The 56,534-nt window shown below is 71.6% G+C and carries 47 protein-coding genes, 1 tRNA gene and 1 pseudogene (1 of these 49 cut by a window edge); 21 read left to right on the plus strand and 28 right to left on the minus strand.

The window, feature by feature from the left end:
- The 3 genes from ACH4DX_RS22540 to ACH4DX_RS22550 form a co-directional block, all read right to left on the minus strand.
- Nucleotides 1–2,152: the 5' portion of a tetratricopeptide repeat protein gene (locus ACH4DX_RS22540; protein WP_398156414.1), read on the minus strand. 1,037 nt of this gene lie to the left of the window's left edge; 2,152 of the gene's 3,189 nt are visible here — the first part of the coding sequence; the start codon lies at nt 2,150–2,152; its stop codon lies beyond the left edge, outside the window.
- A gap of 364 nt (nt 2,153–2,516) precedes the next feature.
- Nucleotides 2,517–3,086: a peptide deformylase gene (locus ACH4DX_RS22545; protein ID WP_398156415.1), complete on the minus strand. Its 570-nt coding sequence runs from the start codon at nt 3,084–3,086 to the stop codon at nt 2,517–2,519.
- Nucleotides 3,083–4,057: a multiprotein-bridging factor 1 family protein gene (locus ACH4DX_RS22550; RefSeq protein ID WP_398156416.1), complete on the minus strand. Its 975-nt coding sequence runs from the start codon at nt 4,055–4,057 to the stop codon at nt 3,083–3,085. Before ACH4DX_RS22550 ends, ACH4DX_RS22545 begins: the two co-directional genes overlap by 4 nt.
- Before the next feature lie 146 nt (nt 4,058–4,203).
- On the opposite strand from ACH4DX_RS22550, the gene ACH4DX_RS22555 reads away from it, so the two are divergent.
- Genes ACH4DX_RS22555 through ACH4DX_RS22575 form a run of 5 tightly spaced genes read left to right on the plus strand, consistent with a single transcriptional unit; the run spans nt 4,204 to nt 8,732 of the window.
- Nucleotides 4,204–5,364 carry a glycosyltransferase gene (locus ACH4DX_RS22555; RefSeq protein ID WP_398156417.1) on the plus strand — a complete coding sequence of 387 codons (1,161 nt, stop codon included), beginning with the start codon at nt 4,204–4,206 and terminating at the stop codon, nt 5,362–5,364.
- A complete protein-coding gene (locus ACH4DX_RS22560) occupies nt 5,361–6,065 on the plus strand; it encodes a hypothetical protein (protein WP_398156418.1) in 705 nt (234 codons plus the stop codon). Before ACH4DX_RS22555 ends, ACH4DX_RS22560 begins: the two co-directional genes overlap by 4 nt.
- The gene (locus tag ACH4DX_RS22565; protein ID WP_398156419.1) at nt 6,062–7,300 is read left to right on the plus strand and encodes a hypothetical protein; all 1,239 of its coding nucleotides are present in this window, start codon (nt 6,062–6,064) and stop codon (nt 7,298–7,300) included. The genes ACH4DX_RS22560 and ACH4DX_RS22565 overlap by 4 nt, the downstream gene beginning before the upstream one ends.
- Nucleotides 7,294–8,169 carry a glycosyltransferase family 2 protein gene (locus tag ACH4DX_RS22570; protein WP_398156420.1) on the plus strand — a complete coding sequence of 292 codons (876 nt, stop codon included), beginning with the start codon at nt 7,294–7,296 and terminating at the stop codon, nt 8,167–8,169. Before ACH4DX_RS22565 ends, ACH4DX_RS22570 begins: the two co-directional genes overlap by 7 nt.
- Nucleotides 8,166–8,732 carry an AAA family ATPase gene (locus ACH4DX_RS22575; RefSeq protein WP_398156421.1) on the plus strand — a complete coding sequence of 189 codons (567 nt, stop codon included), beginning with the start codon at nt 8,166–8,168 and terminating at the stop codon, nt 8,730–8,732. Before ACH4DX_RS22570 ends, ACH4DX_RS22575 begins: the two co-directional genes overlap by 4 nt.
- A 483-nt stretch (nt 8,733–9,215) precedes the next feature.
- On the opposite strand, the gene ACH4DX_RS22580 is transcribed toward ACH4DX_RS22575, so the two are convergent.
- Both ACH4DX_RS22580 and ACH4DX_RS22585 read right to left on the minus strand, forming a co-directional pair.
- Nucleotides 9,216–10,385 carry a DUF3631 domain-containing protein gene (locus ACH4DX_RS22580; RefSeq protein ID WP_398156592.1) on the minus strand — a complete coding sequence of 390 codons (1,170 nt, stop codon included), beginning with the start codon at nt 10,383–10,385 and terminating at the stop codon, nt 9,216–9,218.
- Nucleotides 10,386–11,100: 715 nt separating this feature from the next.
- Nucleotides 11,101–11,322 carry a helix-turn-helix transcriptional regulator gene (locus tag ACH4DX_RS22585; protein ID WP_384840514.1) on the minus strand — a complete coding sequence of 74 codons (222 nt, stop codon included), beginning with the start codon at nt 11,320–11,322 and terminating at the stop codon, nt 11,101–11,103.
- Between the two features lie 433 nt (nt 11,323–11,755).
- Here ACH4DX_RS22585 and ACH4DX_RS22590 point away from each other — a divergent pair, with 433 nt between their 5' ends.
- Together ACH4DX_RS22590 and ACH4DX_RS22595 are read left to right on the plus strand one after the other, a co-directional pair.
- Nucleotides 11,756–12,055, plus strand: coding sequence for a helix-turn-helix domain-containing protein (locus ACH4DX_RS22590; RefSeq protein ID WP_398156422.1), 300 nt, complete (start codon nt 11,756–11,758; stop codon nt 12,053–12,055).
- Complete coding sequence (locus ACH4DX_RS22595; RefSeq protein WP_398156423.1) at nt 12,055–13,293, plus strand: tyrosine-type recombinase/integrase; 1,239 nt, start codon at nt 12,055–12,057, stop codon at nt 13,291–13,293. The genes ACH4DX_RS22590 and ACH4DX_RS22595 overlap by 1 nt, the downstream gene beginning before the upstream one ends.
- Before the next feature lie 78 nt (nt 13,294–13,371).
- On the opposite strand, the gene ACH4DX_RS22600 is transcribed toward ACH4DX_RS22595, so the two are convergent.
- From ACH4DX_RS22600 to ACH4DX_RS22620, 5 genes are all read right to left on the minus strand, one after another.
- On the minus strand, nt 13,372–13,725 hold the full coding sequence (locus ACH4DX_RS22600; RefSeq protein WP_398156424.1) for a hypothetical protein: 354 nt from the start codon (nt 13,723–13,725) through the stop codon (nt 13,372–13,374).
- A 114-nt stretch (nt 13,726–13,839) separates the two neighbouring features.
- Nucleotides 13,840–13,912 (minus strand) — tRNA-Arg (locus ACH4DX_RS22605).
- Between the two features lie 115 nt (nt 13,913–14,027).
- Complete coding sequence (locus ACH4DX_RS22610) at nt 14,028–14,429, minus strand: XRE family transcriptional regulator (protein WP_398121339.1); 402 nt, start codon at nt 14,427–14,429, stop codon at nt 14,028–14,030.
- Nucleotides 14,430–14,983: 554 nt separating this feature from the next.
- Nucleotides 14,984–15,670: an RES family NAD+ phosphorylase gene (locus ACH4DX_RS22615; protein WP_398121341.1), complete on the minus strand. Its 687-nt coding sequence runs from the start codon at nt 15,668–15,670 to the stop codon at nt 14,984–14,986.
- A 114-nt stretch (nt 15,671–15,784) separates the two neighbouring features.
- A complete protein-coding gene (locus ACH4DX_RS22620) occupies nt 15,785–20,611 on the minus strand; it encodes a hypothetical protein (protein ID WP_398156425.1) in 4,827 nt (1,608 codons plus the stop codon).
- Between the two features lie 20 nt (nt 20,612–20,631).
- On the opposite strand from ACH4DX_RS22620, the gene ACH4DX_RS22625 reads away from it, so the two are divergent.
- The 4 genes and pseudogenes from ACH4DX_RS22625 to ACH4DX_RS22640 all read left to right on the plus strand — a co-directional run bounded on the left by ACH4DX_RS22625 (nt 20,632) and on the right by ACH4DX_RS22640 (nt 25,954).
- On the plus strand, nt 20,632–22,146 hold the full coding sequence (locus tag ACH4DX_RS22625; protein WP_398156426.1) for a hypothetical protein: 1,515 nt from the start codon (nt 20,632–20,634) through the stop codon (nt 22,144–22,146).
- Between the two features lie 260 nt (nt 22,147–22,406).
- Nucleotides 22,407–22,628, plus strand: a pseudogene (locus ACH4DX_RS22630) (FAD-dependent oxidoreductase); the annotation flags it as partial.
- A gap of 11 nt (nt 22,629–22,639) precedes the next feature.
- Nucleotides 22,640–24,295 (plus strand): 2-oxoadipate dioxygenase/decarboxylase family protein, encoded by a 1,656-nt coding sequence (locus ACH4DX_RS22635; protein WP_398156427.1) that lies wholly within the window; start codon nt 22,640–22,642, stop codon nt 24,293–24,295.
- An 84-nt stretch (nt 24,296–24,379) separates the two neighbouring features.
- Complete coding sequence (locus ACH4DX_RS22640) at nt 24,380–25,954, plus strand: aldehyde dehydrogenase family protein (RefSeq protein WP_398156428.1); 1,575 nt, start codon at nt 24,380–24,382, stop codon at nt 25,952–25,954.
- A gap of 57 nt (nt 25,955–26,011) precedes the next feature.
- Here the strand turns inward: ACH4DX_RS22640 and ACH4DX_RS22645 are convergent, their stop codons facing one another.
- On the minus strand, nt 26,012–26,542 hold the full coding sequence (locus tag ACH4DX_RS22645; RefSeq protein ID WP_398156429.1) for a GNAT family N-acetyltransferase: 531 nt from the start codon (nt 26,540–26,542) through the stop codon (nt 26,012–26,014).
- A gap of 764 nt (nt 26,543–27,306) precedes the next feature.
- Between ACH4DX_RS22645 and rho the strand changes: the two genes are divergently transcribed.
- Entirely contained in the window at nt 27,307–28,515 is a 1,209-nt protein-coding gene (gene rho / locus ACH4DX_RS22650; protein WP_398156430.1) for a transcription termination factor Rho, read from the plus strand.
- A 5-nt stretch (nt 28,516–28,520) separates the two neighbouring features.
- On the opposite strand, the gene ACH4DX_RS22655 is transcribed toward rho, so the two are convergent.
- From ACH4DX_RS22655 to ACH4DX_RS22675, 5 genes are all read right to left on the minus strand, one after another.
- On the minus strand, nt 28,521–29,024 hold the full coding sequence (locus tag ACH4DX_RS22655; RefSeq protein WP_398156431.1) for a hypothetical protein: 504 nt from the start codon (nt 29,022–29,024) through the stop codon (nt 28,521–28,523).
- A gap of 9 nt (nt 29,025–29,033) precedes the next feature.
- Nucleotides 29,034–29,516: a hypothetical protein gene (locus ACH4DX_RS22660; protein ID WP_398156432.1), complete on the minus strand. Its 483-nt coding sequence runs from the start codon at nt 29,514–29,516 to the stop codon at nt 29,034–29,036.
- Between the two features lie 88 nt (nt 29,517–29,604).
- On the minus strand, nt 29,605–30,957 hold the full coding sequence (locus tag ACH4DX_RS22665) for a hypothetical protein (protein WP_398156433.1): 1,353 nt from the start codon (nt 30,955–30,957) through the stop codon (nt 29,605–29,607).
- A gap of 17 nt (nt 30,958–30,974) precedes the next feature.
- A complete protein-coding gene (locus tag ACH4DX_RS22670) occupies nt 30,975–31,445 on the minus strand; it encodes a hypothetical protein (RefSeq protein WP_398156434.1) in 471 nt (156 codons plus the stop codon).
- 141 nt (nt 31,446–31,586) lie between these two features.
- Nucleotides 31,587–32,951 carry a M6 family metalloprotease domain-containing protein gene (locus ACH4DX_RS22675; protein WP_398156435.1) on the minus strand — a complete coding sequence of 455 codons (1,365 nt, stop codon included), beginning with the start codon at nt 32,949–32,951 and terminating at the stop codon, nt 31,587–31,589.
- Nucleotides 32,952–33,407: 456 nt separating this feature from the next.
- Here ACH4DX_RS22675 and ACH4DX_RS22680 point away from each other — a divergent pair, with 456 nt between their 5' ends.
- Complete coding sequence (locus ACH4DX_RS22680; protein WP_398156436.1) at nt 33,408–34,124, plus strand: TetR/AcrR family transcriptional regulator; 717 nt, start codon at nt 33,408–33,410, stop codon at nt 34,122–34,124.
- A gap of 98 nt (nt 34,125–34,222) precedes the next feature.
- On the plus strand, nt 34,223–35,752 hold the full coding sequence (locus ACH4DX_RS22685; protein WP_398121366.1) for an MFS transporter: 1,530 nt from the start codon (nt 34,223–34,225) through the stop codon (nt 35,750–35,752).
- A 90-nt stretch (nt 35,753–35,842) separates the two neighbouring features.
- On the opposite strand, the gene ACH4DX_RS22690 is transcribed toward ACH4DX_RS22685, so the two are convergent.
- Nucleotides 35,843–36,361: a MarR family winged helix-turn-helix transcriptional regulator gene (locus ACH4DX_RS22690; protein ID WP_398121368.1), complete on the minus strand. Its 519-nt coding sequence runs from the start codon at nt 36,359–36,361 to the stop codon at nt 35,843–35,845.
- A gap of 60 nt (nt 36,362–36,421) precedes the next feature.
- Entirely contained in the window at nt 36,422–37,594 is a 1,173-nt protein-coding gene (locus ACH4DX_RS22695; protein WP_398156437.1) for a questin oxidase family protein, read from the minus strand.
- Nucleotides 37,595–38,181: 587 nt separating this feature from the next.
- Between ACH4DX_RS22695 and ACH4DX_RS22700 the strand changes: the two genes are divergently transcribed.
- Nucleotides 38,182–39,189 (plus strand): RNA polymerase sigma factor RpoD/SigA, encoded by a 1,008-nt coding sequence (locus ACH4DX_RS22700; protein ID WP_398156438.1) that lies wholly within the window; start codon nt 38,182–38,184, stop codon nt 39,187–39,189.
- A 237-nt stretch (nt 39,190–39,426) separates the two neighbouring features.
- On the opposite strand, the gene ACH4DX_RS22705 is transcribed toward ACH4DX_RS22700, so the two are convergent.
- Nucleotides 39,427–40,428: a helix-turn-helix transcriptional regulator gene (locus ACH4DX_RS22705; protein ID WP_398156439.1), complete on the minus strand. Its 1,002-nt coding sequence runs from the start codon at nt 40,426–40,428 to the stop codon at nt 39,427–39,429.
- 90 nt (nt 40,429–40,518) lie between these two features.
- On the opposite strand from ACH4DX_RS22705, the gene ACH4DX_RS22710 reads away from it, so the two are divergent.
- The 5 genes from ACH4DX_RS22710 to ACH4DX_RS22730 all read left to right on the plus strand — a co-directional run bounded on the left by ACH4DX_RS22710 (nt 40,519) and on the right by ACH4DX_RS22730 (nt 46,514).
- The gene (locus ACH4DX_RS22710) at nt 40,519–42,066 is read left to right on the plus strand and encodes an MFS transporter (RefSeq protein ID WP_398156440.1); all 1,548 of its coding nucleotides are present in this window, start codon (nt 40,519–40,521) and stop codon (nt 42,064–42,066) included.
- Between the two features lie 286 nt (nt 42,067–42,352).
- Complete coding sequence (locus tag ACH4DX_RS22715; protein WP_398156441.1) at nt 42,353–43,114, plus strand: DeoR/GlpR family DNA-binding transcription regulator; 762 nt, start codon at nt 42,353–42,355, stop codon at nt 43,112–43,114.
- Between the two features lie 53 nt (nt 43,115–43,167).
- Nucleotides 43,168–44,112: a 1-phosphofructokinase gene (gene pfkB / locus ACH4DX_RS22720; protein ID WP_398156593.1), complete on the plus strand. Its 945-nt coding sequence runs from the start codon at nt 43,168–43,170 to the stop codon at nt 44,110–44,112.
- Between the two features lie 9 nt (nt 44,113–44,121).
- On the plus strand, nt 44,122–46,125 hold the full coding sequence (locus tag ACH4DX_RS22725; protein ID WP_398156442.1) for a fructose-specific PTS transporter subunit EIIC: 2,004 nt from the start codon (nt 44,122–44,124) through the stop codon (nt 46,123–46,125).
- A 125-nt stretch (nt 46,126–46,250) separates the two neighbouring features.
- Nucleotides 46,251–46,514, plus strand: coding sequence for a hypothetical protein (locus ACH4DX_RS22730; protein ID WP_398156443.1), 264 nt, complete (start codon nt 46,251–46,253; stop codon nt 46,512–46,514).
- Here the strand turns inward: ACH4DX_RS22730 and ACH4DX_RS22735 are convergent.
- From ACH4DX_RS22735 to ACH4DX_RS22745, 3 genes are all read right to left on the minus strand, one after another.
- Nucleotides 46,511–47,281, minus strand: a complete 771-nt coding sequence (locus ACH4DX_RS22735) for a DUF6227 family protein (RefSeq protein ID WP_398156444.1) — start codon at nt 47,279–47,281, stop codon at nt 46,511–46,513. The genes ACH4DX_RS22730 and ACH4DX_RS22735 overlap by 4 nt on opposite strands.
- Before the next feature lie 145 nt (nt 47,282–47,426).
- Nucleotides 47,427–48,659, minus strand: coding sequence for an Ig-like domain-containing protein (locus ACH4DX_RS22740; RefSeq protein WP_398156445.1), 1,233 nt, complete (start codon nt 48,657–48,659; stop codon nt 47,427–47,429).
- Between the two features lie 136 nt (nt 48,660–48,795).
- Complete coding sequence (locus ACH4DX_RS22745) at nt 48,796–49,878, minus strand: P1 family peptidase (RefSeq protein WP_398156446.1); 1,083 nt, start codon at nt 49,876–49,878, stop codon at nt 48,796–48,798.
- A 107-nt stretch (nt 49,879–49,985) separates the two neighbouring features.
- Here ACH4DX_RS22745 and ACH4DX_RS22750 point away from each other — a divergent pair, with 107 nt between their 5' ends.
- Nucleotides 49,986–50,240, plus strand: coding sequence for a hypothetical protein (locus ACH4DX_RS22750; RefSeq protein ID WP_398156447.1), 255 nt, complete (start codon nt 49,986–49,988; stop codon nt 50,238–50,240).
- Nucleotides 50,241–50,246: 6 nt separating this feature from the next.
- On the opposite strand, the gene mscL is transcribed toward ACH4DX_RS22750, so the two are convergent.
- The 6 genes from mscL to ACH4DX_RS22780 all read right to left on the minus strand — a co-directional run bounded on the left by mscL (nt 50,247) and on the right by ACH4DX_RS22780 (nt 56,431).
- Nucleotides 50,247–50,792: a large conductance mechanosensitive channel protein MscL gene (mscL, locus tag ACH4DX_RS22755; protein WP_398156448.1), complete on the minus strand. Its 546-nt coding sequence runs from the start codon at nt 50,790–50,792 to the stop codon at nt 50,247–50,249.
- Nucleotides 50,793–50,912: 120 nt separating this feature from the next.
- Complete coding sequence (locus ACH4DX_RS22760; protein WP_398156594.1) at nt 50,913–51,569, minus strand: hypothetical protein; 657 nt, start codon at nt 51,567–51,569, stop codon at nt 50,913–50,915.
- Nucleotides 51,570–51,968: 399 nt separating this feature from the next.
- Nucleotides 51,969–52,820, minus strand: a complete 852-nt coding sequence (locus tag ACH4DX_RS22765; RefSeq protein ID WP_398156449.1) for an S-methyl-5'-thioadenosine phosphorylase — start codon at nt 52,818–52,820, stop codon at nt 51,969–51,971.
- 111 nt (nt 52,821–52,931) lie between these two features.
- Complete coding sequence (locus ACH4DX_RS22770; RefSeq protein WP_398156450.1) at nt 52,932–53,288, minus strand: FmdB family zinc ribbon protein; 357 nt, start codon at nt 53,286–53,288, stop codon at nt 52,932–52,934.
- A 67-nt stretch (nt 53,289–53,355) separates the two neighbouring features.
- Nucleotides 53,356–54,624, minus strand: coding sequence for an MFS transporter (locus ACH4DX_RS22775; protein WP_398121399.1), 1,269 nt, complete (start codon nt 54,622–54,624; stop codon nt 53,356–53,358).
- Between the two features lie 274 nt (nt 54,625–54,898).
- Entirely contained in the window at nt 54,899–56,431 is a 1,533-nt protein-coding gene (locus ACH4DX_RS22780; RefSeq protein WP_398121400.1) for a potassium/proton antiporter, read from the minus strand.
- Between the last annotated feature and the right edge of the window lie 103 nt (nt 56,432–56,534).

Here is a 56,534-nt window from a genome sequence, read left to right on the forward strand (position 1 = left end):
CGACGCCCTTCCAATAGCAAAGGTTGTGAAGAGTTGCGAGTATCGCCCCACGGCTCGCTCCGTTGCACTGCCGAACAGCGAGAACCTCTTCGAGGGCCGCGAGGGCGCCGCTCGTGTCGCCCGTCTCACCCCGCTCGACTGCAAGGTTGTGACGAGTCACGAGTGTCTCGGGGGCCTCGTAGCCGAACAACCGGATGTGGTCCGCCTCAAGGCTTTCCAGGGTCTGGACTGCTGCGGCATGATCTCCGGCTTGACTTTGCCAGCGGGACAGCTCGCCGCGGGCGACAAGGGTATGCGGGTGGTCGGCTCCAAGGTGCTGGTGGGCGAGGAAGCGGAGCGCGTCGAAATGGGCGCGTGCCCAGGAGATGTCGCCGGATTGACCCGCACTCGTGCCCAGCCGGAAGAGGAGGGTGTATGCGGTGTCGTCCTGCCACAGGGGGTGGTTCTCGCCGTCCTGATCGTGGGCGGCCAACAAGCGGGCGCTGGCTCGCAGCCGCTGTGCCTGATCTTGGTCGTGCGCAGTGTCAGGCCAGATGTCGAGCAGGGCATGGGCAGCCGCCGGCAGGACGGTGTTCCTGCGCTGTGTACGAATGTCGGGCGATGAACCAGGAGGTTGCTGCTCACGCACGGCACGCTGGATGAGTTGGTGCACACGGACCAGCCATGCGTCGTCACAGCCCTCGTTCGGGGTGTGATCAATGAGGTGGAGTCGATCCAGCGTTGCCAGAGTGTGCTCGGCGTCGAACTCGTCGACGGGCTGGTCTGCTCCGCTGCGCTCAGTCAGCCAAGCGCAGGCGGCGTCGCAGGTGAACAGGGGGGCGGGAACGCCGGTTGTCCCGTCAAGGACGGCGGCCAGTTCGAGCATGGGCCGGGCCAGCATGCCGGTGTGCTGGTCGGCCTGGTCGACGGAGATGTCCCACAGCGCTGCCAGTGAGCTTGTTGCAGTACTGCCGCGCACGGCAGGGATCAGTCGTTCGAGGGTGAGCCGACGGTCCGCGAGCAGGTGTCGGTAGCGGGCGATGCTGCACGAGGCGTTGTAGTCGAGGTACGCGGCAGCCCGCGACAGAGCCAGGGGAAGGTGGCCGAGGTCATCGGCGAGTCCCGCCAGCTCCGCGTCCGCACCGGCGGGCACGGCCCGTTGCAGTGTGTTGCGCAGGTGAGTGAGGGATTCCTCGGGGGTAAAGACGCCAACAGACAGGAGTGGGTGACCACTTGCTGTAACTAGATCTCTTTCGCGGCTGCGGGTGGTGACGATAGCCCTCCCGCGACCGGCGGTGTGCCGAGGTGTCCACAGTCCCTCCAACGCGCCGGGGGAGTGCACGTCGTCGAGGACGATGAGCCAGCTGCGATCGGTGACACGCAGCCAGTTGAGGAACTGCTCAGCGGCAGACGCGGTGTTCTCGCTACTGGGTACCAGCTCAAGCTCGCGGGCCGCCTGGGCATAGGCACCTGTCACGGCTGGCGTGGAGTTCGCCGTCACCCATATCAGCACGTCCACTCCACCGTCTGCCCCGTCTGCGGCACGGCGGCAGTATTCGGCGGCCAAGCAAGTCTTGCCGACGCCTCCGGTTCCTGTGATCACGCGCCCACTAACGGCTGCCCCGGCTGCGTCCCCGACGTCACTGTCCTCGGGTCCTTCCAGAGCGCGTGCAAGGGCCTCGCGATGTGCCCGCTCGACGAGCACATCGGCTGTGTCGGGGACCAGACCTATGCGCAGCGGCCGTGCGCTGCGAGGCATATCGCCATGCTGCTTCTGTGTGCGAGGCCCGGACGCCGCACTGTCGCGGCGAGCTGTGGTCCTGCTTTGCTCGGCCGCTCGGCGCAGACTCTCCCACCGAGCACGGGACCGTGGCCCGGGCCTCGAACCGGTGCGGCTTTCGAGGAGTTCGGTCAGGAAGATGAATGTGTGTCCGGCCCGCGGAACACTCAGGGCGTTGAACCATGCGCTGAGAGTGCCCTTGCTCAGGGCGACGGGAGGAGACTGCCGCTTGGCCTGCTGGATGATCTGACCGAACGAGAGCCCGGATGCTTGCCGACTTGCCCTCAGTTCTTCGGCCAGGCGCGAGGCTGCCGCCGGGACGTCCACCATGCCATTCCCCGTTCGTTCTGAACCTTCTACGAACCCTATTCCTTGCCTGTTTGACCACCACATACCTGTAGTTCGGCGGGAGTTGCTTCTCGCCGAACCACGAGCTGAACAGGTCCGGTGGCGTGTGACCGATCGCTTGGTTGGTCAAGTCCACGGATGGGATAGGCAATGCGCATTCTCTGTCGTAAGGCGCGGTACGTGTGGCGCACGCCAAAGCTGCGGCGGCGGTTGGCTGGACTCGTTGTGCGGTGGATAGCTGGTGCCGCCCTGAGGACGCTGGCGGGCCTTTTGTGGGGGTGGTGGTCCAGCCAGTGAGACCTTGCGGCCGGGTTGGCAGTCGCCATCAGAGATGGCACGGATGGGGGCTGATCCAGCCTCGGCCCGGGTGTCCGCCGAGTCGCTGCGAGGAAGGCTGCTGATATAGGACTCAGGCGCCGTCGTAGACCCACTCCCGTCCGGTCTGCCGGTACTCCTCAACGGGGATCGGCTCGACGCCGGTGCGCATGCGGGCGGTGTAGAGGAAGCCGGCGAGATGGTCGATCTCGTGGTGGATCAAGCGGGCGAGGCCGCGTTCGTACATGTTGGTCACGGACTCACCCGTCAGGGCTGTGGTCTCCACCGTGATCTTCAGAGGGCGGGGTACGAGGCCGCGTACATCGAAGAAGCTGAGGCAGCCTTCGTACTGCTCGTCCATTTCGCCGGAGCGGTCGGTGATCCGCGGGTTGAGCAGGATGATGGCGGGTGCGCCGTCGGGCGGCTGGACGACGGCCGCGGTGCGGCCGATGCCGATCTGTGGGGCGGCGATGCCCATGCCCTTGGCGAAGGGGTGGACCTGGCCGATTCGTTCCATGGCGGCGAAGAGTTCGTCGGTGATGCGCTCGGCTTCGTCGCGCTCGTCGGGCAGGTCGAAGGGGCGGGCCGGTTCAGTGAGGATGCCGGCGCCGTGCTGGACGACGCCGAGGTCGCGCATTCGCTGGCTGGGCCGCACGTCAATCACCTGAACTCCTCTTGATCCGTGTCGCGTTCGGGCTGGGCCCGGAATCGCCACTCAAGACGGTACCGAGCGTGCAGGGCGGGTGTGGTCGTGATCCATGTGAATTGCCGTAGCTCGCCGTCGTCGCTGCGGACGGGAGGGGTTCGGAGCGGGGAGGCTTCGGCGGTCATGGAGGTCTCGGTGCCCCACACGACGGGGTCGAGGGCGGCGGGGAAGGCGAGTTGGACTTCCAGTCGCTCGGTGGGCAGGCGGACGGCTCGCTGGAACCAGTGGCCCCACTTGTCATCGCCGACGGTGTAGGCGTATTCGATCCACACGGACTCGTCGGGGTAGAGCGGGAAGCGACCGTGTTCGTTGTCGAACAGCAGCCAGACCTCTTTGAAGGCGTCGCGGTCGTGCTTGGCCTCCCAGCGCATCGTCTCGCCCCGGCAGGTGGCCGTCAGCGCGAGTTCGTTCCAGGCCAACGGGTGTGCTCTGTAATGGATGTTGGATCGCTCGGGGTCGCCGGGGTAGCGGTCGACGGAGATCCGGATCAGGTAGCGGGTGATCGGCTCGTCGCCGGTGTTCCGCAGGCGTCGGCGCATGGTGAGCCGGTAGTTGCTGCCGTCGTACTGGAGGCGGGCGGCGTCGTGCTCGACGACGAGGGCGGAGCCGGTCGCGTACGGCTGCTCGGGGCGGCGCTGAGCAGGCGGTGATGCCGCTGGCCGGCGGGTACGGGCCTTGGCCTGCTCGTAGTCGCACCACCGCCGCCAGATCGCCTTTCCTGCGTTCAGCGCCTCGTCGGCGAGCCGTGAGAACTCCTCGCTGGGCTTGTGGCGGCCGGACTCCACATGGCTGACGTAGGACGGGTCGAACCCCATGGCCAGGGCTAACGCTCGCTTGGACATGCCGCGTACTTCCCGCCAGCGGGCCACCTCGGCCGCGTAGTTCTCGGCCGCCTGCTCGACGGTGATCTCCTCGCTGTGCGCGTCCATTGAAGCCCCGCCCCGCGTCCTCGTTGGTGAGCATGAATGAACCGTGAGTGATCCAAGTTCATCATCCCGTCACGGCTCGCGTCGCCGTTTTCCTTCCCTCACCGGCCCGGACCGACCCTCCGGGCGGATGAGGGAGGCGAAGCGCCATGCGCGTGCTGTACCTGCTGAACATCTCCAACCCCGACCGGCTGTCCGCGGATTCGGGGTGGATCTTCGCGGACTTGCTGGCCCCGGCCCTGGCGGATGCCGGGGCGGAGGTGACCATCGCGGCCCCGGCTGCGGCCGGGGATGCCCGCTGCGGTTTCCGTCAAACGAAGGTGCCGGGGACGAAGTACCGGGCCCGCTTCTCTGCGGACATCGACGAGCTGGTGGCACTGATCCGGGCCGAAGAGCCGGATGTGGTGGTGGCCAACCAAATCGAGGAGGCTCCTGCTATCCGTGCGGCTCTGCTGGAGGCCGGGTCGGATGCGCTGCTGGCCGGGTACTGCCACTACCTGCCGTTCTCCTTCGCCGATGGCGGCCAGCTCCTGCTCGACCCGTCCTTGAACGATGTGGGGCTCGGTCGACCGGTGCTGCTGGCGTTCGCCGCCGGCCTGGCCGCCTGCGACCGGGTGATGGCGCACTCCTCCACGGCTGCTTCCTGGATCACGGCCGCAGCTGCCCGCATGACCGTGGACCTTGGAGAGAGACTGCGGGTGGTGCCCGCTCCGCGCGATGAGCGCCTGGTCCGCGACCCTGCCGCCTCCCGGCCTGCCGCTGGCGCGGGCGGGGCGATCGGCGTCTACAACCACCGGCTGTACGCGCACTACGGCACCGGCCAGTTCGTGGACCTGGCCCGCGAACTGGTGGCCTCCGGCGCGGTGCGGCTGCGGGTCATGGACCTGTTCGGCCAGCGCCGGGCCGAACGGCAGGGACTGGACGGCAGCCCTGAGGAGATGCGCGACCGGCTCGCCGCCCTGCCACATGTGCAGATCGTCTCCGACCGAGGTGACCGCGTCCGCTACAAGAATCTGCTGGCCTGCGCCCGCTTCGGCATCGCCCCGTTCCGGCCCGGCTGCCCCTGGTCGATGAGCGTGATCGACTGTCAGGGCATGGGCCTGCCGGTCATCTCGCCCCGGCTGGGCTGGCTCACCGAGCACATCGACCCCGAGCTGTGCTTCACCACCTCGGCCGAGGCCGTTGCGCTGGCCGAACGCCTTGCCGCCGACGACGAATTCCACGCTCTGCATGCCAAGCGGGCGCACGCCAGCACCGCCGACTTCACCCCTGCCCTGGTGGCCGCCCACTACCTGGAGGCGATCTCGTGACCGAGTTCGTCGCGGTGTTCCTCTCCTACGACGAGCCGATGGCCAACTCCCTCCACGCTCGCCTGCAGCGGACCCTCGGCGGCACGGTCAAGCGCCTGCACGGGGTGCACGGGATGCGCCGGGCCTACCGGCTGTGCGCCGAGGTCGTCGACCGAGAGCAGTTCTTCCTCGCTGATGGCGACTTCGCCATCGACACCGACTTCGACCCCGCCGCTGTCGAACCGTTGAGGGAGGGCGTATCCATGCGGGTGTGGCGGGCGGTCAACCCCATCAGCGGTCTCTCGTACGGCTACGGCGGGCTGAAGCTGATCCGCCGCAGTGCCCTGCGCGAGATGGGCGAGGCCGTGGACGTGCTCGCCGCCCTCCCGGGCCGCATCGAGTTCGACCAACAGGCCGCGGGTATCACGCGGTTCAACCAGAGCCCCTTCCATGCCTGGAAGGCAGGCTTTCGGGAGTGCGCGATGCTCGCCCGCGGCAGCGAGTACGGCATGGGTGACGATGATGCTCGTCAGCGGGTGGAGGCATGGACGACGAGCCACAGCGGTGAGTTCGCCGCTTACGCCGCCGCCGGTGCCCATGAGGGAGTCGCCTTCGCCCGCGAGGCCGCCCACGATACGAAGCGGTTCGACCACCTCAACGACCCTGCCTGGCTGCGGGAGAGGTTCACCGCCGCCCACGGGGACCAGGCGGTGTCCGGATGACCGGCTGCCCGCTCGTGCTCATCGAGCCGTACGCGCACCGCTCGGGCGGGCACCACCAGCGCACGCTGGTGGCCCTTGCCCGGTCCCGGCCCGGCAGCCTGGTCATTGCCCCGCACGGGGTTGCCCGAGACACGGTCACGGCCCTGCGCGAAGCCGACGCCCGGCTGGCGACCGCACCGGCCGGGTGCCGGGCGGGCGTCCTGCTGGTCGCCGCGCGGCTGGCTGCCCGGCTGTCTGCGGCCGGGCAACGTCTGTTCCGTTCGCCCCGCTGGCCCGGCCGCCTGCGGCGCCTACCGCACCAGGTCACCCTCATCGCCCGCTGTCTGGTCGAGGCAGCCGCACTGCGGTGTGCCCGCCGTCTGGAGCCCGCTGCTGAGACGGTGGTGATCCTGACCGCGAGCGAGGCCCTGCACGGGGCCGCCGCCCTTCTCGGTGGCCATCCGCACCTGCGGTTCGTCCACGAAGCCGTCACCACCGAAGACGCCACGGTGCGGCTGCTCGGCAGACTCGCCCGCCGCGGCGAGAAGCGGGTGATCGCCCTCTACCCGACCCAGGCCGTGGGCGATCAGTTCGCCACAGCCTTCCCCGACCTGCCCGCGGTGGTGCGGGCCTTCGCGGTCGACGATGGCCGCCGCCTCACCGATGCCGAATGCGACGGCGGTCGGGCCGCCTTCGGCATCCCCGCAGCTGAAGCCGTGGTGTGCCTGGTGGGCGGCTGGTGGCCGTACAAGGACATCACCACCATCGACGCCGCCCTGTCCCGGCTGAAGGAGCCGCTGCACCTCGTGGTCACGGGCGCCCCGCTCGACGACGCCGTGCTGGAGCGGTGGCGATCCCTGCACGATCTCCATCTGCATGTCGTGCCGGGCCCCGTCGCGGAGAGCATTCTGCGGCTGGTATACGGCGCCTCCGACGCCGCCCTGGTGGCCCGGCATCCCGGTGTAGCCAAGGAATCCGGGCTCGTGATGGACGCTGTCCGCCTCGGCGTCCCTCTCGCCGTCTCCGACCATGATCCCGAGCTGACCGCCCGCCTGCACGGCCTGCCCTGGGCACTGACCTTCCCCGCCGGCGACCCGGACGGCCTCGCTGACGCCCTGCACACCGTGGTCCGACAGCCGCCCGAACACCCCGGTCCGGAGGCGCCCCGCCTGCTGGGGATGCCGTCGGCCGCCGAGCAGGCCGACTTCCTCACCCGCACCTTCGCCTGCCTGCGTACGAAGGAGCCACGATGCTGACCACACCCCCAGCCCTGATCGCGGTCATCGGACCCGTCGAACCTTCGCTCCTGGCCGCCTGGGTCTGCCACTACCGGCGGCTGGGCATCGAACGATTCCTGATCGCTTTCCACTTCCCTGAGCACGTCCCCGACCAGCAGCGGCACGAACTCCAGGCCGCCAGCCGTGAGCTGGGCATCACCCCCTCCGGTACCAGCGCCGGCCCGTGGCACGAGCACACCAACACCCAGCTCAGAGAAGCTTTGCGGCACCGGGCCGGGCCTGGCTGGCACTTGCTCGCGGACGTCGACGAGTTCCAGCAGTACCCCGCCCCACTGGGCGAGGTGATTGCTCAAGCCGACAAGTCCGGGCACCGCGTGGTTGGTGGGCTGATGCTCGACCGCGTCACCTCGAGCGGGCGTCTGACCGGCTGGCAGCCCCAAGGCGGACTGGACCTGGCCTATCCCCTGGGTGGCTATCTCACCCACCGGCTTCTGCACGGCGACCCCAGGAAGATCGTCCTCGCTTGCCACGACGTCACGGTGGCTTCCGGCAATCACCGGGCGCCCGGCCACAAGCCGGATGCGGACCGCATCTGCGCGGTGCACCACTTCAAGTGGCGCTCGGGTGTCCTCGATGACCTCCGCCGCCGCATCCAGCACTTCTCCTCCGGTACCTGGCAAGAGCAGACCCCGGCCGTACGCGAGGAGGCCAGCCGCCTCCTGACGCACGTCGGCCAGCACGGCGGCGTGATCAACATCAGCGACCCACGGTTCGCCTTCCGCCGGGTGAGCCTGGACAGGATGCCCTTCGGCTGGCCCGCCGAGGCGTGTGGCGTCTTCACCACTTGGCGCCCGCACATGCAGAGCGGCCAGGTTCGGAGACAATGACCGCGCTCGCGCACGCCCGTCGCGGAAGGGATGACCACATGCCCCTCGCCGTTCTCCTGGCCGGTCTGACCGGCTCCGGTAAGACCACCGTCGCCCAGGCCCTGGCCGACCACGGTTTCACCCGGCTGTCCGTCGACGAGGAGGTCCACCGTCTCCATGGTCGCTACGGCGTGGACTATCCCGAACACACCTACTTCGAGCGCGAACGGCCCGTCGTCGAGGAGATCCGGCAGCGGTTCATCAAGGAGATCGAGGCCGGGAACGACGTCGTCCTGGACCACGGGCTGTGGCGCCGCGCCGAGCGCGATGCCTGGCGACAGGCCGCCCGCGAAGCGGGCGGCCATCCTGTGGTCGTTTATCTCCCCGCCGACCGCGACGAGCTGCTGCGACGCCTGGCCGAGCGCAACCAGCGCGCGGACGCCAACGCCCTCACCGTCACCTCTGAAGCCCTCGATGACTTCTTCGCCCGCTTTGACCCACCAGCCGATGACGAAGAGGTAGTCGTCCATCGTGGAGACCTGAGTGCGCTGGTCGCTGCCCTATCCGCAGGCCGCCATACCTGAGCATGGCACCGCGTGACCACGACCCAGCGCCGCCGTGCTTGTAGTGACTGCTCCGGCGCGCTCGGTTGTCGCCGCATTGGGCATCGACACGCCCTGCGCGCTGGCAGTTGGGTTCGGGCTTATGACGGCGGACGAGTGGCAACGACGGCGGTTCGATTCGTTCTTCCCCCAGGCTTCGGTCCGCCCTCGGCCGAAGCCTGACGGACCTGTGCCCCCTGGTGCTGGTCCGACCCCGCCCTTTCGGAGCGGGGTCGGCGGAAGCTACGCTTCCGCCCCAACTTGCTGCTGTTCGTCGGCCCAGGCCGAACCATCCCCGGCGGCGGGGCGGTGTCACGTGCGTCGCATGCGTCGCGTGCCTGGTCAGCACAGGTACGGACTTCCGGGCAGGTACGGAGAAGTGCGTCCCGGTGAGAGGGTCCGTCCCCGCGCTGACCTGCGCGGGGACGGACGCGACGCAGGGCTACGGGCTACGCCCTGGTGGGATCAGAGAGTGCGCTTGGGCCCGGCGAGGCCGCCGGGCGGGCCGATGGGAAGCGATCCCGACGGAGCCGCGGGCGGTCTGGCCTGGGCCGGGCAGGCAGGCGCAGCACCGGGTGCGGGCTCGCGTGTCGCCTCGGTGAGGTCGGGGCAGTTGCGTGCCCAGGCATCCAGGAACCGGTTGAGCATGTACGCCTTGGCCTGCCTGCCCTTTTCGAACCGGTAGTTGGCCGAGCCGATGTTGAAGTCCCGCAGCAGGTTGCCCAGGTGGTAGGCGTTCAGTCCCTTGGTGCCGTACTCCGCCCACGGGGCGTCGGCGTCCTGGATCAGGGCGGCGACCAGGTCCTGAGTGGACAGGGCCTCGGGGTTCTGGTTCTCAGCGAAGATGCGGTGGATGTCGCGCAGCAGCCGTGTCTTCAGGCTGCTCTGCTCGTCCTGGACCGCCTCGTGCCGGGTCATGGCCACACACGCGGCGCGGGCGCGGGCGGGCCAGTGGCCGCCGGCCAGGTCGGCGATGATGACCAAAGGTTCCCAGGTGTCCGCCGCCCGGTCCTCCACCGGCATGCCCGGAATCAAGCGGTCTGCCTCGCTGCGCAGCGGGCCCAGCCAGGCGGCCAGCTTGTCGCGCAGTACGTTGAGTTCCGGCACTGAATCCCGCAAGCGGAACGAAGCGACCTTCTCGCCTGTCTTGCGCTTCTGCATCCGCAGCACGACCGCCCGGTCCATGATCGTGTGGGGCAGGTCGCCGATCCCCGCGAGCGCGGCCATGGCGAAGGTCGGGTACGGGGTCGGTTTGTGCTCGGGGCCGGAGATGCGCCAGGCGGGCCGGTTGCGCTGATGGCCCGCATTCAGCAGGCCGCGCAGGTCCTCCTTGTCCCCTGCTTTAGGGCCGAAGATGGTGTCGGCCTCGTCCACCAGCAGGGTGGGCGGGTTCTTGCCGATGACGCGGTAGACGACCGCCGTGGAGATGTTCACGGTCATCATCGGCTGGTGCACGGTCTCGTGGAGCACGTCCAGGACGCGGGACTTGCCGCAGCCCTTCGTCGGGCTCACTATCGCCAGACGCGGCGCGTGCTGCAGAGCGGTCTGGATGTGCGTGGCCGCCACCCACAGGGTGACCGCGGTCAGCGCCTCCTCGCTGGGCAGCAACACGTACTTGCCAACCGCTGCCCGCAACTCATCCAGCAGCACAGCCCCGTCACCGGAAGTCGGCTCCGCACGGTCCGTCGGACCGGACGGCTCTCCCGGGCCGGTCCGCGGGCCTTGGTCCGGTCCGCCCAGCTGGTCCGGTGACGGGACACTGGTCCGCTCAGCGGCAGGGATACCGACCCCGTTCCGGTCGTGCGGACCAGCATCCGGGGCTTGGTCCGCACCGTCGTGGACCACCGGACCAGTGGGAGTGGACCGCTGCATGTCGCGCGGACCATCCTGGTCCGCAGTGCCCGGCCCGGTCCGCGCGCCGCTGACCTGCGTCTTCTCCACAGGTGTGGATATCCGGTCCGGCGACGGGATTGCGGTCGGCGTGGCTTCGGCCACCCGGGCCGTGACCGCCGCACGGTGCGGACCAGCCTGCGGACCAGAGCCATCCGGCGCGTGTGGTCCGGCGGACCGGCCGTCGTCGTGGTCCGCATCACGCGGACTAAACCCTTGGCCGGGCACCGCGACCGGCGGCCAGGCCACCTTGGGCTCGGTCCCCTTGGCGGAGGAGGCAGGGGATGTGTTCGAAGTACGCGAGGACGTAGAGTTCTCCATAGACGTTCCTCTCCGGTGAGAGGCAGGACGGGCAAGGTCCCGCCGCTCACAAGCTCGTTCGTTCAGGGATGGGCAATCTGTTGGGGAATCTGGGGCCCTCGGCGTTGGCGCGCCGGGGGCTTCGTCATGAGTGCGCCGGTCAGGCGGTGAGGTCGTACGAGGTCTGGGCGTCCAGCCACGCGTCCACCTCCTGCCAGCGGTAGCGCAGGTGGCGGCCGACCTTGTGGACGTTCGGGCCGGTGCCCCGGTACTTCCACTGGTACAGCGTCTTCACGGGCACACCGAGGTAGCTCGCGACGTCGGCGGGGGTGGCGAGCCGACCGCGCTCGGCGGCAGCACGGTGCGGGGTGTGGTTGGGCAAAGAGACCTCCTGGTCGAGTTCCGAGATGTGGCGTGGGCAACATAGCCACGCCTTTGGAGATCCATCCAGCAGCATTCTGGGGAATTCCCGCGGCAGCCCCAAACGGTCAGGGGCGGGGATGGGTTCCAAAACCATAGGGCACGATCCCCGGTTGCCGAAATCATTCCGGAATTCGAGGTAAATCTGTCCGGTTCTCCCCGGATCGTCTCGGCCCCATGTGGCGCGCCATTCGAGGCTAAGGTGCGAGGTCAGCTCCTCCAGGGGGACGTGCGCTGCGAGCCTCACAGGCACCGCAGCGCGGCACCGTAGCACGGACATCCGGCTTCGCCGAACCGCCCGCGAGACACTCTCAGTAGGCGGCGCCAACAAGTTTTACCGACCTCTTGAGTAAACCCTTGCCACGGCCGTGCATTTCGAGTTACAGCTATCTGTCATGGCAACCCGACCCGTAGAAATAGGCCCCGCTGGTATTCAAACTGCGCGCAATATCGAGCGCCTGCGCATGCTGCGCGGACTTTCCCAGCGCCGCCTCGCCGAGCGCTGCACCGCCCTTGGACGCCCCTTGTCCAACATTGCCCTCAGTCGCACCGAACGTGCCCACCGCCGCTGCGACGTCGACGACCTCGTCACCATCGCCACCGCCCTCGGCGTCTCACCCATCGCTCTGCTCCAGCCGCTCTCCCCACCGGTTCCTGCGCATGTGTGGCTCAGCTCCGTCCGGCAGGAGGGCTGATGGCGCGAGTCTGGATCGAGGACCGCAACGGGCACGCGGCGTACACGCGGGCGGTGGCAGCAGCCAAGAAGGCTGGCCGCACCCCGCCCGGCCGCTATCGCGTGCGCTGGTACGGCCCTGACGGCAAGCCGAAGATGAAGACCCTGGCTCGCAAAATCGACGCGGAGGCTGAGCGGACGAGGGTGGAGTCCCGCCTGTCCGACGGCACGTACCGCGATCCGGCAGCCTCGCGCGTGAAGTTCGTGGAGGTGGCGGAGTCCTGGTTGGCTGCCCAGGTCCACCTCAAACGCTCAACTCGCAACCGCTACCGAGGCGTTCTCGACGTCCATGTGATCCCCAAGTGGGGCACCACCTCGCTGGACCGCATCCACTACGAGGATGTCGCCGAGTGGCTGGCGGACATGCTGTCCGGCGAGACGGCGGGCGGCAGGAAGCTCAGCGCGCGCTCGGTGCGCAAGGCGTACGTCGTGCTCAGCCGCGTACTCGGCTTCGCGGTCAAGTCCCGACGCCTCGCCTTCAACCCAGCCGCCGGCGTCCCCCTGCCGAAGGCGGCACCGGCTGACCATGTCTACCTGGACGACATGCAGGCCGAGGCGCTCGCCGAGGCGGCGGGCGCGTATCGCGTCTTCATCCTGCTGCTGGCCTACACGGGTTTGCGCTGGGGCGAGGCGTCCGCGCTGAAGGTAGGCCGGGTCGACCTCGACGCCTGCCGCGCACACATCGTCGAGGCGTACGTCGAGGACAACGGCAAGCTCTACCTCGACTCACCCAAGAACCACGAGCGCCGGTCGGTACCGATCCCGCGGTTCCTCGCCGAGGAGCTGAAGCCGCACGTCGAGGAGCGTGGCGACGAGAAGCTGCTGTTCACCGCACCGCAGGGCGGACCGCTGCGCGCCCGGAACTTCCGACAGCGGTTCTTCGCCCCGGCGGTTACCAAGGCGGGCCTCGGCCACCTCAAGCTCACCCCGCACAAACTGCGCCACACGGCGGCCTCGCTCGCCATCGCCAGCGGAGCGGACGTCAACGTCGTTCAGAGCATGCTCGGCCACAAGTCGGCGACGCTGACGCTGGACACGTACGGCCATCTCTTCCCCGACCGTCTCGACGAGGTCTCGAAGAAGATGCACAAGCGACGGGCGAAGCAACTCGCCAAGGCGAAGGGCAAGTTGCAAAAGGCGGAGAAGAAGGCTCGCAAGGCCGCAGACACGGTGGCCGCCCTGGAGGGCGTTGCGGTGTGATGTGTGCCTGATCCGTGCCGAGACCAGCCAGATGCTGCCGGTCAGCCGACGGGGCGGCACCTGACGGCAGGGTGCCGCTCAGCTGTTCCGCGGGGCCCGGTTCAGGTACGGCCGCATGAAGGCATCCATTGCCTCGGCAGCGTCGCGCATCGCCAGACGGCTGATCTCCTCGGGGACCTCGCGGTCGTCGTAGACGAAGAGGCGTCCGTCCACGAGCTGGGTCTTCGGCTGCCAGTCGAGGCGACGGCCTGCCTCGCGAGCGGCACGCCGTACGTCCTTGAGTTCGCCCATCTCTTCAAGGTCATCGCTGCCTAGGACCAGCTGTCCGTGGTAGCCCTGGTAGCCGGGCTTCAGCGAAGCCTTCATCAGAGTCTCCAGGTGGTCGACCAGGTTGGCGTAGCGGCGCTTGGCCAGTTCGTCCTTAGCGGGCATCGCGGTACAGCTCCCCACCCTCGGCGCACATCTCATGTGTGCTGAATCCGTGCCGGAAGCCAGAGGCCCTGTCGCCCCAGTGGGCGACAGGGCCTCTGACCTGCTGCTTAAGCGTGCCCCCGGCAGGATTCGAACCTGCGACACCCGCTTTAGGAGAGCGGTGCTCTATCCCCTGAGCTACGAAGGCGAAGGCGTGACCAAGGACAGCGTAGCGGATGTGTGCCGGTGGGCCTCGTCGGTGTGGGGTGGGGGGAGCGGTGGGGGCCTGGGGCGGGTGGGTGGACGGGCCCGGGTGGGTGGGGTCAGCCGCCGTCCACGTAGGCGCGGGCGGCGACCATGACGTCTCTGAAGCGGCCGTCGGCGATCACGGTGAGGGGGGCCTCGTCCTGGAGCTGGGGGTTCATTCCGATCATCCAGGCCCGTGCGGTGTAGAGGCTCTCGGCGTCCTGGATGAGTTGGAAGACCTGGAGGGCCGCCCGGAGCCGCTCTTCCGCCTCCTGGCGGGGCGCCGAGGTGCCGGAAGCCCATTTGCCGACCTGCCGGGCATCGTTGATGTTGGTGATCCTGGCGGTCAGGCGCTGGCCGAGGTTTTCCTGGAGGAAGCGGGCGATGTCCTCGATGGACATGCGGACCGTGGCGACGTGGGCCCGCTCGGCGCTGGCTGCGCTCTTGGTGGGGGCAGGGCTTTCGGCTGCGGTGGTCATGGCTCTTCCTCCCTCGTGCTCCGACTGCGTGCGCGCCGGGCTCCGGTGGCCTCTGGGTCTTGTGTCGGGCGGCGGGTGCGCGGGTGCACAGACACACCGGACCGGTGTACGGGTGTGGGATCGGGCGCGGGTGGCTCCGGCTGCCGCACGTCCTGGCGGGTGCGGATGCGGGTCTTGCGCCGCCGACTGGGTGACGCTTCTGAAGGGGTGATCCGTGGGGAAGCGTGACCTCTACGGACCCTGGTGGCGCGGAGCGCCTGTGGTCAGGGGTGTGGCGTGCCCGGCGCGGGGCCTCTCTGCGTGATCGCGGGCGAGGCGAAAGCGGCTGTCCGTGAGGGTGGGCTGCACACGATCATTGGTCCTCCTCCATAGCCAGTACATGAAGGCTACCCGGAAACCCCCCTCAACTCCACCACTTTTGCGCTGTCCAGCGTGGGGTGATTTCGCGTCAAGGTTCCTGCGCCGAAACCCTCTTGGGGGTTTCCGTGGCTGCTGGGCTGGGCGTTTACTCGGTTTAGGGGTGCGCGGAAGCGGGGCGCGCGTCAGGCGGCGTGTCAGCGGATCGTCAGGCCGTACTCGTCGGCGACTCTCAGGAGGTCCGCCGCCTCCGGCCAGATCGGCTGGCGCTCCACCTCCTTGAGGGGCACATCGGTGAAGATGGCCCAGCACTGCCGCATCCCGAAGCGGGAGCTGTAGGCGATGCCGTGGATCAGCCGCTCCTGGTGCCGGTTCCGCTGGGATATCGCCCACGCGGAGATCTGGCGCGTCACCCTGCGGTCCGCGCCCTGGACGTGGTCGAGGGTCAGTTCGGTGATCCCGAACTGCGCCAGCTCCTCCTTGAGTTCCCTCGAAAGGACCCGCAGGGTCTGTTCGTCGTCCACGTCGAGGAACCGCGCCTCCGCGGCGGGCTGTAATCGCACCAGCGTGTGCCGTGTACGCCAGTCCTGGGGGAGTTGGCCGGGCGACATGAAGTAGGGGTCGTCCCAGTCGGTGCCGATCAAGGCGCGCAGCTCCGGGTCCACGCGGAACGGAGCCAGCGCCTCCGCGAAGCATCCGTCCAGGTCGGACGCGCAGTACAGCGTGCCGTAGCTCGGCATGCTCCAGCGGTTGCCGCCCGTGCGGCTGTCGTCCTCGCGGCTGATCTGGCTGTACTTGAGCGGATCCTTGGCCTTGCCCAGGCGCCAGACCCCGCGCTCCGGTGCCGGTACGAGTCCTGCCTCCAACGGCGCGCCCTCACTCACGGGCCGCTCCTCACTCGGGTAGGGCTTGCTGGTGTCGGCGAACGATCATTCTCTGTCGCCGGGAGTGCGAGGGCAGCGATCCTGCCGTTTTCCCTGGGGGGCGCACAAAGGAATTCAGGGGGCGCACGCATCCTGGTCAGCTGATGGCAGATCATTCAAGTCGAGGCTGAGCACGGCGACTCCGGCCTGCCCGGCCAGGGCGACGGCGACCCCGCCGCCGGGCGTGCCCCGGGGGTCCACGGAGAGGGTGTGCACGGGGCTTCCCGTGGCCAGCCGCAGCACACAGCGCGATGTCGCCGCGTCCCAGAAACGGACCGTGCCGTCCCGGGACGCGCTGGCGACGTAGGGCCGGGGAGCCTCCGCGCGAGCCGTCCAGGTGGCGATCGCCTCGATCGCATCCGTGTGCCCTACGAGGGGCTCGGCGAGAGCCGTGCGGGTGGTCAGGTCCCACAGGCGCACCGTGCCGTCATCTCCCCCGGTGGCCAGGAACGGGGGCAGCAGGGTGCGGTGCGGGTTGATGGCGACGGCGTTGATGATTCCCTGGCGGCAGCGGAAGACGTGGCTGGGGGCGGTGGCCCGACCGGGCGCGGTGGCCTCCGGCTGCCACCGGTGTCCCCGCTCCTCGTTCGACTCCCACAGGCGCACCCTTCCGTCCATCCCGCCGGAGGCGAACCAGTCGGTGCCGGACCCGTCCGACGCCGCGGCCACCGTACGTACGGAGTAGGGGTGGGGCCACCGCTGGAGTTGCCGCCCGCCGTCCAGCTCCCACAGCCGGACGGTGAAGTCGTCGGCGCTGACGGCCAGCCGGCGTCCGTCGGCGGCCACGGTCGCGGCAAGGGCGCGCACGGGCTGTGCGTGCCCTTCCAGGCGGATGCCGGCGGCGCGGCCGTGCAGCCGGTCCCAGGACCGGATGCTGTGATCGGGCGCCGTGTGGAGGAGTACGTGCCGGTCCTCCTCCTCCGGCAACCACGCGAGGGCGGCCGGAGGGTGCGGTGGGCCGTCGGCGGAGGAGCGGGTGGTGGTGACGGTGCTGGTGATCTCGCCGCTGGTCAGGTCCCTGAGCTGGATGCGCGCTGAGGCGTCGCTGACGGCCAGCTGCGGGGAGCCGGAGAGGTCCGAGGTGAGCACCGCGGCCGTCGCGGCGGGGGCCGCGGCGGTGTCCCGGAGGGCACGGCGGACGGTGTCCGCGTCCCACAGCCGGACGGTGTGGTCACGGGACGTGGAGGCGAGGAGGTGATCGGTTCCCACGGTTTCCACGGTTCGTACGGTTCCCTGGGGCCGCCCCTGGGTCTCCTCGCTCCCTCGGCTCCCGTGAGGGGGAGTTCCGTGGAAGGGGGCGGAGCAGAGCGCCGTCACGGCATCCGTGTGTCCGGTGAGCCGCGCCACCGGCGCCACCGGCACGCCCGTGCTGCCGCTGTCTCCGGAGTCGCCCGCGCCGCTGGAGTCCCTGGAGTCGCCCGCGCCGCTGGAGTCCCTGGAGTCGCCCGCGCCGCCGGAGTCCCTGGAGTCGCCCGCGCCGCCGGAGCCCCCGGACCCGCCCGAGCCCCCGGACCCGCCCGCACCGCCAGGACCGCCAGCCCCGCCCGCACCGCCAGAGCCACCGTCCCCGCACGCGACCCCGCCGACGTCCCACAGATCGATCCCCGCCCCCGGCCCCGCCGCCGCCAACAAGTCCACACCGTCCACCCGCACCCCCACCAACGCGGTGACCGGCTCCCCCGCCCCCCGCAACACCCCCCGTGACCCCGTCGCCACGTCCCACAGTGTCAGGGAACCGTCACCGTGCCCGGTGGCGACCAGCCCCGGCACCGTGGTGCGGGCCAGGGACCTGACGGGGGCGCCGACGTCGACCGGGTACTCGTACAGCAGCCGGAGATCCGCGATGTCCCAGACCCGTACCGTGCCACCGGCGCCGACGAGCAACGGGCGGCCGTCGGCGGCGGCGGCGACGGTCAGGGCGAACGCGGCCCGTTCCGACGGGTGCGGGGTCAGGTCGGCCGTGCGCTCCGCCGCGCCCTCGCGCCACAGCCGCACCGCCCCGGTCCCGGCGACCGCGGCCACCACCAACGACCCCGCCCCGTCCCGGCACCCGGCGACAGCGGCGACCCAGGTCCGCCCTGCGAAGGCCGTCCGGCCGAGCAGCGCCCCCCGGAGCGTCTCGCGGATCCGTACGGTGCCGTCCGCGCTGCCGGAGACGAGTGCCCCGCCACCGGTGGCGTCCGGTACGAAGTCCAGGCACCGCACGTCGCCGTCGTGGGCGAGGACCCGGTCCCCGACGGGCGCGCCCGACACCGCGTCGACGAACTCGACGGAGCCCGACGCGCCGCCCACCGCCAGCAGCGCCGCACCGCCGGGTCCCGCCGCCGGGGCCAGCGCGAGACCCGGCCGCCCGAGGGTGGCGAGGACGTTGGCCGGTGGCTCCCACCGCGACCACAGCACCGAGATGCGGGACCCCGCGAAAGCCGCAGCCGGAGGAAGCAGACGGTGCGGACGGCCGGGGAACCGCATGGCGGTACGCGCCAGGTGCAGGCTCGAGCACCGGGAGGCGAGGTCCGCACCCTGTACGTAGGGTTCGACGGCCGCCCACGCCGTGAGCCACGACCGGCCGGCGCCGGGGACGAGCGGTAGGCCGAGCAGGCCCCGTACGCCGTCGCCGGTGAGCCACGGCAGCAGGGGCGGCGGTACGTGACGGTCGTCCAACGCCCCGCCGATCGCCGCGTGGTGGGCCAGGTACCGGCGCAAGTAGGGGTGCGGCACGGTCACCGTGTCGTTCTTGACCAGGCCCGCCAGGGCGGCGGCGACGCGCTCACCCGTCACGGGCGCGGCGCCCGGCTCGGGCGCCCACCGCCGCAGCATGCCCGCGAGCTGCTCGTGCGCGGGCCGGTACACGACGTGGTCGTCCTCGACGTCGTGCGCGAGGTACCCGGCGAGGCGGCCCTCCAGGAGGCGCCGGATCTTGTCGTCGGCGTGCTCGATGCGGGCGCCGAGGAGTTCCGAGGCCACCGTCGGCCACACCTGCGCCCAGGGGATCCCCCGGCCGAGGCCGTAGGCGGTGGCGCGCAGCAGCGCGAGCGCCTCCGCCCTGTGCAGGCCGTCGTCGGCGACCTGGTCGAGGTCCTGTTCGAACAGGCCGACCGTGCCCTTGTCGAGCCCCGCGAGCCAGCGCGAGTCGCCGAGCAGCTCCATCCCGTCGCCGCGCCGCAGTTGTTCCGCCGCCAGTCGCGCGTCGAGGAAGGAGCGGCCCACGTGCCGCGCGACGCACTCCGCCGCCGAGGGGACCGCGGCCGGGTCGTCGTTGCCCCAGGGCACCCCGGACAGGAGCGCGGCCACATACGCGGCGATGTCCGCTTGCACGCCCTCGCTGTCCGTACGCAGCACGTGCGCGCCGGGGAAGACGCTCAGCAGCTCCTGCAAGAGACCGTACGGACCGTGCACGCCGTGCAGGCCGTACAGCCCCGGCAGCCCGCCGGAAACGCCCGCCCCCGGAGTGCCCGGGCTCGTGCTGCGCACGCCGAGCAGGAGACGCAGCCCGCGCCCCGGCCCCCCGGCACCGGCGTGGACCGCGAGCGGCACCAGCACATCGCGGACGCACGCCACCGGATCGGGTGATTCGTCGAGACCGTCGACGACCACGGTGACCACGTCGGTGGGGCACGTCGTGAAGAAGGCGCGCAGCGACTCCTGCCACTGGCGCAGAGCGTCCGTCCCCGGTCGGGTACGGTCCCGCGCACAGCCGAGCCGGGTGCCGACGGCGGCCATGAGGTCCAGCGGTCCGCGGTTGCGGGCGGACACCGCGACATGGATGGAACCCTCGCCGGGAACACTGTCGGGCGGCGCCTTGCGCACCGCGTCGGCGTAGCGCGGCGACGCCCTGAACGCCGGGTCGCTGAGGGTCACCGCACGGGCCAGGACGGCGGACTTCCCGCTGGCCGCGGTGCCGGTCACCACGAGGACTCCCGGCGGGCCCGCGACGAAGTCCGCGAGGTCGCGGTTGATCTCCTTGCGTCCGGAGAAGTACCAGCCGGGATCGTCGCTGCTCGCGCGTCCGCTGGCGCGGTCCAGCCAGTACTCCAGCTCCTCCGGTGTGGCCGCGACCTCCGCACGGGCGCCCGTGACCACCTTCGGCCGCGGCCGGTAGCCGGGGTTGGGCAGGGCGGGGGACGGTTCCCCGAGCCTGGCGAGCAGGACAGGCCGGGGGCCGGGGAGCGCGAGGTCACGTTCCGCGTTGAGCCGCTCGGTCGCCTGTTCCAGGGCCTGGACGAACTCGGAGATCGTCAGCTGCGGCCGGGTGATGCCCGCCGCGTCCCGCAGCCAGTCGAAGGCCATGCGCAGCACCGCGGCGAACTCCCGGCCGAGCACCGGGGAACGGGTCGCCGTCGTCGCCACCACGTTCACCGAACGCCTGGCACCGGGTGTGTCGACCAGTTCGCGTACGAGGGCCTTCAGCTCCGCGTCGATGCCCTCGGCCTCACAGGCGTTCACGATCACGAGTACGTGGCGGGCGCGCGAGTCGATCGCGGCCACGACGACGTCGTTGGTGGGCAGACCGGTCGCGAGGAGCCGGTCGGTGTCGGTGTCCGGCAGGATCAGGAAGTGCCTGAGGGATCGGCCGACGGTGCCGTGCGAGGTGATGTACACGACCAGGGCCTCGTCCTCCGGGGCCTGCCGGATTCCGGAGGTGTGCAGGAAGCGCTCCACGTCGTTGCGCTCTTCCGGCGCGCGCAGCACGGTCTGCACGAAGCCCTGGCCCGGCGCGGGACCGGTCGGCCACCACGCGGTCACGGCCGAGAGCTGTTCCTCGACGGCCTTGGCGAACTCGGGGTCCCCGTCCTCCACCGCCACGACGACCAGCGAACCGGCGGCCACCGCCGGGGGCGCCGCGTACGCGAACTCCGCCCGTGGACACTCGACTTCCGTCCCGGGGACGCGCTCCGCCTGCATGTTCCCTATTGTTCACAGCCATGAATCCCCACGAGCCAGAAAGCGACAAACTTGCCACCGGCACATCGGCACCGGCACCCTCGCCCACACCCCCACCCGCACCGGTGGTGACCGCCGACATCACGCAGGACGCCGTCGTCGTCGTCCCGGGCATCATGGGCAGCGAGCTGTACGACACCGTCACCGGGAAGACCGTATGGGGCCTGTCGGGGGTGTCATGGCTCCTCAAGGCGTGGACCCGGCCCCGGGGCCTGGAGCCGCTGCGCCTGACGCCGGAGGAACTGGAGGGCAGGACCGGCCGGATCAAGGCCACGCAACTGATGCGGCATTCGTACTGGACGCCCTACTTACAGGGGTTCGAGCCCTACACCGCCCTGCTCGACGTCGTACGGAGCTGCGTGGCCCACGAGGCCGCCGTCCTGGAGTTCGCCTACGACTGGCGCCTGCCCGTCACCGCCAACGGCCGCCTCCTGGCCGAAGCCGCCCGCCGCCACCTCGTCGGCTGGCAGGGACATCCCGCACACGACGAGGCCCGCCGCCACCGAGTCGACGAACGCCCGGCACGGCTGGTCTTCGTCGCGCACTCCATGGGAGGGCTCGTCACCCGGGCGGCCCTCGATGCCTCGTACGACAGCGACCTCTTCGACGACACCCGTGCGGTCCTCACCCTCGGTACGCCCTTCCACGGCGCGGTGAAGGCGGCGGCGATCCTCAACAGCGGCCGCGGCACCCCGGTCCCGCTGCCGCACCGGCAGCTGCGGTCCGTCTCCGCCACCATGCCGGGCCTGCACGACCTGCTGCCGCAGTACGCCTGCCTCATCGAGGGCGACGACGTCCGCCGCCTCACCCCCGGCGACGTGGCCGGAATCGGCGGCGACGAGGAACTGGCCCGGGCGGCGGCGGACTTCCAGGGCAAGCAGATCCACATGACGCTGCCGGGGCACTGGACCGTGGCCGGCACCAACCAGGCCACCCCGCAGAGCCTCACCGTCAAGGACGGCGTGGTCCACCCGCGTCAGTACGGGGCCCGCCGGCACAGCAGCGGCGCCTTCATCCGCGACGCGCGCGGCGCGCTGCGGTTCTACGACGTCAAGGGCGACGGCACCGTCCACAAGGACTCCGCCGCCGTGGGCCCCGCCGTCACACCGCTCCCGCTCCAGCACGGAGCCGTGGCCTTCGACCGCGTCGCGCTCAAGGCCGTGGCCGAGGTGCTGCGCGGCGACGACCACCTCGGCCCGCCCCAGGGCGCCCCCGGCTGCGGCCTCGACGTGCCCGACCTGGTGACGGCGGGAGAGCCGTGGACCCTCGCGCTCACCGACGTGGACTCCCTGTCCGGCCTCAAGTGCGAGATCGCCGACGCCGAAGGCCGCGACCCGCGCCCCCTCAGACCGATGTGGGGCGACGGGACCGTCGTGGCCCGCGCCACGGTGAGCGCGCCGGGCTTGTACCGCGTCACCGTGCGCACCATCGACGGCCACACCGTCAGCCAGCTGGTCCTCGCGGGTGAACCCGGGACGGAGCAGGAAACCGAGTGACGCGTGGCGGCTGAGGCGTCATGGACGCCGACGGCCGCCTTGCTGGACGATGACGGAGGATCGCCCGCCTGTCAGCAGTTCCTGTTGAGTGCTGAGTGCTGAGTGCTGAGTGCTGAGTGTGAGGGGTCTCGCTGTGTCCGCAACGACCCGCACGACCGGCCCTCGTCCAGCGGCGCCCGCCTCCGCCTCCGCCTTCAGGGAAGCCGATCGGCGGGGTGCGGGCCCAGTTCTCCGATCCGCTGAACATCGCGCTCGGGCTGCCCGACTGCAACGCCCTCATCGGGAGGGCGCCGGACGTGCCCAACTTCCTTTACGCCACCGGTTTCTCCGGGCACGGGTTCCTCCAGGCCCCGGTCGTCGGGGAAGTCGTGGGCGACCTGTACCTGGAACGCGAACGCTTCGTCGACGTCCCACCCCTGAGCGCCGACCGTTTCGCCGACGGCGCCGTCCCCGGCGGCCGTCCCGAGGCCCACGTGGTGTAGGAGGCACACCCATGACCGGACGTCCGGCCGGGCGGCACCCGGCGAACCGGCTCGCGCCCTGGCAGCTCCGCGCCGCCTTCGCCGTCCGGCTCTCCGCCATGTACGGGCGCGAGGTCCCCGCGTACGACACCCTCGTCGAGGTGACGCGCGAAGTGAACGAGGACGTGCTGCGCGAACGCGGCGGCGACGCGGAGCGGCTCGGGACGATCGCGCGGGTCACCGCCGAGCGGCACGGCGCGGTGAGGGTCGGCACCCCGGCGGAGCTGGAGCAGGCCGGGCGGGTCTTCGGGGCCCTCGGGATGCGGCCCGTCGGCTTCTACGACCTGCGGGAGGCCGCCGCGAGCGCCGTGCCCGTCGTGTCCACCGCCTTCCGCCCCGTCGACGGCGACGAGCTGGCCCGCAACCCCTTCCGCGTGTTCACCTCCCTGCTCACCCCCGCCGACCCCCGCTTCTTCGACCCCGACCTGCGCAGACGCCTGGAGCGGTTCCTCGCGGGGCGGGAGCTGTTCCCGCCCGAGCTGCTCGCCCTCGCCGACCGCGCCGAGGCCGAGCAGGGTTTGGCGGAGGACGACGCCGAACGGTTCCTGCGCCTTGCCGTGGGTGCCTTCGAGCTGTCGGCCGAACCCGTCGACAAGGCCTGGTACGAGACGCTGGAACGGGTGTCGGCCGTGGCCGCCGACATCGGCGGCGTGCGCAGCACCCACATCAACCATCTGACGCCCCGCGTCCTCGACATCGACGAGCTGTACCGGCGGATGACCGAACGCGGCATCGCGATGATCGACACCGTCCAGGGCCCGCCGCGGGGGGTCGGCCCGGACGTGCTGCTCCGGCAGACCTCGTTCCGCGCACTCGACGAGCCGCGCGCCCTGCGCCTCCCTGACGGGACCGTGACCGAGGGGACGCTGCGGGTGCGGTTCGGGGAGGTGGAGGCGCGCGGGATCGCCCTCACGCGGCGGGGGCGGGCCCGCTATGACGAGCTGCTGGACCTGGCGGAGGGGGCGGTGGCCGCGGCGCGTGCCGCGGCCGGGACCCGTGGCTCCGGCGCATCCCGTGACGCGGCCGGAACCCGTGGCTCCCGCGCACCCCGTGACGCAGCCGGAACCCGTGGCTCCGCCACGCCCCGCGACCCCGCCACGCCCCGTGACCTCGCCGCACCCCGTCCCGTCGCCGCACATCATGACGCCACCGCGACCGCACCCCATGACGCCACCGCGACCGCGCCCCGTGCCGCCGCGACCCGCGCCGACCTCCTCCGCTCCCTCTGGCCCACCCGCTTCCCCGGCACCGAGCAGGCCCTCGCGGAACGCGGCCTCGCCCACTTCACGTACCACGCCGTCGCCGACCGGGCCCGCGACGGCCGCACCCCGCCCCCGGACCTGCCCGGCCTGCTCCGCGAGGGCTGGGTGCGTGCCGAACCGATCGTGTACGAGGACTTCCTGCCGCGGTCCGCCGCCGGGATCTTCCAGTCGAACCTGGACGGATCCGGCACTCGCCAGGAGGGCGAGGAAGGCGTCGCGTACGACAGCGACTGGTTGTCCGGCGCCGTCGGCCGCGATGTGCTCGACCCCTTCGCCCTGTACGAGGAGCAGCAGGCCCGTTCCCTGGCGCGGGCCGCACACGAGCTGCGCCTGGAACGCCCGATTCCGCCTCCGTCGTCCGCGTGAGCGCTCCGGCGCCCGCCCGCGGAAGCCTGCACCACGACAGCGTGGACGGACCCGCGGAACCCCCGTCGACCCCGAGGAGCCCTCATGCCACTCGCGCCCTCCGCCCTCCCCACCACCGACGAACTGCGCGCCCGTGCCCGCGGGGCCCTGGACCGCGTCGGCGTGGACCGCGTCGGCGTGGACGTCGGCGGCACGCTCGCGCGGGGCGGTGACGCGGGACAGGTGTGCCACGCCCGGACCCCGATCACCGGCGAGCACCTCTTCCCCGTGCCCGCCACCACCGCGGCCACCGCGGACCGTGCTGTCGCCGACGCGCACCGGGCCTTCCGCGCCTGGCGCTCCACCCCGGCACCGGTCCGCGGCGAACTCGTACGCCGTCTCGGCGAGTTGCTGCGCGAGCACCAGAGCGACCTCGCGGACCTCGTCACCGTCGAAGCGGGCAAGATCCGCTCCGAGGCGCTCGGCGAGGTCAGGGAGATGATCGACATCTGCGACTTCGCGGTCGGTCTCTCCCGGCAGCTGTACGGGCGGACCATCGCGTCCGAGCGGCCAGGGCACCGGCTCACCGAGACCTGGCACCCGCTGGGCGTCGTCGGTGTCATCTCCGCCTTCAACTTCCCCTGCGCCGTGTGGTCCTGGAACACCGCCGTGGCCCTGGTCTGCGGTGACACCGTGGTCTGGAAGCCGTCCGAGCTGACCCCGCTGATCTCCCTGGCCTGCGCGCACCTGCTGGCCCGTGCCGCCGCGGACACCGGCGCGCCCGACGGCGTGCACCGGCTGCTCATCGGGCCCGGGTCCGTCGGGGAACTGCTCGTCGACGACCCCCGGGTCGCGCTCGTCAGCGCCACCGGGTCCACCCGCATGGGGCGCGAGGTCGGGCCGCGCGTCGCCGCCCGCTTCGGGCGGTCCCTGCTCGAACTCGGCGGCAACAACGCCGCGGTCGTCGCGCCCTCCGCCGACCTGGACCTCGCCGTGCGCGGGATCGTGTTCGCGGCGGCGGGCACGGCGGGGCAGCGGTGCACGACGCTGCGCCGCCTCATCGCACACCGCGACATCGCGGACACCCTCGTCGCCCGGCTGGCCGCCGCGTACGCGAAGCTGCCCGTGGGCGACCCCTTCGACGAGGCGACGCTCGTCGGGCCGCTGATCTCCGTCACCGCGCTCGACCGCATGCGGCAGGCCGTCGCCCGCGATCGGGCCGAGGGCGGCAAGGTCCTCGCGGGCGGTGACCGCCGCTTCGCGGACCTGGCCCCTGGCGCCGCGTACGTCGAGCCAGTCCTCGTCCGCGTCGGCGCGCAGACCGAGGTCGTACGCGAGGAGACCTTCGCGCCGATCCTGTACGTCCTGACGTACGACACGTTCGAGGAGGCCATCGCCCTGCACAACGACGTGCCGCAGGGCCTGTCCTCCAGCGTCTTCACCCGCGACCAGGGCGAGGCCGAGCTGTTCCTGTCCGCCGACGGCTCCGACTGCGGCATCGCGAACGTCAACATCGGTACGTCGGGCGCGGAGGTCGGCGGGGCCTTCGGCGGCGAGAAGGAGACCGGGGGTGGCCGGGAGTCGGGCTCGGACGCGTGGCGTGCGTATATGCGGTCCGCGACGAACACCGTGAACTACTCGGGGCGGTTGTCGCTGGCGCAGAATGTCAGTTTTTTGTGACCGGGGGTCGGGGGGCTTGCGCCGCCTGCGGGGTGCCCGGATTCCGCTGACCGGTGGCTATGCCGTGTACCGTCGCCCGGACACCGGGGCCGTGCGGCGGGGGTGGCCCGTCAGGTCCCGGGTGTACGTGATCCCGGGGCGGCCGTCGAGTTCGGCCTCGCCGGTGGCGACGAAACCGGCGCGGGCCAGGACCGCCTGGGAGCCGGGGTTGTCCAGCGTCGTCCCGGCGCGCAGCGAGGTCAGTCCGTACTCGGTGGCCGCCAGCAGGCACACCTTCTGCACGGCGGACGTGGCGAGCCCCTGCCGGGCCGCCTTCTGCGCGATGCGGTACCCGAGCTCGGCCGAACCCCCGGCCACGTCCACGAGGTTGACCCGGCCGAGGATCTCGCCGTCCCCGCCCGCGAGCACATGGAAATGGCACGCGCCGCTCTCCTGCTCGGCCAGGAGCGCCGCGTGCCGGGCGTCGAACCCGGCGAAGTAGTCGTCACCGCGGTCCGGCACCGACGCGGCGAAGTAGGCGCGGTTCTCGCGTTCGAAGGCGAGCAGGGCCGGAGCGTGGTCCGGGCGCAGGCGCTGGAGTTCGGGCATGGGGCAACGGTACGGCGGAGCGGGGGCGGGGCGGCAGGGCAAACAGCTCGATGACTGCGGGACCCGGCCTTACGGACCCCGCAGCCAGGGCCGCACGCCGTGGCCACCGGCACGCACACCCCTTCCGCCGCCCGCACCCACACCTTGGCGGGTTGCTCATGGGGGCCGCAGCCGGGCGGGGGTCAGCTGGGGCGAGTCGGCCACTCTCGGCAACTCATGGTACGCGATTATGTACTGAGAGTAATCAGCCATATGGAGACTCAAGATCCCACGCCCACTACGCAGTTCAGGCCGCTCGGTCGTCCTGGTCCACCCGGGCGGTTCAAGCCGTCCGGTCGTCCCGGTCCACCCGGGCTGCTCGGTCCGTCTGGGCCGTGCGCGCCGCTCGGGCCAGGCGCGCCGCTCGGGCCAGGCGCGCCGCTCGGGCCAGGCCGTCCGACCCGCCCGGGCCGCCAAGGCCCTCCGCACCGTCCCGGTGTGCTACGGTGCGTACAGCACGTGTGTACGTCCCTTCTGGGCGCCGTGCCTTTCCTCAGAATTCTTCTGAGCACGCGTTTCACCATCTTTCTCTCCGTGCGTTTCTCTCCCCGGCCAGGGCTCTCGGTCTCGTACCTACCTGCCCCCTTCGGGAGGGAAATCCGCTCGGCGGCCTGTCCGCGGCGCGATCGTGCCGCGCGACCCGAGGCCGCCGCCCGTCGGACGAGGCGTGACCACGCCGCCTCGCCGGGCCCCGCACCCGCCTGTCCGCGAAAGGACCCTCACCCATGACCAGCCAGACCCTCCGCAGCGGCGTCCTCGACCTCAAGGACACCTCCGCCAAGGCCACTCCCGCCAAAGACACCCCCCGGGCCGACAACGCCCGCACCCGCACCACCCGCTCCACCCCGGACGGGCACCTCCGCGCCGAGGGCTGCCTGCCGGGGCCCGACGACCTGCTCGTCCCGGCCGCCCTGATCCGCCGGTACGGCCTGCGCGCCGGCGACCTCGTCGAGGGCGTGCCCGGCGACAAGCCGCGCGTGCTGGCCGACGTCGCCCGCGTCAACGGGCACGCGCCCCAAGAGGCGGGCGCCAGGCCCCGGTTCGGCGACCTCACCCCGCTGCACCCGAGGGAGCGGCTGCGCCTGGAGACCACCGGCGACCGGGTCGCGACCCGCGTCGTCGACCTCGTGGCACCCGTCGGCAAGGGACAGCGCGGCCTGATCGTCGCCCCGCCGCGCACCGGCAAGACCGTTCTGCTGCAACAACTGGCCGCCGCCGTCGCCGACAACCACCCCGAGTGCCACCTCATGGTCGTTCTCCTCGACGAACGCCCCGAGGAGGTCACCGACATGCGGCGCTCCGTACGCGGCGAAGTGCTGGCCTCCACCTTCGACCGGCCCCCCAAGGCGCACATCGCGCTGGCCGAACTCGCCGTCGAGCGCGCCAAGCGGCTCGTCGAGGAGGGCCGTGACGTGGTGCTGCTCCTGGACTCCCTGACCCGGCTGTGCCGCGCGTACAACAACTCCGCCTCGGCGGGCGGCCGTACGCTCAGCGGCGGCGTGGACGCGGGCTCCGTGCAGGGACCCAAGCGGCTCTTCGGCGCCGCGCGGCTCGCCGAGGAAGGGGGGTCCCTGACCATGCTCGCGACCGTCCTCGTGGACACCGGATCGCGCGCCGACGACTACTACTTCGAGGAGCTCAAGTCCACCGGCAACATGGAACTGCGCCTCGACCGCAGGCTCGCCGACCGACGCGTCTTCCCTGCCGTGGACATCACGCCCTCCGGCACGCGCCGTGAGGAACTCCTCGTACCAGCGTCCGAACTGACCGCTGTACGGGGCCTGCGCCGCGCCCTGGACCTGCGCAACACCCACGACGCGCGCGAAGGGAACAGCGGCGTCGAAGCCCTCCTCGAACACATCCGCCGCTCACCGAGCAACGCCGCCTTCCTGCGGCAGGTCCGGGAGTCGGTGCCCAACGCCGTGGCGGCGTGAGCCGGTCACAGCTTCGAGAACCTGGCCCTCCAGGACCAGCCCATGTCGAGCACGGTGTCCCGCAGGGGGGTCTTCAGGTCCGCGGTGTCGTACTCGACCGTCTTCTTGATGCGGCGCTTTCCGTCCGGCCCCCGCTCTCTCGACCAAGAGTAGGACACCCACCGGAGCTGCCCTCGGCCCGAGGTGTACACGCTGCGGGACATCGACGTGAGCGGCAGCTGCCATTGGTAGTCGAGGGAGCGGACCTGCTGCTCGTCCGGCATCAGCCGCATCCGCGTCTGCAAGACCGAGTCCTCCGTGGCCGAGTGGAAATACTTGCCCCACGCGGGATCCGTGCAGTGCCAGTCCGCCACCAGGTCGGCGCCTTCGTCCGGGGTGCCGTGGCGGACGGTCCAGGGGGCATCGGAGCAATTAAGGTCGAGCAGAGCCTCGACGACCTCGTCCGACGTACAGGGCACGATGCCGTCGGGGGGACGCGCAACGCGTTCGAATCGACTGAAGAGACCCATGGGGGCAACCTATTCGGGGGAGTTTTCCGGACGCACCGAGGCCACGATGTCCCGGAAGTCCTCCAGGACGTCGTCGTGCTGGGTCGCGGTGGCGGTCAGGACCAGCCGGACCACCGCGCGGCGGGCCGGGTCGTGGACGTCCAGCAGGGACAGATACACCTGGGACTGCGTGAGCCGGCGACGCACGCCGCCGACCGTGGTGGTGAGAGTCAGTGTCTGCGTGAGGCCGGGGGCAGCGGCGGAGCCGATCTCATGACGGCTGACGACGTCGAGAGCCTCGGCGACCTCGCCGAGATTCCCCACCGACTCGTCCCCGATCTCGGCCAGGGTCGCCGTGTCCGGCCGGAACGTGCTGTCGACGGTCACGTTGGCGGTGAAGCCGTCGTCCGGATACGCGTGGAGCGCGACGAAGGCGGCGTCCGGGACACCCGTCCGCTCCGGGGACGCCGCGTGCCAGCCCTCCGGGAGCCGGAGCTCCAGGGGGACGGGCATAGGGCTGGGCATGGTGTTTCTCGCTTCCGTGGGCGTGGGAGTCTGCCGTGCGTGTCGGGGCCTGCTGTGGAGGGCTGGAGGAACAGGGTCAGGGCCGCAGGCCGCGCAGTCCGTCCGTGACCCCGCCCGCGATGTCCCTGACCTTCCCGGCGCCGTCCCCGAGCACGCCGACCGCGTCCTTGGCGGTGTCCACCACCTTGCCCGGCTCCACTGTGAACTCCAGGCCCAGGCCGAGACCTGCGGGCCCGAGGCCGAAGCCGCCCTTGGCGCCGAAGTGGTACTTTCCGTCTTCGCCTCTGGCGATCAGCTTTCCCTCCGCTCCGAGCGCCTTCCAGTCCTCATACGTGACACCCATGCCGATGCCGCCGATGTCGGCTCCTGCGGCGGCACCGTACTTCGCCCCGGCGAACAGCTTTCCCCCAACCTCGAACCCTTGCGTGAGGTCCACCTTCGCGTCACCGCCGGCTTCGCCTCCCGCGAACCCCGTCCCCCGGCCGTAGACACCGAAGTTCCCCGCCTCCGCCCGCCCTTCGGCCATGCCACGCACCCCCGCCGACGCCTCACCGTTGAGGCTGACACCGGTATCGGTGATGTCGAGCCCGCCCGTGATCCTGGCCCCGCCATAGACGTCGGCGAGGCCGGAGAACGTCCGGTGACCATCGGTGATCTTGCCGTCCGCGGTCAGGTGGAATCCGTCGGCCGCCAGCTTGGCCATGGCCTGCCTGCCGTACCCGGGACCGGAGAGGGAGGAGTCGATGCCGGGTCCGGTGAGGTCGAAAGAGCCGTCGACCCGCCACGACGGGTCTTCCGACGAGGTGCCGCCCGAGGGGACGCGACAGGGCTTGTCCAAGTCTCCGTCGGCGTGCGGGTTGAAGCCGGTGGCGCCGCCGCCGTTCGCGGGGACGCTGCCCGCCGCGCGGGCCAGCGCCCGGCGCACGCTCTGGTCGGCGTCGTCCACGGCCCGCACCGTGTCGGCGATCCGCTCGGTCCACTCCCGCTCCGCGATGCGCGCCTCGGCCATCACGCGCGCGTAGTCGGGGTCGTTGTCGAGGCTCCCGCCCCCCGAGTGCTTGTCCAGGCCGACGTAGGTGGCCCTGCCCGCGCTGTCGACCCGGAAGTCCTTCGCCTCGGCGTCGGCCACCAGGTCTCGCAGGGACTTCTGCATCGCCGACAGCTTGGTGTGCGCCTGCTTCAGGAGGCTCGCGAGGGCCAGCGCCTCGTGTCTGGCCGCCGCGTACTCGACCCCCGTCGCCCTGGCCGCCTTCTGGTGCGCACGGAAGGCCTCACCCTCCCACTTGCCGTTGGCCAGCGCTCGCGGGACCAGCTTCTCGTAGTCGTCCTTGAGTTCGCCGAACCGTTCGCCCATCTTCCGCCAGGCGTCGGACACGTCCGACAGCGGCGAGAGATCGGTGGTCGTCACATCCCGATACGTCAATGCCATGGTCCCCCCCCGGGATGTCACATGCGGTCGAAGGCGCTGGACGGATCCCGCAGTACGCCGATGCCCTCGACCCGGGACCCGACGCCGACGTCCGGTGCGTGCAAGGCGTTCTTCGCGCCGCGCAAGCCGTTCATCTCCTGGTGCAGGCGGCCGAGCAGCGCCGAGGTCTGGCTCTGCCACACCGTCATGGCCTCCGAGAGCCCCTTGTACGTGGCCCAGATCGTCAGGTCGCCGCTCAGCCCCGTCTCGGGCTTGCCCGAACCGTCCTGTGGCGACCCCGGCCCGACCAGCGGCGCGCGCACCTGACCACCGCCCTCGGCCATACGCCCGGCGGCCTTCGTATCCGGAAGCAGGCGGTTCTCCATGAACCGTACGGCGCGCTTCTTGTCCGTCGCCGAACTCGCGAGCGACACTTCCCCGGCGCCGCCCCACGCCGGATCCGTCTGCGCCAGTTGCATGTGCCGACCCGTGGAGTTCTCTGACTCCATGACCACCCCCGTGGATTGTTCCCACCCTGTTCGCGCCGTCGCCCGCGCATCGCTGGGTCAGTGGGCGCCGTCTCGACGTCAGACTAAGGTTCGAATGTCAATTCCCGTAAGTAAACTAGTGCATTGGCTCGATATGGCGGGTCAGGTCTTCGTGCGGCTGATGTTGACCCGATAGTTCCCGTCCACGTCCGCCCCCGCGACCGTCACCCGTACTCCCGAGGAGCGGTCGGTGAACGTCTCTCCGGGGGTGAAGGGCGCGTCCGAGAGTTCGGCGTGGACGTTCGGGCTGCGGGTGCAGCCGCCGCTGTCTTGGGTGGAGTCGAAGACCGTGACCGGGCCGTGGCCGGTGTCGACGTCCGCGTCGATGCGGTAGACGAGGACGCCGGGACGGCACACCACGTCGTCGTTGCCCGCGCGGGTGCGCACCTCCACCGCGTAGCCGGTCTTCTTGTTCACCGGGATGAACGCGAGCTTGGTGCCGCCGGTGCGGGCCAGCGGCGAGAGCAGGTGTTCCGTGGTGCCCGTGGCCGACGCGCAGTCGACCTGCTTGTCGTCGATCCACCCCAGCTTCCATTTGTGCCAGGCGAGCAGGTCGTTGTTGGCGCCCCAGTCCTCGCTCATGATGTCCCAGTGCCCGACCGCGCCCCCGCCGTCCTGCGTGTACAGGTCGGGAAGGCCGAAGACGTGGCCGTTCTCGTGCGGCAGTACGCGGTAGCCGGTCTGGTCGTAGTTGCCCGAGCCGTCGTCCTGGCGGCTGTAGACGAACGACGCGTTGGAGATCGGCACGCCGTCGGCGACCGGTGCCTCGTGGTTGCCCGCGAACGTCACCGACAGGACGGTGTCCAGGGCCGAGGGGCCCGCGTTCGGGGTGATCAGGACGTTCACCAGGTCGTACGCCGCGAAGTCCACGTCCGGGTCGGCGGCGGCCACGATGTCGTCGACCAGCTCCCGGTAGCCGGGATCGAAGGGGGCGCCGCGCTCTATCCCGTACGCCTTGAAAGGTTTCGGCATGCGCAGCCAGTCCTGGAGCGGTGCCTCGGGCCGGTAGTCGACGCGGCCGTAGGAGCTGGTGCGGAACCAGTCCGTGGTCTGCGGGAAGAACTCCCCGAGCCGGTCGAGCGCGCGGCCCTCACCGCGGGCGTCGGAGAAGTCGACCATCAGGTTCAGGGCACGGACCGTGCCGGTGGAGCGGGCGTAGCCGGGTCCCGTGGGAATGCCCTCCGACATCTGCACCCCGAGGTCCCCGCCGATCAGGCAGCGGCCGAGCGTCGTCGCCCTGGCCTGCGCGCTCGGCCCCGCCGCCGACGGCGGGTCGGCGAGGAGCCGCCCGGTGCTCGCCGACGCCGTGAGGGCGAGGGCGAGGACGGTGAGCCCCGCGAGCGCCGTGGTCGTGGGGGGCAGCCGCCCTGGCGTCCGGATGCCGCGGCGGTCCCGCCTGCCGGGGCGCCCGCGCACCCGAGCGGCTCGGCGGGAGCGGGCTATCGGCTTCCAGGTCGGCTGCTGCATCCATGGGCCTTCCGCTCCGCGGCAGCCCGCCGTCCCGAGCTGCACCCTCCGATCACCCTGTGTCGGGGGGTGCGCGGGCGCTCGCTGAGCGCGACCGATCGTGGGTCGTTCGGGTGAGCGGGCGGATCTTTCGGGAGGAATAGTCGGCTCCACCGGTTTGTGACGCAGGTCACGTCCAAGAGGGGAAATAAGCGGGGAGCTGCTCCCCGTTTAACCGGTGTCCGAGCGAAACGGGGATCCACTCCCCGGATCGCGCCCCCTCATATCGCAAAGAGACTGATCGCAGGCCCCATCGGGACCACGAGCCCCACCGGGACTTCAGGCCCCATCGGGACCACGAGCCCCATTGGAGCCGAGGGCCCCGCCGGGACCCCAGACCCCGCCCTGAAATTCGTTGGACCCGCCCCCGCGGACCCTGCGAATCTGAGGGCCTTTGACCGCATCGAGGAGTCCACCGTGGAAACCGCCACCGCCGTGCAGCGCCGCGTCACCCGCCCGCGGGCCGACGCCCTGCGCAACCGGGAGCGGATCGTCACCGCCGCCCGCGAGATGTTCGTCCAGCACGGCTCCGAGGCGCCGCTCGACGAGATCGCGCGCCGCGCCGGAGTCGGCAACGCCACGGTGTACCGCCACTTCGCCGACCGCGCGGAGCTCGTGCACCACGTCGTCCTGTACGTCACCGACCGGGTCACGGACCTGGCCGTCCGCGCCATCGACGCCGCCGACGCCGAGTCCGGCTCCGCGTTCGAGGCGCTGCGGGACTTCGCGCACGCCGCGGTGGACGAGCGCATCGGCGCCCTGTGCCCGATCCTCTCCGAGGCCGTCGACCCCGGCCACCCCGATCTGCACGCCGCCCGCGTCCGCCTCGAAGACGCCGTCGAAGGGCTGATGGCCCGTGCGCGCGCCGCGGGTCAGCTGCGTACCGACATCGCCGTCGGGGATCTGATGGTCGCCCTCTCCCAACTGACCAGGCCGCTGCCCGGCGCCGGCTGCCTGGTGGACTTCGACCAGTTCGTCCACCGTCACCTCCAGCTGTTCCTGGACGGATTGATGGCACCGGCACGCTCCGAACTCCCCGGGCACGCCGCGACCTTGGAGGAACTGCGCCACGACATTGACGAACGGGGGCAGCGGCGTGCGCGCCGCAGCGAGGAGGGCCTGGGTCAAAAGTAGGACCCGCCCCCACGACCAGGGGCCCATGCGCACGCACGCCTGAACGCTGTCTCGTTCACCCCGTACTTACCTCTTTGTCTTCCTAGGTGGATACACCCATGTCACAGTCACCCGTCACCGCACTCGCCCCCGACCCGAAGCGCTGGAGAGCACTCGTCTTCATCGCCCTGGCCCAGCTGATGGTCGTCCTGGACGCGACCATCGTGAACATCGCGCTGCCCTCCGCCCAGGAAGACCTCGGGATATCCGAGGGCAACAAGCAGTGGGTCATCACCGCCTACGCCCTCGCCTTCGGCGGTCTGCTCCTGTTCGGCGGCCGCATCGCCGACCTGTGGGGCCGCAAGCGCACCTTCGTGACCGGCCTCATCGGCTTCGCCGCGGCCTCCGCGCTCGGCGGTGCCGCAGGCAACGAGGCCATGATGCTCGGCGCCCGCGCCCTCCAGGGCGTGTTCGGCGCGCTGCTCGCGCCCGCCGCGCTCTCCCTGCTCGCGGTGATGTTCACCGAGGCCAAGGAGCGCGCCAAGGCGTTCGGCATCTACGGTGCGATCGCCGGTGGCGGTGGCGCCGTCGGCCTGATCCTCGGCGGCTTCCTCACCGAGTACCTGAACTGGCGCTGGACGTTCTTCGTGAACATCCCGTTCGCGATCATCGCCGCCGCCGGCGCGTACTTCGTGATCCGTGAGCCCTCCGAGGGCCGCAACCGCTCGCCGCTCGACATCCCCGGCGTGGTCCTCTCCACCCTCGGTCTGGTCGCGCTCGTGTACGGCTTCACGCGCGCCGAGTCCGACGGCTGGTCCGACGCCGTGACCGTGACGATGTTCATCGCCTCCGTCGTGCTGCTCGCCGCGTTCGTCGTCACCGAGGCCAAGGTCAAGTCGCCGCTGCTCCCGCTGCGCGTCCTGACCGAGCGCAACCGCGGCGGCGTCTACCTCTCGCTCGGCCTCGCCATCATCGCGATGTTCGGCCTGTTCCTGTTCCTCACGTACTACCTCCAGATCGTCAAGGGCTACTCGCCGGTCAAGACCGGCTTCGCGTTCCTGCCGATGATCTTCGGCATGATCGTGGGTTCGACGCAGATCGGCACCCGCCTGATGACCCGCGTCGCGCCGCGCCTGCTCATGGCCCCGGGCTTCCTGCTCGCCGCCGTCGGCATGCTGCTCCTGACGCAGCTGGAGATCGACACCTCGTACGCCGGTCTGATCCTGCCCGCGCAGCTGATGCTGGGCCTCGGCATGGGTACGGCGTTCATGCCCGCCATGTCGCTCGCCACCCACGGTGTCGAGCCGCGTGACGCCGGTGTCGCCTCCGCGATGGTCAACACCTCACAGCAGGTCGGCGGGGCCATCGGCACCGCACTCCTGAACACCATCGCGGCCTCCGCGACCACCGCGTACATCACCGACCACGCGGCCTCCGCCACCACTCCGGCGGCGCAGAAGCTGCTCGCCGCCCAGTCCATGGTGGAGGGCTACACCGCCGCCATCTGGTGGGCGGTCGGCATCCTGGTGGTGGCGTCGGCGATCGCCGCCGTCCTGGTCAACACCGGCGCCGACAGCGGCACCCCGGTGGCGTCCGGCGACGGTGAGGGCGTCGAGGGCGCGGTGAAGATCCCCGTCGTGGCGCACTGACGCCACCCGGACCCTGCGCCCTCCGGTGAGCCGGAGGGCGCGGTGCTCTCCGGGGACGGTCCCGGCCGGTGGCTCCCGCCGCCGGCGCTCCTAGCGGAGCCAGGGCAGGTCCGCCCCCGCCTCGCTCGGCTGAAGTCCCTCGGCGACGATCCTCATGATCTCGCCGAGGGACTTCTGCTGTTCCGGGCTGAGCCGGTCGAAGAGGGCCCGCCGCACCGCCCGCACATGCCCGGGCGCGGTGGCGCGCAGGACCTCGAAGCCCTCGTCCGTGAGGATCGCGAACTGCCCCCGCTTGTCGGTCGGGCAGTCCTCGCGCCGCACCCAGCCGCTCCGCTCCAGGCGGGCGACCGCGTGCGAGAGCCGGGACCGGGTGATCTTCGAGCTCTTCGCGAGCTCGGTCATGCGCAGCCGTCGCCGCGGCGCCGCGGACAGCTGCACGAGCAGCCCGTAGTAGACGTGCGGCATGCCCGCGTCGCGCTGGAGCTGACGGTCGAGGAAGTCCTCGAGGAGCGTGGCGGCGTGGATGTACGACAGCCAGGTGCGCTGTTCCTCCGCGTCGAGCCAGCACGGTCCTGCGGCGTCCGCCGACGCAGTGGATGGCGTGTCCATGTATCCCACTGTACGAGCCTTTCCTGTGTCTTTAGGCACGCACCCGGGGACTGCGTCAGGTCACCCGAGGGCGGGCGGGTTCAGCTCCACACCGCGCAGCGCCGCCGCCCGCGCCGCTCGGTCGCCCACGTCGCGCGCGGTGTCCGCGAACTTGATCGTATGGTCGTCGCCGTGCGCCGCCGCCCGCGCGAAGACCTCCTCGAACGTGCTTGTCCCCGCCTCGGCGTACGCGGTCCCGTACGCCGCCGGGGTCGCGGGCGCGTAGGCCGCGGTGACCGCGGCGCTCGCCGCCCAGGCCGCGTCGAGGGAGGGGGCCCAGAGCTGGCGGGGGAGCGCGGGCAGCGTGCGCAGGACCGCGTTCGGGGCGGTCGCGGCGTGCACCAGCATGATCGGCTCGCCGTGGCCGAGGGCGGCGTAGCGGTGGACGGCGGCGGTGACGAGGTCGGTGAGGCGGTCGCGGGCGGCGTCGGGGGTGAGGGTGGCCGGGGCGGCGTCGGGGGCGGGCGCGGCCGGGGCGGCGCCTGGCCCGTTGCCGGTCGCGGCGGCGCCTGGCCCGCTCCCGGTCGCGGCGGCGCCTGGCCCGTTCCCGGTCGCGGCGGCGGCCCGTCCGTTTCCGGTCGCGGGCCAGGTGGGGACCGAGGAGAGCTGGGCGAAGCGCTCCGGCAGGGAGCCGTCCTGGTGCGGGACGCGTGCCACCGCGTCGAGCGCGGCCGCCGCGTCCGCCGACGACGGCAGGGCCACGGGGGTGCGGTCGGGCAGCGGGGTGTGGCGGGCGGCCCAGTAGCCGAGGCCGTGGGCGAGTTCGGTGACGCGGGGCGCGGTGCCGCCGCCGGGGCCGAGCAGGGCGCGCACGGCGTGGCCCACCCGGATCACCGGGTGCGTGGAGCCGCCCGCGATGCCGGGGAGCAGCACCGGCCACCAGGCGGCGAGCACCTCCCGCCAGGGGCGCTCGGCGAGGGCGCGCTCGAAGTGGGCGATCCAGTCGGCGGCGCGCCGCGGATCGCCGAGCGCCGTGCGCCAGTCGTCGTCGGTGACGGGGGAGACGCGGGCGGGCATGTCCTCCAGCTTGGCCCGGTAGTAGTCGAGCCAGCGGTGCACGGAGTGGGCCCGGCCGCCGTGCACGAGGGACTCGACGGCCATCGGTCCGTGGTTGGTGAGGCGCCCCAGGCGCTCGGGGCCTGAGGAGTGCAGCCGCTGGAGGGCTTCGTCGAGGATGCCGCTGGTGTCGTCCATGGACGGCACGCTAAGCGGGACCCGTGACCAGCCGTAACGGTCTGGGGGACTAGGCCCCGGGCGGGAGGACTGGGCCCTTGGCCCGAGGACGCCGCCGGTCCCCGGCCGTGCGAGGGCTTCCGGCATCCCGGGAATGCCGGATTTGTACCGCTGCGCAACCATCGGGCGTTCCGGGCCGTCTTCCGGGTCGGGAGAGCGGCCGACGGCGGCACTTCTCCCGGTGGAAGCCCGCCCCGGTGGACGGCAGGGCGGGACCGGCGGGAAAGGGGCACCGGCTGTGACGGCGGTCTCAGATGTGAGGTGGTTGCCGCTGTGTGTCAGGGGCACCCGATCACTCCCGACTCCCGTCCTGACCTGCGTCTCTTACATACCGACAGCAGCGGACCCCGACGTGGAGCCGCACAGGGTACTGCATGATCACGAAAATGAGAGAGCGGCATGGGAATTCTGTCCGGATTCCAGTCGTTGTTTCCATCGGATGCAGGGCACCTGGGAAGGTGTGCCGTCCACCACAGGTCCAGCCCAGGACCGCACCGAGGACCGGTCCACGCCGGACCGACCAGTGACAACCACGCAAGGGAGCACGCATGGCAACCCGTGCCGTCGCCCGTCGTAAGTCCGCCGACACCGGCGAGACCGACGCGGCACGCAGTGTTCGCGCCGTAGGCGGCGAGATCGCCGACCGCGACCTGGTCGGCATGTACCTCGACGAGATCGCACGCACACCCCTGCTCGACGCCGCCAAGGAAGTGGAGCTGTCCCAGATCATCGAGGCGGGCGTGTACGCCCGGCAGATCCTGGACGGCCAGGTGGAGCGCGCCGACGCGACCGCCTCCGCCTCGCACGAGGAGCTCGAAGCCCTCGTCGCCGACGGCGAGCGCGCCAAGGACGTCTTCATCCGCTCCAACCTCCGCCTGGTCGTGGCGGTCGCCCGGCGCTATCCGCGCAGCGGCCTGCCGCTCCTCGACCTCATCCAGGAGGGCAACGCGGGCCTGGTCCGCGCCGTCGAGAAGTTCGACTACGCCAAGGGCTTCAAGTTCTCCACGTACGCGACGTGGTGGATCCGCCAGGCCATCACCCGCTCCATAGCCGACCAGTCCCGCACCATCAGGCTGCCCGTGCACCTGGTGGAGGAGCTGGGCCGGATCCGCCGCGTGCAGCGCGAGTTCAACCGCGAGCACGGCCGTGAGCCCGAGCCCACGGAGATCGCCGCCGAGCTGGCCTCCACGCCGGAGCGCGTCGTGGACGTCCTCGACTGGGCCCGCGACCCCGTCTCGCTGAACATGCCGGTGGACGACGAGGGCGAGACCCAGTTCGGTGACCTCCTGGAGGACACCTCCGCCGTCTCCCCCGAGCAGTCCGTCCTCACGCTGCTGCGCAGCGAGGAGCTCGACGACCTCATCGGCCGCCTCGACCAGCGCACGGCCTCCATCATCAAGATGCGGTACGGCATCGTGGACGGCAGGGAGCGCACGCTGACGGAGGTCGGCAAGGAGCATGGGCTCACGCGCGAGCGCATTCGCCAGATCGAGAAGCATGCGCTGCTTGAGCTGAAGAAGCTTGCCCGGGACACGGGGTTCGACGCGGTGGCCTGAGGCCAGCCGGGCGGGCGGGGGCGTTCCCCCGCGGTCCGTTGTTCGGCTTGCCTCTTCCGTGGTCCCGGTTCCTGAATCGGCGCTCCGCGCCTTGTCCTCAAGCGCCGGACGGGCTGGAACCGCTGGCTGAAGCGGCAGCCCGGGGGCGGGTTCCGCCCTCGCGACGGTCGGTCGACGTCGAGGGCTCGGTCGACGGTAAACGGGTGGGTGGGAGAACACCCCCCGCGGAGCGCGGGGTCAGGCGTCGCCCGCGGCTGCGACCAGGCGGCGGCCGAGTTCCCGTACGCGGAGGACGAGATCCTGCGGCCCATGGACGGTGAAGTCGCTCTCCACCCAGAGCAGCCGCGCCGCCACCCACTCCACGGGCTCGGTCACCGTCCCGCGCAGACGGCAGTGCCCGGCGCCGGTCGCGACCACCTCGCCGAGGGAGGCGGGAAGACGCCCGCCCACCCGGTCGAGGGGCGCCCGGAACTCCACGTCGACCTCGTACGCGGCGGACTCCTGCCGCCGCGCGAGCACACTGCGCCGCACATATGCCTCCGCACTGCCCCCGGGCAGCATCCGCGGGGCGAACCGCACCCCCGTGGCGAACGGCTCCGACACCCGGTCCACGCGGAACGTGCGCCAGCCCTGCCGCTCCAGGTCGAACGCGACGAGATACCAGCGCCGCCCCGTGGACACCAGGCGGTGCGGTTCGGTGAGGCGCCGCGAGGGGGTCCCGTCCTTCGCCTCGTAGGCGAACCGCAGCTGCTCCTGCCCGGCCGTCGCCGACGCCATCACCGTCAGCGTCTCCGGCGCGACCCGGGCGCCGTCCCCGACGGCGAGCGACATCGTCGCGGCGCCGAGCGCCGACACCCGGTGCCGCAGCCGTGACGGCAGCACCTGCTCCAGCTTGGCGAGCGCCCGCACGGACGCCTCCTCGACCCCGTCGACCGCGTGCCCGGCCCCCGCCCGCAGCCCCACGGCGATGGCCACGGCCTCCTCGTCGTCGAGGACGAGGGGCGGCATCGCCTTCCCGGCGACGAGCCGGTACCCACCGCTCGCGCCCTGCGTCGCCTGCACCGGATAGCCCAGCTCCCGCAGCCGGTCCACGTCCCGCCGCACGGTGCGCCGGGACACGCTCAGCCGCTCGGCCAGCTCACCGCCCGGCCACTCGCGGGGCGTCTGCAACAAGGACAGCAACTGCAACAGCCGCGCCGGTGTGTCCGTACCCGTACCCGTGCTCGTACCCGCGCCCATGAGGTCTCCCGCCGCCGTGACGTCCCGCCGGCTCCAGGATGCCGTACAACTAGGACACGACCTGACCTACATGACCCCTAGCCTTCCGGCATGACTTCTCCCAGCAGCACCCCCGCGTCACAGGGGTCGGACCGGCGGCGCTGGTTCGCCCTCGCGATCGTGATGACGGCCGCGTTCATGGACCTGGTGGACGTGACGATCGTGAACGTCGCGATCCCGACCATCCAGGAGGACGCGGGCGCCACGTTCAGCCAGATCCAGTGGATCACCGCGGGGTACGCACTCGCGCTCGGCGCCGGTCTGATCACCGGCGGGCGGCTCGGTGACATCTACGGCCGCAAGAAGATATTCCTGGTCGGCATCGCGGGCTTCACCGTCGCCTCCGCGCTCTGCGGCTTCGCCGCGAACCCGGAGATGCTGGTCGCCTCCCGCATCCTCCAGGGCGCGATGGCCGCGCTGATGGTGCCGCAGGTCCTGTCGATCGTGCACGCCACGTTCCCCGCGCACGAACGCGGCAAGGTCTTCGGCCTGTTCGGCATGATCGTCGGTCTGGGCGCGGTCTCCGGGCCGCTGCTCGGCGCGCTCCTGACGGAGTGGAACATCCTCGGCCTGGAATGGCGCCCCATCTTCCTCATCAACCTCCCGGTCGGCATCGCCGGTCTGCTGCTCGGCCGCAAGTACATCGAGGAGTCCAAGGCGCCGCGCGCCCTCAAGCTCGACCTCGTCGGCGTCGTCCTGGTCACGGCGGGCCTGCTCATGCTGCTCTACCCGCTCACGCGCGGCCGCGAGCTGGACTGGCCGGTGTGGGGGTACGTGATGATGGCGGGCGGAGTCGTCGTCTTCGGCGCCCTGGTCGCGTACGAGAGGCACAAGGCGCGGCGGGACGGCTCCCCGCTCATCGAGCTTTCCCTGTTCAAGGTGCGGAGCTTCGCCGGCGGCATCGCCGTGGAGACCGTGTTCGGCATCTCGCTCGGCATCTTCTTCCTGGTGTGGACGCTCTACATGCAGATCGGCCTCGGCTGGTCCGCGCTCAGGGCCGGGACGACCGGCATCCCGTTCTCCATCGCGGTGTCCGCCGCGGCCGGGCTCTCCGTGCAGAACCTGGTGCCGCGCTACGGCCGCAAGGTGCTTCAGGCCGGGGCCCTCGCCATGGCCGCGGGTGTGCTGATCTACATCTGGGAGGCCGACCGGTACGGCGCCTCGATCGCCTCCTGGCAGATGGCGCTCCCGCTGGTCGTCATGGGTGTCGGCATGGGTCTGATCGTGGCGCCCCTCACGGACGCGGTGCTCTCCGAAGTCCCGCGTGAGCACGCGGGTTCGGCCTCGGGCCTGATCAACACCGTCACGCAGATGGGCAACGCGCTCGGGCTCGGCCTGGTGTCGGTGGTGTTCTTCGGCGTCATCGACGAGGACGCGGCCCCGCAGCGGGTTCCCGCCGAGTTCGCGAACGCCTTCGAGAGCGCGCTGTGGTGGGTCGTCGGCGTCCTCGTCGCCATCTTCCTGCTGATGTTCACGCTGCCGAAGCGGCCCGCCCAGCACATCGAGGGGGCGGATGCCTCCGGTCCGGACGCCTCCGCCCCGGACGCCGCGGTGGCCTCCCAGGAGGCTGCGGAGCCCCGCGAGAGTGCCCTCACGTAACCCTGCTCCGAGGCACGGAACGCCCCACCCGTCCATCCGACCACCCCGCACCGAGGGGTCGGCCGGGGGTCGGGTGGGGTTTTGTCGTCCTGGGAGTTCGGTTCGACCGATGCCTGTTCATGCTTGTTTGATGCCCGAGTGTGTTTACTTTGGCCGCCAAGGCGGCGTAACCTCCGATTAACCCACACATCCGGGCGTCCGCATCCGGACGCCCGCTTCCAGGCATCCGCATCCGGGCATCCGCATCCGGGCAATCGCGACCGGGCAAAACCAGGAGGCTCCAGCCATGTACGGCCCAGAGCGCCAGCAGGAGATCCTGCGGCTCGCCCGCGAGGGAGGACGCGTCGACGTCCTCTCCCTCGCCACCGAGTTCCAGGTCACCGCGGAGACCATCCGCCGCGACCTGAAGGCCCTGGACCGCGCGGGCCTCCTCCGCCGGGTGCACGGCGGTGCCATCCCGGCAGGCCGCCTGGGCTTCGAACCCGACCTCGCCGAACGCGAGAGCACCGCTGCGGACGAGAAGGACCGCATCGCGCGCGCCGCCCTCGCCGAACTTCCGGCCGAGGGCAGCGTCATCCTCGACGCGGGGTCGACGGTGGCCCGCCTGGCCGCCGCCCTCCCGCTGGACGCGGAGCTGACGGCGGTCACCCACAGCCTCCCCACCGCCGCCCGCCTCGCCGACCACCCCGGCATCCAGCTCCACCTGGTCGGCGGCCGCGTCCGGCACCGTACGCGCGCCGCCGTCGACGCCTGGTCCCTGCGCGCCTACGGGGAGATCCGCGCCGACGTCGTCTTCCTCGCCGCCAACGGCTTCTCCGCCGCCCACGGCCTGACCACCCCCGACCCGGCCGAGGCCGCCGTGAAGCGCGCCGCCGTCGCCGCCGCCCGCCGGGTCGTCCTGCTCGCCGACTCCGCCAAGCACGGCAAGGAGCACTTCGCCCGCTTCGCCGACCTCGCCGACGTGGACCTGCTCGTCACGGACACCGGCCTGGGCGACACCGACACCACCGCCATCGAGAACGCGGGCACGGAGGTCGTCCGCGCATGACCCCCGACCCCCGCGCGGCACACCGGCACAGGAACACCCGGGTAGGCACGCCGATGATCCTCACCGTCACCCCCAACCCCTCCCTCGACCGCACCTATGAGGTCCCCGCCCTCGACCGCGGCGAGGTCGTCCGCGCCACCGGCGAGCGCGTGGACCCCGGCGGCAAGGGCGTCAACGTCTCCCGGGCCGTCGCCGCCGCGGGCGTGCGCACCCTCGCCGTGCTGCCGCTCGGCGGCGCCCCCGGCGCCCTCGTCGCCCGGCTCCTGGACGAGCAGGGCATCGAGGTCGCCCCCGTCCCGGTGACCGGGCAGACCCGTTCCAACATCGCCGTCGCCGAACCCGACGGCACCCTCACGAAGATCAACGCACCCGGCCCCGAACTGACCCCCGCCGAGAGCGAGGCACTGCTCGACGCCGTCGGCGCCCACTCCGCGCACGCCCACTGGATCGCCTGCTGCGGCAGCCTCCCGCGCGGCCTCGCCCCCTCCTGGTACGCCGAACTCGTCGCCCGCTGCCACGCCGCGGGCGCCCGGATCGCCCTCGACACCTCGGGCCCCGCCCTGCTCGCCGCCCTCGCCGAACGCCCCGACGTCGTCAAGCCGAACGCCGAGGAGCTCGCCGGTGCCGTCGGCCGGCCCCTCGCCACCGTCGGCGACGCCGTCAAGGCCGCGGAGGAACTGCGTGCACGCGGTGCCCGCGCCGTCCTCGCCAGCCTCGGCGCCGACGGCCAGCTCCTCGTCGAGCCCTCCGGCACGTACTTCGCCACCGCCCACGTCGACGCCGTACGCAGCAACGTCGGCGCGGGCGACAGCTCCCTGGCCGGCTTCCTGATCGCGGGCGGCACCGGACCGCGCGCCCTCGCCTCGGCCGTCGCGCACGGCGCCGCCGCCGTCCAGCTCCCCGGCAGCGCCATGCCGAGGCCGTCCGACCTGTCCCCGGACACCGTCACCGGCACGACCGGGATCCCCCTCGACCGCCCCCTGACCGAACCCGCGTAGGAGCCCGCGATGAGCAGTGCAATGATCACCGCGGACCTGGTCGACCTCGAACTCGACCGGTCCGCCGACACCAAGGAAGCCGCGGCCCGCGCCCTGGCCGCCCGCATGGTGGACCTCGGCCGCGTCACCGACCTCGACGGGTTCCTCGCCGACGTCGCCGCCCGCGAGGCCCTGATGCCGACGGGGCTCGACGGCGGCATCGGCATCCCGCACTGCCGCAGCGCCCACGTCACGGAGCCCACCCTGGCCTTCGGCCGCTCGGCGAACGGCATCGACTTCGGCGCCCCCGACGGCCCCGCCGACCTCGTCTTTCTCATAGCCGCCCCCGCGGGCGCCGACGACGCCCACCTGACGATCCTGTCCGCCCTGGCCCGCCGGCTGATGAACGAGGAGTTCACCTCGGCGCTGCGCACGGCATCCGACGCGGAGGCGGTGGCGGCCCTGATCCGTGGCGAGCAGCCCGAGAGCACTTCGGAGAGCCTCCCTGAGGGGGAGGAAGCGGGAGCGCCCGTGCCGTTCCGCGTGGTGGCCGTCACCTCCTGCCCCACGGGCATCGCCCACACCTACATGGCGGCCGAGTCCCTGGAGCGGGCGGCCCACGAGGCGGGCGTAGAGCTGACCGTCGAGACCCAGGGCTCGGCAGGCTTCACCCGCCTCACGCCCGAGACCGTCGCCGCCGCCGACGCGGTGATCCTCGCCCACGACGTCCCCGTACGGGACAAGCCGCGCTTCGCGGGCAAGCCCACCGTCGACGTGGGCGTGAAGGCCGCCATCGGCCGCCCCGCCGAACTCCTCGCGGAGGCACGGGCGAAGGCGGCCCGCGGCGACGTCACGGCCCCCGCGGGCCCGACCCCGGTGGAGGGCGCGGGCGACAGCGGCGACAGCTACGGCACCAAGCTGCGCAAATGGCTGATGTCGGGCGTCAGTTACATGGTCCCCTTCGTGGCCGCGGGCGGCCTCCTCATCGCCCTGGGCTTCGCCATCGGCGGCTGGAAGATCGACAAGGCCCCGTCCGTGGCCGAGCACTTCGTGTGGAGCGACCACACCAGCTGGGCGGCGCTCCTCTTCCAGACCGGCGGACTCGCGTTCGCCTTCCTGGTCCCGGTCCTCGCGGGCTACATCGCGTACGGCATGGCCGACCGCCCCGGCCTCGTACCCGGCTTCGTCGGCGGTTCCGTCGCCGTCACCATCGACGCGGGCTTCCTCGGCGGCCTCGCGGCCGGTCTGCTCGCGGGCGCGGTGGTCCTCGCGATCCAGCGGGTCCCGATCCCGGCCGTGCTGCGCGGACTCATGCCGGTGGTGGTGATCCCGCTGATCTCGGCGGCGGTCGTCGGCTTCCTGATGTTCCTCGTCGTCGGCAAGCCCATCGCCTCGCTCCAGAGCGCGCTGACCGACTGGCTCGAAGGGCTCACGGGCACCAACGCCGTCATCCTCGGCGTCGTCCTCGGCCTGATGATGTGCTTCGACCTCGGCGGCCCGCTCAACAAGGTCGCGTACGCCTTCGCGGTCGGCGGGCTCGCCCACCCGACGGACGGCTCGCTCAAGGTGATGGCCGCCGCGATGGCGGCAGGGATGGTGCCGCCCCTCGCGATGGCCCTCGCCACCACCGTACGGGGACGGCTGTTCACCAGGGCCGAGCGCGAGAACGGCAAGGCGGCCTGGTTCCTGGGCGCCTCCTTCATCACGGAGGGCGCGATCCCGTTCGCCGCCGTCGACCCGCTGCGCGTCATCCCCGCCTCGATGGCGGGCGGCGCCGTCACCGGCGCCCTGTCGATGGCGTTCGGCTGCACCCTGCGCGCCCCGCACGGCGGTGTGTTCGTGGTCCCGCTCATCGGACAGCCGCTGCTCTACCTGGTCGCGATCGCCGCCGGTGTCGGTGTGTCGACGGCCGCGGTCGTCCTGCTCAAGGGCGCGCGCAAGTCCGCGGGGCCGGAGGACGGCGGCGGTACGGGAGCCGGCGGTGCGAAGGACGCGGCGGCCCCGGGCGACGGCCGGGTGCCGGTGGTGGCCTGACGCCCGGGTCGCCACCGGCCCGGCGGGAGTGACGCACGGGTGACAAGTGCGAGATGCGTCACTTCAGGCGCAAAGGGTCATTGGCACCTCTGTTGTAGATCTGGCCGCTGTTGTCTACTGAGCGCATGTTCCAGGGTGCATCGATCGTTCAGCAGACAGGCGTGGCCCTGCTCGCCGCGGTGACCGCGATCTGGGCCGTCACATTCCTGCACGTGCAGCGCCGCCGCGCGGCCGAAGTCCCGGCTCCGGGCGGCCCGTCGCTGCGCTCACTGCCCGTGCAGTCGGGCCCGCCGCGCGCGGAGTCGGTGGAGCTGACCGCGGACGAGCGCGCCGCGTTCGCCCGTCTCGTGCGGCAGTTCGGCGGCGGCCGGGCCAGACCCGGGTCCTAGCGGGCGCGGGTCGCGGGGAACGCGCGGGCCCTGCGGGCCATCGCCGCGCGTGCCGCGTGCTCGCTCGTGTACACCTCGCACATGTGCCGGCCGTCGCTGGTCGCCGTGTGCTCGACCTCCCAGAGGCTGACCTCCGAGCCGTCGAACAGCAGGAACGCGTGCTCGTACAGCGAGAAGCCGAGGCGGGTCTCGCCGCTGATGCCGGAGCGGCCGAACGCCTGCGTGATCTGGTGCGCGAACGCGGAGCGCAGCAGTCGGGCGAAGTCCTCGCCCGGCCGGTCGTCGCCCGCCGGGTTCTCCGCGCGCCGCAGCAGGCGGCGGGCGTGGTCGGCGGAGTCGTCCGGCACATAGGTGTGCCTGGGCTCGGACGCGGGGGCCTGGAGGACGACGGAGAGGTCACCCGCGGGGGTGTCCGGCGGCAGCGGAAGGCGGGCGGTGGCGACGCCTGCCTCCTCCTCGTCCAGATACAGCTCGTACTGCGCCGCGCTGCCGTGGCCGGTGTTGTGCACGAGCTCCCAGAGGGTCATCGCCCGGCCGTCGGCGAGCAGCCAGGTGTGGCGGTACGTCTCGCGGTGCATGCCCGCGCTGTGGTGCGCGGAGTGCAGCGAACTGTCGTACGCCAAGGACCGTTCCAGGTGCCTGATGGCCTCGTCCGGCAGGTCGAAGGAGTTCAGGGCGCGGCTGAGCAGTCGCTCGAGGTGCTCCTCGGGGGAGGCGGGCTCGGGCGACTCGGGTGGTTCGTACGCTGTCTCGTACGGGACGCTCACGGATACTCCCGGATGCTTCCGGCGTTGCTGCATGTCACCTTGTGCGTGCATACCGTAGCCCCTGGGTCCGACATCATGTCCGGGAACGGGAAAACGATCGAGCCGCACGGCAAGTTCCCGTGCGGCTCGCTCCGTTGACCTGCGGTCAGGCGGCGCTGCCCGCCGTCCACTGGCTCCAGGACATGTTCCAACCGTTCAGGCCGTTGTCGGGGGCGACGGTCTTGTCCGGGGAGCCCTTGACCGTCACGACGTCACCGATGAGGGAGTTGTCGAAGAACCACTTGCCCATGGTGTCGCCCTGCGCACCCTGGGCGTCCTGGAGCCCCACGCAGCCGTGGCTGGTGTTGGAGCTGCCGAAGATGGAGGGTGAGCTCCAGTAGTTGCCGTGGATGAACGTGCCGGACGTCGAAAGACGCATGGCGTGCGGTACGTCCTTGATGTCGTACTCCCCGCCGAAGCCGACGGTGGAGCCGTTCATCCGCGTCTGCGTGAACTTCTCCGAGATCACCATCTGCCCGTTGTACGTCGGGTTCTGGGGGCTGCCCGCGGAGATCGGGACGGACTTGAGCACCTTGCCGTCGCGCTCGACCGTCATCTTCTTGGCGTTCACGTCGACGGTGGAGACCTGCGCGCGGCCGATGGTGAACGTGACCGTCTTGTCCTGCACGCCGGTCGCGTTCGCGGCACCCTTCACGCCGTCCAGCGCGATCTTCATGGTGACCTTGGAACCGGCCTTCCAGTACTCCTGCGGCCTGAAGTCGAGGCGCTGGTTGCCGAACCAGTGGCCGACGACCTTCTGGCCGCTGCTGGAGCTGACCGTGATGTGCGACTGCACGGCCTTCTTGTCGGTGATCGGCTTGTCGAAGTTGAAGGAGACCGGCATGCCGACGCCCACCGTGGTGCCGCCGTCGGGGGTGTAGCTGCCGATGAAGCTGTTCGCGTTCGACACCGTCGTGAACGTCGCGTTCTCCGTGGCGGGGCGGCCCTCGGAGTCCTTGGCGTTCGCGGTGACCTTGTACTTGGTGCCGCGCTCCAGCTGCTCCTTCGGCTTCCAGGTGGAGCCGTCGGCGGACAGGTCGCCCTCGACGGCCTTGCCGGAGGCCACGTCCGTCATCTCCACGGTCGAGAGCTTGCCGTCCTCGACCTTCACGCCGGTGGCGTTGATGGAGGCGTCGGTCGCGCCGTCCTTGGAGGAGATGGATATCCGCGCCCCCGACGCGTCCTTGCCGCCACCGGACTTCTTGTCGTCCTTGGCGCCGGCGTCGCCGCCGCAGGCCGAGAGCGTCAGTGCGCCGACGGCCGCGAGCGCGGCGGTCGCCAGCAGTACCCGCCGACGGCGACGGTGCTGAGGCTGCGCTGCAATGTCCGGCGTTGTCACGAGCTGCTCCAAGTACGTCGTGTGATCCAGTATGGGTAAAGAGCGGCCGGGCGGCGAAATGGTTCCGCCGTCCGCTGTGAAGACCGGCACACCGGGCCGCCCCCTCCCACGCTCACAACCGTGCACCAAAGGCGACTCAGCGCCCTTCCCGATACAGATCCAGATATGAGGGGAACAGGCCTCCCGGTGTCTCCACCGACTCCGCCGCGAGGAGCGCCCTGACGATCGCCCGCGTCACCATGTCCGCCCCCGCCGCCAGGACCTCGTTCAGGGCGAGCGGGTCCGCCGCGTCCAGGTCCCGGTCGCCGGTCGACAGGGCGAACACCGTGTCACCGTCGTTCAGCAGATGCACCGGCCGCACCGCGCGGGCCATGCCGTCGTGCGAGGTGCCCGCGAGCTTCTGCGCCTGCGCCTTGGTCAGCGAGGCGTCGGTGGCGACCACGGCAAGCGTCGTGTTCAGCGGCGGCGCCACATTCCGCGCCGCCGCCGCGGCGAGCCGCTCCCGGGCCCTCGCGTGCACATCGGCCGACGGCGGCCGTACGTCCTCGTCACCGAAATACCGTCCGTACAACACCCCCGTCCGCGGATCCACCCCCGACCCCGCCGCGTTCGCCACCACGAGCGCGGCGACCGTGACGCCCGAGCCGAGCACCGTGCTCGCCGTCCCGACCCCGCCCTTGACCTGCCCCACCACCGCCCCGGTCCCGGCGCCCACCCCGCCCTCCGGCACCGCGTGACCGCTCTTCCCCGCCGCCGCGTCGAGGACCGCGGCCCGCCCCGTCCCGGCGTCCGGCCGCGCCCCGTAGTCGCCCCCGCGCCCCAGGTCGAACACGCACGCCGCGGGCACCACCGGCACCACGTGCCGCGGATCGGGCCCGACCCGCACCCCGCGGCCCTGCTCCTCGAGCCACGCCATCACCCCGCCCGCCGCGTCCAGGCCGTACGCGCTGCCGCCGGTCAGGACGACCGCCTCGACCCGCTGCACCAGGTTCCTCGGGTCGAGCGCGTCGGTCTCCCGGGTGCCCGGCCCCCCGCCGCGCACGTCCACGGCGGCGACCGCCCCGCCCTCCGGCGCCAGCACGACGGTCGTACCGGTGAGCCAGCCGCCCCCGGCCCTGCCGGCGTGCCCGACGCGCAACCCGGCCACATCGGTCAGACCTCCGGCCCGCCCGGCCGCCACGGCCACGTCAGGTACGTCAGGTACGTCACGTGTCGTCATGCACCATGCGTACCACGGCCGTTGCCGACCACCGCCGGAGCCGCCCGCGCAGCCCCTGCCGCCCCCGCGCCCCGCCGCCCGGACGCTCACCGGCGTACGCTGGAAGCATGAGCACCGCCCCCGCCCCCGAACCGCGCAATCCGAAGGACGCCGAGCCGAAGGCCGCCGAGGCGCTGGACGCCGAGCCGAAGCCCCGGCAGAACGGCAGGAAGCCGGCGAGCGCGCTGGTCTTCGACGACCCGCTGGCCCAGCAGTCCTCGGACGACACGGATCGCGGGTGGGGCGAGCGGCCGACGTCGTCCGGCGACAGCGCCGCCGATCTCGCCCGCTTCCTGGACGAGAAGCCGCCCCACCACATCTGAGTCGAACTACCGCGGCGAGCCGCCAGGCCCGGTCCCGCCCCCGGGGCTCCCGGGGCCCGTGGCGGACCCGGAGCCGCCCGTCGTCCCGGGGCCGGTGCCTCGCTGGGCGACCAGTACGTCGCGGATCTCCTTGAGCACCTCCAGCTCCGAGATCTCGATGACCTCCTTCGTGCCCTCCTTCGCCTGCCTGCGGGCGGTCTGCTTGGCCAGGTACTTCGCCATCGGCATGACCATCAGGAAGTAGACGACCGCCGCGGTGATCACGAAGCTGAGGGTCGCGCTGAGCACCGAGCCCCACATGATCGGGATGCCGCTCTGCGCCTCGCCGTTCTTCACCACGCACGGTGCCTTCAGGCAGGAGCTGTAGTGGTCGAGATCCTTGGTGCCGAAGGCGCCGACCAGGGGGTTGATGACGCCCTTCACCACCGAGTTCACGATGTTCGTGAACGCGGCGCCGATGACCACCGCGACCGCCAGATCGATGACGTTGCCGCGCATCAGGAAGGCCTTGAAGCCCTGCCAGATGCCCGGTTCCTTCTTCTCGCTCACCACTGGGCCTTTCGTTGCATGTGCGGATCGTGCGGCCAATCGCTCCGCAACCTACGGCAGCGCGTGGCAGCCCTGTCCAGTTCGGTAACGCGAACGAGCGACTCGACAGGTTTCCGTACCCGCTCATCGCAGCGTCACCGCCAGGCGTGCCGTCGCACTCGCCCCGGCCAGCCGGGCCGCCGTCGCACGCGGCACGGAGAGGAGGACCAGGGCCCCCTCCCCGGCAGCCGTGTCGGAGGCCTCCGGCACCTGGGCCACCCTGGCCCCCGAAGCGACCACCCGCGGCACGCCCACGCCCTCCGCGTGATCCGCCCCCGCCCCCGGCCCCTCGACTGCCACGACGTCCACGCGGACACCGGGCCGCAGCAGGCGCACCGTCGCCGCGTCCGCGATCCGCACCGGCGCCGTCACCGGACGGGCCGCCCGCCGCGACCGCTCCCGCGCACCGTCGCCACCGCCCCGGCCGGACGCCTCGCGGGAGCCGGCGGACCCGGCGGACCCGACGGCGGACTCCGCGGCGCCCCGCGCTCCGGGTTCGCCACGCACCGGCGGCCCCGCGGCCGCGAGCGCGGCGGCGGTCATCGCGAGTCCCGCGGCAAGGGTCCGCCTGCGATGCCGCATCAACCGCCGCAGGCGCCGGCGTCCGCCGCGCACATGGAGCGGCGAGAAGTGCGGAATCCGGCAGGGCGGCGGTGTGCCACTGCCGCCCGGCGGCCCCGAGCAACCGCCCCCGGCGGCCTGTGGCGAGGCCCCGCCCGACTGCTGGGCGCCGCCCGGCAGCGGGGCGTCACCCGGTAGCGAGGCGCCGCTCGGCAGCGTGGCACCGCTCGGCAGCGGAGCACCGCCCGGCTGCAAGACCCCGCCCCGCTCAGGGGCCCCGCCTGGCTGTGAGGCCCCGCCCAGATGCGAGTCACCGCCCGGCCGCGAAGCCCCGCCCCGCCGAGAATCATGGAAAGAAGCACGCGCCATGACGGTCACCGCCTGTCGTGAGAAGTGCGGATCCGGGTCCGGATTCCGTTCTCACCATGCGGGGTCGCGCCCCGCCCCGCCGACCCCCGTGGACTACTCACCGGTTGTGGACAACTCCCTCACCCGGACGGGGCCAGGCGCCAGGCGAGACCAGGCGGCACCAGGCGGGGACAGGCGGGGACAGGCGGGACCAGTCAGGGCCAGGCGGCGCTACGGCAGCCGTATCCCCGTCTCCATCCCGCCCAGCGCCCCCACGCACGCACAGTCCCGCCGGTCGTTCGCAGGAAGCCCCGCCACCGCGTCGAAAAGCACCGCGCGCAGCCGGTCCACGTTCGCGGAGAAGACCCGCAGCACCTCCTCGTGGGAGACGCCCGCCCCGGTCTCGGCGCCCGCGTCCAGGTCGGTGACCAGGTTCAGCGAGGCGTAGCAGAGTTCGAGTTCACGGGCGAGGGGTGCCTCGGGGTGGCCGGTCATGCCCACCACGGACCAGCCCTGCGCCGCGTACCAGCGCGACTCGGCGCGGGTCGAGAACCGCGGCCCCTCGATCACCACGAGGGTGCCGCCGTCCACCGGCTCCCAGTCCCGGCCCCGCGCGGCCTTGAGCGCGGCCGCTCGGCCCGCGGGGCAGTAGGGGTCGGCCAGCGACACGTGCACGACGTGCGGGGTGGTGCCGTCGGGCAGCGGTATGCCGTCGAAGTAGGTCGCGGGGCGGCTCTTGGTGCGGTCCACGAGCTGGTCGGGCACCAGGAGCGTCCCGGGCCCGTACGCGGGCCGCAGCCCGCCCACGGCGCACGGGGCGAGCACCTGGCGTACGCCCACGGAGCGCAGCGCCCACAGGTTGGCGCGGTAGTTGATGCGGTGCGGTGGGAGGCGGTGCTCGCGGCCGTGGCGCGGCAGGAACGCCACGCGACGCCCGGCCAGCTCACCGAGGAACAGGGAGTCGCTGGGGGAGCCGTAGGGGGTGTTGACGTGCACTTCGGTGACGTCTTCGAGGAAGGAGTAGAAACCGGAGCCGCCGATGACGCCGATCTCGGCCCGAGACGCGTTCGCCGTGTTCACCATGGGCGGCACAGTAGCCGGACCCGGGTACGCCGAGGACCCCGCCGTCGTACGACGGCGGGGCCTGGGAAAACTGCGTGCCCGTAAGGAGAACGGGCCCGGTGAAGCGCCGGGTCAGGCGGCCGACGAGCTCGTCGACGACGTGCTGGACGACGAGGAGGAGGAACCCGACGCCGTAGACGAGGACGCCGAGGACGACGACGAGGAAGACGCCGGTGTCGAGGACGACTTGGCGTCCGAGGACTTCGACCCGGACGACGCCGCGGCGGACGCGGGCGCGCTGCTCGACGACGAGCCACGGCTGTCGTTGCGGTAGAAGCCGGAGCCCTTGAAGACGATGCCGACGGCCGAGAACACCTTCTTGAGGCGTCCGTCGCAGTTCGGGCATACGGTCAGGGCGTCGTCGGTGAACTTCTGCACCGCCTCGAGGCCCTCGCCGCACTCGGTGCACTGGTACTGGTACGTCGGCACTTGCTTCCTCCTGGCACTCTCACTCGATGAGTGCTAACGACGGTCCATAGTGACGTATTCCGCGGGATCAGTCCACCGTGACCGGCGCGCGGTGACCCACGCCACGTGCCACGGTCCGCCCCGAGGACTGCGGGGTCAGCCGGGAGCGCAGCGTCAGGAGCACGGTCAGCGCGAGGAGGGTGCCGCCGAGCGGCACGAGGAATCCCGCACCGTCCCAGAAGCGGTCCTCGAGCTGTCCCGCCACCGTGACGGCCGCCGCCTGCCCGAGCGCGACGGCGCCGGTGAGCCAGGTGAAGGCCTCCGTGCGCGCGGTCGGCGCGACCAGGCTGTCGACCAGCGTGTACCCGGTGATCAGGGCGGGTGCGATGCAGACACCGACGAGCAGGCCGAGCCCGGCGAGCAGCGGCACGGAGTGCGCCGCCCACAGTCCGGCCGCCATCAGCGTCAGACCGACGTACCCGACGAGCAGCCGCCGCTGCGGGGTGATCTTCCAGGCGATGGCGCCGCAGGCCACTCCGGAGAGCATGTTCCCGGCGGCGAACGTGCCGTACAGGACGCCGTTCAGGCCGGGCCTGCCGATGGACTCCGTGAAGGCGGCGAGCGAGACCTGCATGCCTCCGAAGACGGTGCCGATGCCGAGGAACGTGACGATCAGGACGCGCACTCCGGGCACCCGCAGCGCCGAATCGTGCCCCACGCGCGCGTGGGCGCCGGTCGCGGAGGGCTCCGGCTGGGTGCTCTTCTGCGCGGCGAACAAGAGTCCGCCGACGAGGGTCAGGCCCGCTTCGGTGAGCAGCCCCGCCGCCGGGTCGACGCCCGTGCACAGGGCGGTGGCGACCAGCGGTCCGAGGACGAAGGTCAGCTCGTCGGTGACGGACTCGAAGGCCGCCGCGGTCTGCGCGAGCGGGGTGCCCTGGAGCTGTGCGCCCCAGCGGGCCCGCACCATCGGCCCGATCTGCGGGGTCGAGGCGCCGGTGGGCACCGCGGCCACGAACAGCGTCCACAGGGGGGCGCCGGACAGGGCGAGCACGGTCAGGGCGACGCCGGACGCGCTGTGCACGAGGACGCCGGGGAGCAGCACGGCGCGCTGCCCGAAGCGGTCGGCGAGCTTGCCCACGAAGGGGGCGAAGAGGGCCATGGAGACGCCGGTGACGGCCGAGACGGCGCCGGCGGCTCCGTACGAGCCCGTGGTGTGCTGCACGAGCAGCACGATGGAGATGGTCAGCATCGCGAACGGCTGCCGCGCGGCGAAGCCCGGAAGCAGGAAGGTCCAGGCGCGCGGGGTGCGCAGCAGCTGTCCGTAGCCCGGTCGGGTCCCGGTGACCGTGGATGCCACGGCCCATGCCTTTCCGCTGCCTGGTAGCGCGCCCGTGCGGGGGCGCCGAGAGCTGTCCTCTTGCGCAGAACTGCGGTAGATACCGGGCCGCCCCCTACGGGGCGCCGCGGCCGCCATACGGTCGCGCCAGCTCTGCGTCAGACAGAGTTGGTTCGATCAGTGTCGTCGTGCACGTGCTCAAGGTCGTTGTACGCAAGGTCGTTGTGCGTGTACTCAAGGGTGCATACGGAAGTGTGCCTTCATAATACAGGTGTTGCGCAAGAGGAGCCTGTGATCAGGAGTCCGGTACCCCCAGCCAGCCCACGAGCTTGCCGCCCTGGGCGACCGCCCGCAGCCGTTGCTCGGCGGCGTCGCGCACCGGGTCCGTCGCGACCACCAGGAGCTCGTCGTGCTGCCGCAGCACGGTCGTGGGGCTCGGTACGAAGGACTTCTCGTCGCGCACGACGAGCGTGACGGCGGAGCCCGCGGGCAGCCGCAGCTCGCCGATCTCCACGCCGTGCAGCTTGGAGCCCTCGGGGACGGACACCGAGAGGAGATGCCCCCGCAGCCGCTCCAAGGGCGCCGACTCGATGCCGAGGTCGTCGGCGCCGCCGCCCTTGCCGAGGCCGAGGACGCGGGCGAGTCCGGGCAGCGTCGGGCCCTGCACCAGGGTGTAGACGACGACCAGGACGAAGACGATGTTGAAGATCTCCTCGTTGTTCTCGACGCCGTTCACCATCGGGATGGTGGCCAGGATGATGGGCACCGCGCCGCGCAGACCGGCCCAGGACAGCAGTGCCTTCTCCTGCCAGGGCATCTTGAAGGGCAGCAGGCCGACCACGACGGACAGGGGCCGGGCGACCACGGTCAGGAAGAGCCCGATGATCACGGCGGGCCAGATGTCGTCGAGCAGCCGGTGCGGGGTGACGAGGAGGCCGAGCAGCACGAACATGCCGATCTGGGCGATCCAGCCGACCCCTTCGGCGAAGCCGCGGGTCGCGGCCCAGTGCGGCAGCCTGGCGTTGCCGAGGATCATCGCGGCCAGGTACACGGCGAGGAATCCGCTGCCGTGGGCCATGGCCCCGGCGGCGTAGGCGGTGACGGCGATGGCCATGACCGCGATCGGATAGAGGCCGGAAGCGGGCAGCGCCACGTGCCGCAGCCCGTACGCGCCGAGCCAGCCCACCGCGAGGCCTATGGCCGCGCCGATGGCCAGCTCCAGGGCTATCTCACCGACGAGGACGTACCAGTGGTGCACGGGGCCCGCGGTGGAGAAGGCCACGACCAGGATGACCACCGGGGCGTCGTTGAACCCGGACTCCGCCTCCAGGACACCCGTGACCCGGGAGGGCAGGGGAACCCTGCGCAGCACGGAGAAGACCGCCGCCGCGTCCGTCGACGAGACCACCGCGCCGATGATGAGCGCCTGCCGCCAGTCGAGCCCGACCAGGTAGTGCGCGCCCGCGGCCGTCACGCCGACGCTGGCCGCGACACCGACGGTCGCGAGGCACGCGGCCATGGGCAGCGCCGGTCTGACCTCGTTCCACTTGGTACCGAGGCCGCCCTCGGCCAGGATCACGACCAGGGCCGCGTACCCGATGACCTGGGTCAGCTGGGCGTTGTTGAAGGTGACGTTGCCGATGCCGTCCTGGCCCATGGCGACGCCGATGCCGAGGTACAGCAACAGGCTGGGCAGCCCGCTCCGCGACGACAGGCGCACCGCGACGACCGCGACGAGCAGGACGAGCGAGCTGATGAGCAGGAGCTGGTTGAGGTCGTGGACAGACAGGGGCGTTCCTTCCGTCGTGCGAGCCGTGGCGCTTCGCACGGGAGCGGGGACGCTTCGTGCGAAAGCCGAGACGCTTCGTGCGAGAGCCGGATGCTTCGTTACTTTACCTAACTTTTAACGCACTCTTGACGGGCACCCCCGT

Origin of the sequence: Streptomyces sp. NPDC017940, assembly GCF_044328435.1 — a bacterium.
In the GTDB taxonomy this organism is placed as follows: Bacteria; Actinomycetota; Actinomycetes; order Streptomycetales; family Streptomycetaceae; genus Streptomyces.

What these genes read in the sequence shown, in the direction of transcription:
- ACH4DX_RS22550 (WP_398156416.1), bottom strand. Translation starts at nt 4,057, where the DNA reads ATGGACGCGCACAGCGAGGAGATCACCGTCGAGCAGGCGGCCGAGAAC.
- ACH4DX_RS22555 (WP_398156417.1), top strand. Translation starts at nt 4,204, where the DNA reads ATGCGCGTGCTGTACCTGCTGAACATCTCCAACCCCGACCGGCTGTCC.
- ACH4DX_RS22565 (WP_398156419.1), top strand. Translation starts at nt 6,062, where the DNA reads ATGACCGGCTGCCCGCTCGTGCTCATCGAGCCGTACGCGCACCGCTCG.
- ACH4DX_RS22570 (WP_398156420.1), top strand. Translation starts at nt 7,294, where the DNA reads ATGCTGACCACACCCCCAGCCCTGATCGCGGTCATCGGACCCGTCGAA.
- ACH4DX_RS22575 (WP_398156421.1), top strand. Translation starts at nt 8,166, where the DNA reads ATGACCGCGCTCGCGCACGCCCGTCGCGGAAGGGATGACCACATGCCC.
- ACH4DX_RS22590 (WP_398156422.1), top strand. Translation starts at nt 11,756, where the DNA reads ATGGCAACCCGACCCGTAGAAATAGGCCCCGCTGGTATTCAAACTGCG.
- ACH4DX_RS22595 (WP_398156423.1), top strand. Translation starts at nt 12,055, where the DNA reads ATGGCGCGAGTCTGGATCGAGGACCGCAACGGGCACGCGGCGTACACG.
- ACH4DX_RS22600 (WP_398156424.1), bottom strand. Translation starts at nt 13,725, where the DNA reads ATGCCCGCTAAGGACGAACTGGCCAAGCGCCGCTACGCCAACCTGGTC.
- ACH4DX_RS22610 (WP_398121339.1), bottom strand. Translation starts at nt 14,429, where the DNA reads ATGACCACCGCAGCCGAAAGCCCTGCCCCCACCAAGAGCGCAGCCAGC.
- ACH4DX_RS22620 (WP_398156425.1), bottom strand. Translation starts at nt 20,611, where the DNA reads ATGCAGGCGGAGCGCGTCCCCGGGACGGAAGTCGAGTGTCCACGGGCG.
- ACH4DX_RS22625 (WP_398156426.1), top strand. Translation starts at nt 20,632, where the DNA reads ATGAATCCCCACGAGCCAGAAAGCGACAAACTTGCCACCGGCACATCG.
- ACH4DX_RS22635 (WP_398156427.1), top strand. Translation starts at nt 22,640, where the DNA reads ATGACCGGACGTCCGGCCGGGCGGCACCCGGCGAACCGGCTCGCGCCC.
- ACH4DX_RS22640 (WP_398156428.1), top strand. Translation starts at nt 24,380, where the DNA reads ATGCCACTCGCGCCCTCCGCCCTCCCCACCACCGACGAACTGCGCGCC.
- ACH4DX_RS22645 (WP_398156429.1), bottom strand. Translation starts at nt 26,542, where the DNA reads ATGCCCGAACTCCAGCGCCTGCGCCCGGACCACGCTCCGGCCCTGCTC.
- rho (WP_398156430.1), top strand. Translation starts at nt 27,307, where the DNA reads ATGACCAGCCAGACCCTCCGCAGCGGCGTCCTCGACCTCAAGGACACC.
- ACH4DX_RS22655 (WP_398156431.1), bottom strand. Translation starts at nt 29,024, where the DNA reads ATGGGTCTCTTCAGTCGATTCGAACGCGTTGCGCGTCCCCCCGACGGC.
- ACH4DX_RS22660 (WP_398156432.1), bottom strand. Translation starts at nt 29,516, where the DNA reads ATGCCCGTCCCCCTGGAGCTCCGGCTCCCGGAGGGCTGGCACGCGGCG.
- ACH4DX_RS22665 (WP_398156433.1), bottom strand. Translation starts at nt 30,957, where the DNA reads ATGGCATTGACGTATCGGGATGTGACGACCACCGATCTCTCGCCGCTG.
- ACH4DX_RS22670 (WP_398156434.1), bottom strand. Translation starts at nt 31,445, where the DNA reads ATGGAGTCAGAGAACTCCACGGGTCGGCACATGCAACTGGCGCAGACG.
- ACH4DX_RS22675 (WP_398156435.1), bottom strand. Translation starts at nt 32,951, where the DNA reads ATGCAGCAGCCGACCTGGAAGCCGATAGCCCGCTCCCGCCGAGCCGCT.
- ACH4DX_RS22685 (WP_398121366.1), top strand. Translation starts at nt 34,223, where the DNA reads ATGTCACAGTCACCCGTCACCGCACTCGCCCCCGACCCGAAGCGCTGG.
- ACH4DX_RS22690 (WP_398121368.1), bottom strand. Translation starts at nt 36,361, where the DNA reads ATGGACACGCCATCCACTGCGTCGGCGGACGCCGCAGGACCGTGCTGG.
- ACH4DX_RS22695 (WP_398156437.1), bottom strand. Translation starts at nt 37,594, where the DNA reads ATGGACGACACCAGCGGCATCCTCGACGAAGCCCTCCAGCGGCTGCAC.
- ACH4DX_RS22700 (WP_398156438.1), top strand. Translation starts at nt 38,182, where the DNA reads ATGGCAACCCGTGCCGTCGCCCGTCGTAAGTCCGCCGACACCGGCGAG.
- ACH4DX_RS22705 (WP_398156439.1), bottom strand. Translation starts at nt 40,428, where the DNA reads ATGGGCGCGGGTACGAGCACGGGTACGGGTACGGACACACCGGCGCGG.
- ACH4DX_RS22710 (WP_398156440.1), top strand. Translation starts at nt 40,519, where the DNA reads ATGACTTCTCCCAGCAGCACCCCCGCGTCACAGGGGTCGGACCGGCGG.
- ACH4DX_RS22715 (WP_398156441.1), top strand. Translation starts at nt 42,353, where the DNA reads ATGTACGGCCCAGAGCGCCAGCAGGAGATCCTGCGGCTCGCCCGCGAG.
- pfkB (WP_398156593.1), top strand. Translation starts at nt 43,168, where the DNA reads ATGATCCTCACCGTCACCCCCAACCCCTCCCTCGACCGCACCTATGAG.
- ACH4DX_RS22725 (WP_398156442.1), top strand. Translation starts at nt 44,122, where the DNA reads ATGAGCAGTGCAATGATCACCGCGGACCTGGTCGACCTCGAACTCGAC.
- ACH4DX_RS22730 (WP_398156443.1), top strand. Translation starts at nt 46,251, where the DNA reads ATGTTCCAGGGTGCATCGATCGTTCAGCAGACAGGCGTGGCCCTGCTC.
- ACH4DX_RS22745 (WP_398156446.1), bottom strand. Translation starts at nt 49,878, where the DNA reads ATGACGACACGTGACGTACCTGACGTACCTGACGTGGCCGTGGCGGCC.
- ACH4DX_RS22750 (WP_398156447.1), top strand. Translation starts at nt 49,986, where the DNA reads ATGAGCACCGCCCCCGCCCCCGAACCGCGCAATCCGAAGGACGCCGAG.
- ACH4DX_RS22765 (WP_398156449.1), bottom strand. Translation starts at nt 52,820, where the DNA reads ATGGTGAACACGGCGAACGCGTCTCGGGCCGAGATCGGCGTCATCGGC.